General features: G+C 70.3%; 37 protein-coding genes and 1 tRNA gene (2 of these 38 running past the window's edge). 25 read left to right on the plus strand and 13 right to left on the minus strand.

The window, feature by feature from the left end:
* The 25 genes from ACZ4U4_RS00800 to ACZ4U4_RS00920 form a co-directional block, all read left to right on the plus strand.
* Positions 1–927 carry the end of an amino acid adenylation domain-containing protein gene (locus ACZ4U4_RS00800; RefSeq protein ID WP_467867957.1) on the plus strand. Its footprint begins 3,354 nt before the window's first position, so the window shows 927 of its 4,281 coding nt (coding positions 3,355–4,281); its start codon lies off the left edge, out of view; it ends in the stop codon at positions 925–927.
* Complete coding sequence (locus ACZ4U4_RS00805; protein ID WP_467867959.1) at positions 924–5,627, plus strand: amino acid adenylation domain-containing protein; 4,704 nt, start codon at positions 924–926, stop codon at positions 5,625–5,627. The genes ACZ4U4_RS00800 and ACZ4U4_RS00805 overlap by 4 nt, the downstream gene beginning before the upstream one ends.
* A gap of 126 nt (positions 5,628–5,753) precedes the next feature.
* Complete coding sequence (locus ACZ4U4_RS00810) at positions 5,754–9,056, plus strand: non-ribosomal peptide synthetase family protein (RefSeq protein WP_467867961.1); 3,303 nt, start codon at positions 5,754–5,756, stop codon at positions 9,054–9,056.
* Between the two features lie 8 nt (positions 9,057–9,064).
* The gene (locus ACZ4U4_RS00815) at positions 9,065–10,600 is read left to right on the plus strand and encodes a lyase family protein (RefSeq protein ID WP_467867963.1); all 1,536 of its coding nucleotides are present in this window, start codon (positions 9,065–9,067) and stop codon (positions 10,598–10,600) included.
* A gap of 74 nt (positions 10,601–10,674) precedes the next feature.
* Complete coding sequence (locus tag ACZ4U4_RS00820) at positions 10,675–11,532, plus strand: GHMP family kinase ATP-binding protein (RefSeq protein WP_467867965.1); 858 nt, start codon at positions 10,675–10,677, stop codon at positions 11,530–11,532.
* A 49-nt stretch (positions 11,533–11,581) separates the two neighbouring features.
* Positions 11,582–13,837, plus strand: coding sequence for a pyridoxal-phosphate dependent enzyme (locus ACZ4U4_RS00825; RefSeq protein WP_467867967.1), 2,256 nt, complete (start codon positions 11,582–11,584; stop codon positions 13,835–13,837).
* A gap of 621 nt (positions 13,838–14,458) precedes the next feature.
* Positions 14,459–16,684, plus strand: a complete 2,226-nt coding sequence (locus ACZ4U4_RS00830) for an MMPL family transporter (protein WP_467867969.1) — start codon at positions 14,459–14,461, stop codon at positions 16,682–16,684.
* A gap of 219 nt (positions 16,685–16,903) precedes the next feature.
* Positions 16,904–17,692 (plus strand): AfsR/SARP family transcriptional regulator, encoded by a 789-nt coding sequence (locus tag ACZ4U4_RS00835; RefSeq protein WP_467867971.1) that lies wholly within the window; start codon positions 16,904–16,906, stop codon positions 17,690–17,692.
* A gap of 159 nt (positions 17,693–17,851) precedes the next feature.
* Positions 17,852–18,844 carry a LysR family transcriptional regulator gene (locus tag ACZ4U4_RS00840; protein WP_467867973.1) on the plus strand — a complete coding sequence of 331 codons (993 nt, stop codon included), beginning with the start codon at positions 17,852–17,854 and terminating at the stop codon, positions 18,842–18,844.
* Between the two features lie 63 nt (positions 18,845–18,907).
* Positions 18,908–19,168, plus strand: a complete 261-nt coding sequence (locus ACZ4U4_RS00845) for an acyl carrier protein (RefSeq protein ID WP_467867975.1) — start codon at positions 18,908–18,910, stop codon at positions 19,166–19,168.
* Positions 19,169–19,224: 56 nt separating this feature from the next.
* Positions 19,225–20,457: a beta-ketoacyl-[acyl-carrier-protein] synthase family protein gene (locus ACZ4U4_RS00850; RefSeq protein WP_467867977.1), complete on the plus strand. Its 1,233-nt coding sequence runs from the start codon at positions 19,225–19,227 to the stop codon at positions 20,455–20,457.
* Positions 20,457–21,557, plus strand: coding sequence for a beta-ketoacyl synthase N-terminal-like domain-containing protein (locus ACZ4U4_RS00855; protein ID WP_467867979.1), 1,101 nt, complete (start codon positions 20,457–20,459; stop codon positions 21,555–21,557). The genes ACZ4U4_RS00850 and ACZ4U4_RS00855 overlap by 1 nt, the downstream gene beginning before the upstream one ends.
* Positions 21,558–22,304 (plus strand): 3-oxoacyl-ACP reductase FabG, encoded by a 747-nt coding sequence (gene fabG, locus ACZ4U4_RS00860; RefSeq protein WP_467867981.1) that lies wholly within the window; start codon positions 21,558–21,560, stop codon positions 22,302–22,304.
* Between the two features lie 16 nt (positions 22,305–22,320).
* Positions 22,321–23,028 (plus strand): DsbA family protein, encoded by a 708-nt coding sequence (locus tag ACZ4U4_RS00865; RefSeq protein WP_467867983.1) that lies wholly within the window; start codon positions 22,321–22,323, stop codon positions 23,026–23,028.
* A gap of 208 nt (positions 23,029–23,236) precedes the next feature.
* Positions 23,237–35,053 carry an amino acid adenylation domain-containing protein gene (locus ACZ4U4_RS00870; RefSeq protein ID WP_467867985.1) on the plus strand — a complete coding sequence of 3,939 codons (11,817 nt, stop codon included), beginning with the start codon at positions 23,237–23,239 and terminating at the stop codon, positions 35,051–35,053.
* Positions 35,050–35,868, plus strand: coding sequence for an ABC transporter permease (locus tag ACZ4U4_RS00875; RefSeq protein ID WP_467867987.1), 819 nt, complete (start codon positions 35,050–35,052; stop codon positions 35,866–35,868). Before ACZ4U4_RS00870 ends, ACZ4U4_RS00875 begins: the two co-directional genes overlap by 4 nt.
* A gap of 20 nt (positions 35,869–35,888) precedes the next feature.
* Positions 35,889–37,139, plus strand: a complete 1,251-nt coding sequence (locus ACZ4U4_RS00880) for a cytochrome P450 (protein ID WP_467867989.1) — start codon at positions 35,889–35,891, stop codon at positions 37,137–37,139.
* Positions 37,136–38,107 carry a 3-oxoacyl-[acyl-carrier-protein] synthase III C-terminal domain-containing protein gene (locus ACZ4U4_RS00885; protein ID WP_467867991.1) on the plus strand — a complete coding sequence of 324 codons (972 nt, stop codon included), beginning with the start codon at positions 37,136–37,138 and terminating at the stop codon, positions 38,105–38,107. The genes ACZ4U4_RS00880 and ACZ4U4_RS00885 overlap by 4 nt, the downstream gene beginning before the upstream one ends.
* 46 nt (positions 38,108–38,153) lie before the next feature.
* Complete coding sequence (locus ACZ4U4_RS00890) at positions 38,154–39,314, plus strand: acyl-CoA dehydrogenase family protein (RefSeq protein WP_467867993.1); 1,161 nt, start codon at positions 38,154–38,156, stop codon at positions 39,312–39,314.
* Positions 39,315–39,330: 16 nt separating this feature from the next.
* A complete protein-coding gene (locus ACZ4U4_RS00895; protein ID WP_467867995.1) occupies positions 39,331–40,548 on the plus strand; it encodes a class-II aminoacyl-tRNA synthetase family protein in 1,218 nt (405 codons plus the stop codon).
* Complete coding sequence (locus ACZ4U4_RS00900) at positions 40,545–41,441, plus strand: 3-hydroxyacyl-CoA dehydrogenase family protein (protein ID WP_467867997.1); 897 nt, start codon at positions 40,545–40,547, stop codon at positions 41,439–41,441. The genes ACZ4U4_RS00895 and ACZ4U4_RS00900 overlap by 4 nt, the downstream gene beginning before the upstream one ends.
* On the plus strand, positions 41,441–41,692 hold the full coding sequence (locus ACZ4U4_RS00905) for an acyl carrier protein (protein WP_467867999.1): 252 nt from the start codon (positions 41,441–41,443) through the stop codon (positions 41,690–41,692). Before ACZ4U4_RS00900 ends, ACZ4U4_RS00905 begins: the two co-directional genes overlap by 1 nt.
* 131 nt (positions 41,693–41,823) lie before the next feature.
* The gene (locus ACZ4U4_RS00910; protein WP_467868914.1) at positions 41,824–42,042 is read left to right on the plus strand and encodes an MbtH family protein; all 219 of its coding nucleotides are present in this window, start codon (positions 41,824–41,826) and stop codon (positions 42,040–42,042) included.
* A 28-nt stretch (positions 42,043–42,070) separates the two neighbouring features.
* The gene (locus ACZ4U4_RS00915; RefSeq protein ID WP_467868002.1) at positions 42,071–43,006 is read left to right on the plus strand and encodes an ATP-binding cassette domain-containing protein; all 936 of its coding nucleotides are present in this window, start codon (positions 42,071–42,073) and stop codon (positions 43,004–43,006) included.
* A gap of 341 nt (positions 43,007–43,347) precedes the next feature.
* Positions 43,348–43,929 (plus strand): ArsR/SmtB family transcription factor, encoded by a 582-nt coding sequence (locus ACZ4U4_RS00920; protein WP_467868004.1) that lies wholly within the window; start codon positions 43,348–43,350, stop codon positions 43,927–43,929.
* Positions 43,930–44,073: 144 nt separating this feature from the next.
* On the opposite strand, the gene ACZ4U4_RS00925 is transcribed toward ACZ4U4_RS00920, so the two are convergent.
* From ACZ4U4_RS00925 to ACZ4U4_RS00985, 13 genes are all read right to left on the minus strand, one after another.
* Positions 44,074–44,634 (minus strand): flavin reductase family protein, encoded by a 561-nt coding sequence (locus ACZ4U4_RS00925; RefSeq protein WP_467868006.1) that lies wholly within the window; start codon positions 44,632–44,634, stop codon positions 44,074–44,076.
* A gap of 73 nt (positions 44,635–44,707) precedes the next feature.
* Positions 44,708–46,216 (minus strand): tryptophan halogenase family protein, encoded by a 1,509-nt coding sequence (locus ACZ4U4_RS00930; protein WP_467868008.1) that lies wholly within the window; start codon positions 46,214–46,216, stop codon positions 44,708–44,710.
* Between the two features lie 193 nt (positions 46,217–46,409).
* Positions 46,410–48,953 carry an FtsX-like permease family protein gene (locus ACZ4U4_RS00935; protein ID WP_467868010.1) on the minus strand — a complete coding sequence of 848 codons (2,544 nt, stop codon included), beginning with the start codon at positions 48,951–48,953 and terminating at the stop codon, positions 46,410–46,412.
* Positions 48,950–49,747 carry an ABC transporter ATP-binding protein gene (locus ACZ4U4_RS00940; RefSeq protein WP_467868012.1) on the minus strand — a complete coding sequence of 266 codons (798 nt, stop codon included), beginning with the start codon at positions 49,745–49,747 and terminating at the stop codon, positions 48,950–48,952. Before ACZ4U4_RS00940 ends, ACZ4U4_RS00935 begins: the two co-directional genes overlap by 4 nt.
* Positions 49,719–50,504: a sensor domain-containing protein gene (locus tag ACZ4U4_RS00945; protein WP_467868014.1), complete on the minus strand. Its 786-nt coding sequence runs from the start codon at positions 50,502–50,504 to the stop codon at positions 49,719–49,721. The genes ACZ4U4_RS00940 and ACZ4U4_RS00945 overlap by 29 nt, the downstream gene beginning before the upstream one ends.
* Positions 50,501–50,734, minus strand: a complete 234-nt coding sequence (locus ACZ4U4_RS00950; RefSeq protein WP_467868016.1) for a hypothetical protein — start codon at positions 50,732–50,734, stop codon at positions 50,501–50,503. The genes ACZ4U4_RS00945 and ACZ4U4_RS00950 overlap by 4 nt, the downstream gene beginning before the upstream one ends.
* A 23-nt stretch (positions 50,735–50,757) precedes the next feature.
* Positions 50,758–51,102 carry an ArsR/SmtB family transcription factor gene (locus ACZ4U4_RS00955; protein ID WP_467868018.1) on the minus strand — a complete coding sequence of 115 codons (345 nt, stop codon included), beginning with the start codon at positions 51,100–51,102 and terminating at the stop codon, positions 50,758–50,760.
* Positions 51,103–51,159: 57 nt separating this feature from the next.
* Positions 51,160–51,816 (minus strand): 4'-phosphopantetheinyl transferase family protein, encoded by a 657-nt coding sequence (locus tag ACZ4U4_RS00960; RefSeq protein ID WP_467868020.1) that lies wholly within the window; start codon positions 51,814–51,816, stop codon positions 51,160–51,162.
* A 24-nt stretch (positions 51,817–51,840) separates the two neighbouring features.
* Positions 51,841–53,244 carry a cation:proton antiporter gene (locus tag ACZ4U4_RS00965; RefSeq protein WP_467868022.1) on the minus strand — a complete coding sequence of 468 codons (1,404 nt, stop codon included), beginning with the start codon at positions 53,242–53,244 and terminating at the stop codon, positions 51,841–51,843.
* A gap of 111 nt (positions 53,245–53,355) precedes the next feature.
* Positions 53,356–54,096, minus strand: coding sequence for a thioesterase II family protein (locus ACZ4U4_RS00970; protein ID WP_467868024.1), 741 nt, complete (start codon positions 54,094–54,096; stop codon positions 53,356–53,358).
* 355 nt (positions 54,097–54,451) lie between these two features.
* A tRNA-Thr gene (locus tag ACZ4U4_RS00975) sits at positions 54,452–54,525 on the minus strand.
* Between the two features lie 80 nt (positions 54,526–54,605).
* Entirely contained in the window at positions 54,606–56,201 is a 1,596-nt protein-coding gene (locus ACZ4U4_RS00980; RefSeq protein WP_467868026.1) for an alpha/beta hydrolase, read from the minus strand.
* A gap of 442 nt (positions 56,202–56,643) precedes the next feature.
* Positions 56,644–57,671: the 3' portion of a DNA polymerase III subunit delta' gene (locus tag ACZ4U4_RS00985; RefSeq protein ID WP_467868028.1), read on the minus strand. Its footprint extends 214 nt past the window's final position; only the last 1,028 of its 1,242 coding nucleotides appear in the window; its start codon lies off the right edge, out of view; it ends in the stop codon at positions 56,644–56,646.

Genomic DNA, 57,671 nt, shown 5'->3' on the forward strand with positions numbered 1-57,671 from the left:
ACCGGAAGTCCCGGCTCCCCGCCCTCACCCGAGGCGGACGACGGCAGCCCGGGCCACACATGGCGGGGCATCCAGGAAACTTCCGACAGCGGCATCGGAGTCTTGTTGCCGCTGCGGGAGTCGGGCGACCAGGCACCTCTGTTCTGTGTGCATGCGGCGGCGGGCTTCTCCTGGTCCTACGCGGGACTCACCTCACCGCTCGGCGCCGATCGGCCGGTGTACGGCCTGCAGGCCCGAGGTCTGGACGGTTCCGAAGCGCTGCCGACGTCCGTACGGGAGATGGCGGCGGACTACCTGGCCCATGTCAGATCGATCCAGCCCACGGGCCCCTACCACCTTCTCGGCTGGTCCTTCGGGGGCGTTGTCGCCCACGAGATGGCTGTGCAGTTGGAGCAGAGCGGTGAGCCGGTGCAGACGCTGACGATCCTGGATGCCTACCCCACGGCCACAGGCGTCGCGGAGGACACGGGCTCGACGGAGTCCGCGCCGGGTACGGTCGCCGGCCGGGATGTCCTCGGGCTGCTCCTGGAATTCTTCGGCTACGACCCCTCTCTGTGGGCGGGCGAGTCACTGACGTATCCGCGGTACGTGGAGATCGCCCGTGGGCAGGAGGGGCCGCTGGCGTCGTTCGACGAACAGCGAATCGCCGCACTGGCCCGGATCATCACCAACAACGCGCAGGTCACCAGCCTGCACAAGCCTCGCCCGTTCGGCGGGGACGCCGTGATGTTCACCTCGCACGACCACGCGCCCGAGACCACGCTCGACCTGTGGCGCCCACTGATCAACGGGGCGCTTGAGGTCCTGCCGATCGACTGCACGCACATGGAGATGGGGCAACCCGCCGTGCTCGCCGACATCGGCCGGGTCCTCGTCGAGCGGTGGGGTGTCGAGACAGCTCGGAAAGGGCCGGTGAGCACTCCGTGAGGAACCAGCCGGAACAGGCGCACTCGGCGGACGACCCGTCGATGCCGCTCACCACGGTGCAGCAGGGGATCTGGTTGGCGCAGCAGCTCACGTCTCCGGTCCAGTACCAACTGGCGAGTGCATTCGAGATCGCCGGAGATCTCGATCCGGAGCTGTACGAGGCAGCCTTCCGGTACGCCGTGGCGGAGACCGAACCGTTCCGGACCCGGTTCACCGTCGCTGTCTCCGGGGAGCCGAGGCAGTGGGGCGGTCCCCTGCCGGCCTGGCGCATACCGGTCGTCGACCTCCAGCGGGAAGCCGTGCCGATGGCCGCCGCGCTGGACTGGATGCGGGCGGATATCGCCCGCCCGCTGGACCTGGCGAACGGTCCGGCGTTCAGGACCGCGTTCCTGCGCCTCTCCGAAGACCGGGTCTGCTGGTATCTGCTCGTCCACCACTTGGTGGTGGACGGCTTCGGGCTGGCGCTGTTCGCCCGACGGCTCAGCGAGATCTACGCGGCGCTGGAGCGTGGCGAGACCCCCCGGCCGGGCCACCACGTGCCGTGGGACACCCTGCTCAACGTCGAGCGGGACTACCGCTCCTCGCCCGACTTCGAAGCCGACCGCCGGTTCTGGACGGCGAAGATGGCCGGGTGGCGGGGAGCCGTCCGGCCGGGTACGTCCCAACCGGGTGACCCTGGCGGGGGCATGCCCGGCCGGACGGTACGGGCACCGGTGCACGCTGCATCCCGGATGCCCGACGACCGGGTGGCCGCCCTCCGCGCACGCGCACGCGCACTCGACGTCCCCTGGACCGCGGTCGCCACCGCCTCCGCCGTCCTGCTGGACCACGCCCGCACCGGCGGGGGTGACGAGGTCGTCGTGGGGTTCCCGGTCGCCTGCCGTACCTCCGGGACGGCGGGTGCCGTGGCCGGCGCCGCATCGAACGTGCTGCCGCTGCGGGTACCGATCGACCCGCGTCAACCGCTCGCCGAACTCATCAGCACCGTCAGTGCGGCAACCACCCAAGCCCTGGAACACCAGCGCTACCGCTACGACGATCTCCGCCGCGACCTCGGCTTCACCGGGTCCACGCACGCGCCGTACCACCTGACCGCGAACATCGTCCCCTTCAGCTTCGGCCGCACGTTCGCCGGGCGGCCGATGTCCCTCAGACAGCTCAACACCGGCGCGGGGGAAGATCTCTCCGTCATGATCAGGCCCGAACGCGGCCGGGCCGGCCTGATGGTGGAAGTACACGCCGAGGCCGAGCGGTACGAGCCCGAGGAAGTCGCCGCCGAGGCCGACCGCTGCGTACTCCTGCTCGATCAGTTGATCGACGAGCCCGGGCGCACCGTCGGCGAGCTGAATCTGCTGGCACCTGAAGAGCGCAGACTCCTGGTACCGCGCATCGGTACGCCTACGCCTTCCTCACCCCGCACACTCCCCGAACTCTTCGAGCACTGGGCCGCGCTCACCCCGGACGCCCCCGCGATCCGCCACGGCGACCGGCAACTCACCTATGCCGAACTCAACGCGCGGGCCAATCGGCTGGCCAGGGCGCTGGTTGGGCGCGGCGCGGGCCCCGAACGCACCGTCGCCGTCCTGCTCCCCCGCGTCGAGGACGTGGTCACCGCGATCCTGGCGGTGACCAAGACCGGAGCCGCCTACCTCCCGCTCGACACGGGATGGCCGCGGGAGCACACGGAGCAGATCCTCACCGACGCCCGGCCGGTATGCGTACTGTCCGAGGCGGACGTGACGGGGGCCGCCGCGGGCACGCCGACGACGCATGGCGCCTGCTCCCCCGAGGACGACGGCAACCTGACCGACGCGGACCGCAGGGAGCCGCTGACGGCCGACCATCCCGCTTATGTCATCTACACCTCCGGATCCACCGGCCGCCCCAAGGGCGTGGTGGTCCCACACCGCGGTCCGGTGGCCCTGTTGCAGGCGGGAGGAGCCGATTTCGGCTTCGGTCCGAGCGACACATGGGCGATGTTCCACTCCTGTGCCTTCGACTTCTCCGTGTGGGAGATGTGGGGTGCCCTCGCGCACGGCGGCAGGCTGGTGCCCGTCCCCCGCGAGGTGAGCCGCTCCCCCCGCGCCTTCCTCGACCTGCTGGTCCGGGAGCGGGTTACGGTACTCAACCAGACGCCCTCCGCCTTCCGTTCGCTGGACCAGGCCGACGCCGAAGATCCGGAACGCGGACGGGATCTGTCCCTGCGCCACGTCATCTTCTGCGGAGAGGCGCTTCCCCCCGCTCTGGTGCGTTCCTGGTACGGGCGGCACCACGGCTCCGCGCCCGTCCTGGTCAACATGTACGGCATCACCGAGACCGCAGTGCTCTCCACTCGGCTCGATCTGGACCACACCCACGGCAGGGCGCGGGTGGTCCCGATCGGCAAGGCCGTCGCCGGCACCCGGCTGTACGTGCTGGACAGCCGGCTGCGCCCGGTGCCCCCCGGGGTGACGGGCGAGCTGTATGTCGCGGGACCCGGTGTGGCCAGGGGCTATCTGCACCGTGCCGTGCTGACGGCGCAACGCTTCGTGGCCGACCCGTTCGGCCCCGCGGGGTCGCGGATGTACCGCTCGGGCGACCTCGTACGCGCCCGCCGGGACGGCTCACCGGAGTATCTCGGCAGGGCCGATGACCAGGCCAAGATCCGTGGCTTCCGGATCGAACCGGCCGAGGTGGAGGCTGCCCTCCTGGCCGCCCCCGGCGTGGCGGGCGGCGCCGTGCTGGCCAGCTCCGGTGCTCCTGACAGCCCGGCCCCCGCCAGGACGGGGGACGGTCAAGAAGCCGGCGGCGAGCCGCGGTTGGTGGCCTACGTCGTACCCACCCGCGAGGCTGCGGACGATACCGGGCAGGCTCTCGGCCGGCTGCGGGAATGGCTGCGCGCGCGGCTTCCGGCGCATCTGGTCCCGTCCCTCTTCGTCACACTCGACAAGCTGCCGCTCACCCCCAACGGGAAGCTGGACCGGGCAGCGCTGCCGTCTCCCCATGCCCGCGCGCACACGCCGTCCCGTGCCCCGGCGACTCCGCTGGAAGCCGAGCTGACCAGGCTCTACGCCGACCTGCTCGGTGTGGATCAGGTCGGCGCCGACGACGACTTCTTCCACCTCGGGGGTGACAGCCTGCTGGCAACGCGGCTGGTCACGATGGTGCGCCGAGCCGGCCTCGGCGCCTGGGCCGAGCTGGATGTCAGGGATGTCTTCGTCCACCCGACCGTGGCCGGGCTCGCCGCTCATCTGGACGACATGGATCAGGCGGGCGACGCCTCCGCGGCGCGCGAGCCCGAGCCCCTTCCTCGGCTTCCGCTGACCGGTGAACGGGGCACCGAGCCGGTCCCGCTCTCCTTCGGCCAACGCCGCTTCTGGTTCCTGCACAGACTCGCGGGCCCCGACAGCACCTACAACGTTCCCCTGGTTCTGCGCTGGGACGGCGAACTGGACCAGGAGGCCCTCCGTGCCGCCTTGAGCGACCTCGCCGCCCGGCACGAAACACTGCGCACCGTCGTCCAGCAGCGAGGCGGCCGGGCTGTCCAGCACATCCTGCCGGTCGCGGAAGCCCGCCCGGCGCTCACGGTCGAATCCGTCACCCCGGACCACCTGCCGGACGCGTTGAGCACCGCCGCCGGGCGACCCTTCCGCCTGGAGAGCGAACTCCCCCTGCGCGCCTCCCTTTTCACCACCGAAGACTCATGTGAGCAGACGTTGCTCCTGCTGCTCCACCACATCGCCTGCGACCGCGCATCGCTGCGTTGGCTGCTGGACGACTTCGGCACCGCGTACCAGGCCCGCGTCAGCGGTCACGCCCCGGACTGGCCGCCGTTGCCCGTTCAGTACGCCGACTTCACCCTGTGGCAGCGCGAGCTGCTCGGTACCGACGACGAGCCCAGCGCCCTACGGGCCCGTCAGCTCGCCTACTGGAAAGCCGCCTTGGCCGACCTGCCCGAACACATCCCGCTGCCCGACGAACGCACCGAGCAGGCGCCGGCCGGGAGCCCGGCACACGGCGCCGGCGACACCGTTGCCTTCGCCGTCCCCGCAGACGTACACCGACAGCTCCTGGACGTGGCCGCGGACCAGCAGGCCAGCCTCTTTCTGGTGGCTCACGCCGCGCTGGCCGCGCTGCTCACCCGTCTCGGCGCGGGGACGGACATCCCGATCGGCACGGCGGTGTCGGACCGCTCGGACGCAGAACTCGACGGCCTCGTGGGGTTCTTCGTGAACACACTCGTACTGCGCACCGACACCTCGGGGCAGCCGACCTTCCGTGAACTGCTGGACCGGGTCACACAAGCCGATCTAGGGGCCTTCGCCCACCAGGATGTGCCCTTCGACCTGGTCGTGGAAGCGGAGGGCCCCCGGCGGGCCGCACGAGGGCGGGCGGTGTTCGGCCGGGCCTTGTTCCGCGTGATGCTGGTGGTCACACCGTCCCTCCCCGAAAGGCTGGAGCTACCGGGCGCCTCTGCCACCGTGGACCTGATCGGCAGGGGTTCCGCCGGGTTCGACCTGACCTTCGGCCTGTTCGAGCGGCGGGACGCCGACGGCACCTGCCGTGGGCTCGACGGTGTGGTCGAGTACCGGACCGGGCTCTTCGACCGGCCCGCTGTCGAAGCCCTCTGCACCCGCTTCACGCAGCTGCTGCATACGGCCGCCGCCACCCCGGACGTCCCGATCCCCGACATCGACCTGTCCGGGCCGCACACGCGCTGACGGCTGCCCCGGTGGACACCGGTAGCGGTACGTCAGTGGCCTGTCAGTGCCCGCCGACAGCATGGTCATGTGGGCGATGTCGCACCACACATTCTTCCGTCCATTCCTCGGTAGGTTGGCGATCACGTGTCGAAGGCTTCGGACTCTTCCGTCTCGGCCGGGACGACGGACGAGGGCGCGGCGGAGCGCGCCGGAGTGAACGCGGCCGCACGCGTCCCGCGGTGGCCCGCACCGCAGTCGGATGAGCGCTCCTGGCCGACCGCCGAACTCGCTCTGTCTCCCGAGACGACCGCCCGGCTGTTCACGGTCGCCACCGAGAGCACGGCCCCGATGGAGGCCGTATTCCTCGCCGCGCACCTCCGGGTGGTCGGGGCGCTGACCGCAGAGCAGAATCCCCTCTCCGGGTACGTACCCGCCGACGGTGATCCGGGTGCACCCCGCTCGCTGAGTGTCCGGGGGGTGCTGCGCAGCAGTTGGCGCGAGCTCATCACACAGGCCGCGGCGGGCAGCCGACGGGCTCCCGCTCCTGGCACGGCTCCCGAGCCACGCCATGAATCCGTTCTCGACCTGTCCGCAACGGATCCGGCCCAGGAGGAGACGCCACCGCTGTGGGTGCGTGTCACCGTGTGCGGGGACCGCGTCACCATACGCGCCCGGTCGCGTTCGGACGTCATGTCCGAGGAGCATCTGATCCGGATCGTCGGCTACCACGGGCGGGCCCTGGAGCTCCTTGCCGCCCACCCCGACGCACCGGCGGCGGAACAGAGCCTGCTCTCCGCGGACGAACGCCACTTCCAGATATACGGACTGGCGGGCAGGGCCGAGCCCTTCGACGGCAGGCTGTTCGTGGAGCGGCTGGAGGATCAGGTCCGGGCGGCACCCGACGCGGTGGCGGTGACGCACGGAACCCGGTCATGGAGCTACGACCGGCTCAATGTGTCCGCCAACCGCATAGCCCACGCGCTGCTGGCGGACGGGCTGCAGGACGAGGACGTGGTAGCCGTCGTCATGGACCGCGGCCTGGAATGGGCAGCGGCCGTTCTCGGTGTGCTCAAGGCGGGCGGCAGCTACCTCGCCGTGCAGCCGGGCTACCCGGCCGCGCGGATCGCCTCGCAGCTCGACGGGGCGGGATGCCGGTTCGTCCTCGGGTCCGGGGAGGAGGCGCGCGCCGCCGCGGGTGGCGCGGAGACACGGCGGCTCATGGACGCCGCGGCCTTGTGCGCCGGATACGGAGGCCCGGGCGGAGACGCACGGGCCGTCAGCAACCCCGGTCGCCCCCTCGCGCCACGTCAGCTCGCCTACCTCTACTTCACCTCTGGCTCCACCGGCGTACCGAAAGGCGTGATGTGCGAGCACGCCGGGTTGCTGAACCACCTGTTGATGAAGGTGGAGGATCTCCGTCTCGGCCCCGGTGACGTGGTGGCACAGACCGCCGCACCGTCACTGGACATCTCACTGTGGCAGCTGATCGCGCCGCTGCTGGCCGGCGGCAGTGTACGCATCGTGGACACCCACGTCCTCCTGGACGTGGACCGCTTCGTGACGGAGCTGATCGCGTCACGCATCTCCGTCGCGCAGTTCGCCCCGTCCTACTTCGACGCGCTGATCACCGCCCTGGACCGGCAGCCCCGCCAACTCGGCGAGCTGCGCGCGGTCTCGGTGACGGGCGAGGAGCTCAAACCCGCCCTGGTACGCCGGTGGTTCGCGGGGCGCCCCGACATTGTGCTGGTCAATGCGTACGGCGCGACGGAGCTCTCCGACGACACCATGCACGAGATCCTCGACCGGGCCCCGGACCCCGGGCCCGTCACCCTTGGCCGGATGCGGCGCAACGTCCATGGCTATGTGATGGACGAGCAGGGCGGACTGGCGCCGCTCGGCTCCACCGGAGAGATCGTCTTCTCGGGCGTCGCCGTCGGCCGCGGCTATGTCAACGACCCCGAACGGACCCGCGCCGCCTTCCGGCCCGATCCCTTCCGTCCCGGCCAGACGATGTACCGGACGGGTGACTTCGGGCGCTGGCTCCCCGGGGGCCGACTGCAGTTCGTCGGCCGGCACGACCAGCAGGTCAGGATCCGCGGGTTCCGGGTGGAGACCGGTGAGATCGAGAACCAGCTCATGGCCCTGGAGGACGTGAAGGACGCGGTGGTCGTCACCTCGGACGGCAACGACCGCAACCGTGTCCTGGTCGCCTTCCTGGTCGGTGCTCCTCGTCTCGACACCGTCGGCGTCCGTACGGCCCTGGCACGGGTCCTGCCGGACTACATGATCCCGGCGTACTGCCACCGGCTGGATGCGCTGCCGGTCAGCGAGAGCGGCAAGGTGGACCGGAAGATGCTCACCGAAATGGCCGCCACACTCGGGCACGCGGGGGTACCCAGCACGGCGCCCACCACCCACACCGAGCAGCGTCTGGCCATGGCCTGGGCGGAAGTGCTGGGCGTGCCGTTGCAGCGCATCGGCCGGGCCGACAGCTTCTTCGCGCTCGGCGGGTCGTCTCTCGCAGCGGCCTGGCTGGTGGTGAAGCTGGACCGTCTCGTCTCACTGGCCCAGATCGTCGCGCACCCTGTGCTGGCCGATCTCGCCGGCGCCGTGGACGCGAGCGGGAAGACGCCACCGTCCGGGCCGGGCACCCCTCTGCTGCGCCCGCTGACCGGTGCGCTCCCGGGCCGAGCGGTGCCCGAGGCCCGCCTCCTCTGCTTTCCCGACGCCGGCGGCAACGCGGTCAATTTCCTGGCCCTGGCCCGGGAACTCGCGCCGCACGGCGTCGAGGTGTACGGCGTCGAGCTGCCCGGACACGACTTCGCACCCGACGCGCAGCATCTGGTGGACGTACCGGAGGTGGCCCGCCGGGTGGCGCGGGAACTGTCACAACTGCCCGCTCGGCCACTGGTGCTGTGGGGCCAGCGGGAGGGCGCGGCGCCCGCACTTGCCTTGGCCGACCTTCTCCAGGACGGCCCCTCGGCACCGTTCCATCTCGTCATGGGCGGTACCGACGCGGACTGGCAGACCGGTCTGCGGGCCAGGATGGACCGGGTCCGTGACATGAGTGACCAGGAGGTCGCCGCGACGCTCCAGCGCGAGGGTGCCTACGTCGAGTTCGACGGCCTCAAGCCCGAGCGGGCCCAGCTGCTGGGGCCTGCCTACCGGCACGACGTGCAATCGGCCGGCGCCTTCTTGCTGGCTGCCTGGCGGCACCCGGCGGCCCACCGGGTGGGCACAGCCATCGAGCTCATCGTTGCCGAGGGCGGTCCGGACCGGCCGGACCGCGACCCGGATCACGGATACGGGGACTGGCGGCTCCTCTCCGACCAGGTGACGCACCGTCGGCTCGCCGGTGGCGGAGTCCACTTCCCCCGTACCCGGGCGGCCGATGCGAGAGAGGCAGTCCTGGCCGCGTGGAACCGAAATGCCCCGTCTCCCCCGTGAGGAATCAGATGGCCAACGACCATGCGACGCAACCCCTGTCCGGCGGCGCGGCAGGGCTGACCGGAAGGATCACCTCCGGCCCCGACGAACTGCTGCGCACCGAAGTGCTCGAACCACAGCTCCGCTTCGAGATCGAGGCCCTGCTTCCCTGGTACGTCCAGCTGGAGAAGGTGCTGCTGTTGGAGTACCGCCGGCTGAAGCTGCTGGACGGGGCAGAGGTCGGCGCCCTCGCCGACCTGCTCGACCAGGTCACTCCCGAAGCGGTCGCCCGAGAGGCATGGGAGAACATGAGCGACATCGCTTTCACCCTGGAGCGCCATGTCTCCCGGCAACTGGCCACGGTGCCGCCCGCCTGGCATGTCGACCGCAGCCGCAACGACCTCCAGGCCACCGCTCAAGTGATGTACGGCCGCACGCGGCTGCTGGAGACCGCCGAGGCACTGGTCGCCTTCGGACGCACCGCACACGCCCTGGCCGGGCGCGGCACCGAGCTGGTGATGCCGGGCTACACCCACATGCAGCCGGCCCAGGTGATCAGCCCCGGGTTCTACTTCGCGGCCCTGAGCGATCAGGCCCTGCACACCTTGGAACGGCTGGAGTCGGTGTACCGCACCGCCGACGCCTCCCCGATGGGAGCGGGGGCGATGGCGGGGCAGGAGCTGCCCTGGGACCGGGACCGGATGGCCGCGTTGCTCGGCTTCACCGAGGTGCGTGCACACGCATTGCGGTCGGTTGCGCAGCGCGACTGGGCGTTGGAGGCATGCGCGGAGTTCTCGCTGCTCGGCGTCGCGCTGAGCCGTTTCGTCACCGACCTGATGGCCTGGGGCAGTGCGGGGTACGGCTTCATCGAACTGCCGGACCACTGGTCGGGCATCTCCTCGGCGATGCCGCAGAAGAAGAACTACCCGGTGCTGGAGCGTATTCGGGCCCGTACAGCGCATCTCGGCGGGGCCTACACGGCCATCGCCTCCGGGCAGCGCAACACCCCTTTCAGCAACTCCGTCGAGGTCTCCAAGGAGGCGGGGGCCGGGGTGCCGTCCGCTTTCGACTCCACCCTGTCCGTATTGCGGCTGTTCGGCGCGGTTCTGGAGAACCTGCGGTTCTGCGAGGACCGGATGCGCGAGGCGTGTGAGAAGGAGTACCTGGGCGGATTCACCCTCGCCAATCTGCTGACCCTGCGGGCCGGGGTTCCCTGGCGCAGTGCTCAGGTCGTCGCCGGACGCTACATCGTCCGGGCGGTGGAGCGCGGGCTGCCCCCCGCGCAGCCGGACGGTGCGCTGCTCGACGCCGAACTCGCCGCCGAGGGCTACACGGCCGATCACTCCGCAGACCTGTTGGCCGAAGCCATGAGCGTGCCGGGTGCCCTGGCCGCGAAGCGCTCCGCGGGCTCGGCCCACCCTGATGCCGTGCGCTCCCTGCTCGCCGATCAGGCTGCCCGGCTCGAAGCGGCGGAGAAGCGCTGGCACGGCCGGCGGGAGCGGATCGACGCGGCAGCGGCCGAGGTCGACCGGCTGCTCGCCGGGCCGGAGGGACGGCATCAGTGATGAGGATCCCCGGTGCCGCCCTCCACCAGGACGTCACGGGGCACGCCCCGAACCCCTATGCCGCGGTGACCGGCATGAGCACCGCTTCCGGCACCTTCGGCGAGCTGCTCCAGGGCGTGCTCCCCGAGGAGAACGGCGACTTCCTGGTCACACTGCCCATCGCCCGCTGGTCCCGGGCCACCTTCCACGGCGCACCCGGCACCGACGCGCTGTCGGTCCAGCCGGCACACAAACACAAGGTGCTCCGTCTCACTCGCATGATCATGGAGGACTCGACGGCGCCGATGGGCGGGGTGCTGACCATCGAGAGCACCCTGGCCGAGGGCAAGGGGCTGGCCAGTTCGTCCGCCGACCTGGTGGCCACGGCACGCGCGGTCGCCAACGCCCTGGGCGAGCCGATGCCACCCCGGCGGATCGAGTCGCTGCTGTCAAGAATCGAGCCGACCGACGGCGTGCTGTACCCCGGCATCGTGGCCTTCTACCACCGGCGGGTGGCACTCCACAGCCGACTGGGTTCCCTGCCGTCCATGACTGTGGTCGGCACCGACGAGGGCGGCGAGATCGACACCATCGCCTTCAACCGCATCCCGAAGCCGTTCTCCACGGCGGACCGAGCGGAGTACGCGCGGCTGCTGGAGCGGATGGCCTCGGCAGTGGCCCGGGCCGACCTCGCCGAGGTGGGCGCCGTGGCCACCCGCAGCGCCCTGATGAATCAGGTGTTGCGCCCCAAGCGTCAGCTGGACGCGGTGATCGGCATCTGCCGGAAGGTCGGCGGGCTCGGTGTGGTCGTCGGCCACAGCGGGACGTGCCTCGGGGTGCTGCTCGACACGGGTGACCCCTCATATCCACAGCGTCTGGTGGACGCGGCGAGCGCGTGTTCCGAACTCGTCGGCAACGTCACGGTGTACCGGACCTTGAGCTTCGACCGGTGAAGTCCGGCGCCTCGCCGGCCCGGCACAGTGAAGGGAAGAAGAAGCGCACATGCTGAGCCAGAACGTGATCGAGGCCATCGGCCACACCCCCTTGGTACGGCTGCGACTGGGAGCCGACCGGGGCGTCCGGGTCTACGCCAAGCTCGAGATGAACAACCTGTTCGCGATGAAGGACAGGGTGGCCAAACAGATCATCACCGAGGCGCGCCGCACGGGAGCGCTGGCCGAGGGAGCTCCGATCGTGGAGAGTTCGTCGGGCACGATGGCCCTCGGCGTCGCCCTGGTGGGCACCGCGCTCGGCCACCCGGTGCACATCGTCACCGACCCACGGATCGACCGTACGACGCTGGCCAAGCTGGAGGCGCTGGGCTGCGAAGTCCATGTGGTGCCCGAGATGGACGCCTACGGCTGGCAGGGTGCTCGGCTGACCCGGCTGCGCGAGATCATGGACAGCAACCCCGGGGCGTTCTGGCCCCGGCAGTACGAGAACCCGCAGAACCCCGCCGCCTACCGGCATCTGGCCGCCGAACTGCTCACCGATCTGGACACGGTGGACGTCCTGGTCGGCGCGGTGGGCAGCGGCGGCTCCCTGTGCGGCACCTCCCGCGTGCTGCGCGAGTCCCTGCCCGGTCTGTACGTCGTCGGCGTGGACTGCGTCGGCAGTGTGCTCTTCGGCCAGCCGGACCGGCCCCAGCGGCTGCAGAGCGGGCTGGGCAACAGCCTGCACCCCAAAAACCTCGACCACTCCCAGATCGACGAGGTGCACTGGCTCAACGACCACGAGGCGTTCGGCGCCACCCGTGAACTCGCCCGCAACGAGAAGCTGTTCGCGGGCAACACCTCCGGATCGGTGTACCGGGTGCTCGGCGCCATGGCCGAACGGGCCACACCGGGAACGACCGTTGTCGGCATCTTCCCGGACCGGGGAGACCGGTACGCCGACACCGTGCACAGCGAGGCCCACTGGGCGGAGAAGGAACTCGAACGGCTGCCGGTCGCCGCGGTACCGCGCCAGGTCGTCGACGGCACGGAGGTGCACAGCTGGTCATTCCGCCGCCGGAGCGCCGATGCGCCCCGCCCCGCGTTCGTCTTCGTGGAGTCCAACACCACCGGGACCGGCATGCTGGCGCTGCGGATCGCGGCCGAGGCCGGTTACGAGCCCGTCCTCGTGACCGGCGACTCCACCCGGTACGCGGGGCTGGCCGAGACCGGTGCGACCGTCGTGGACTGCGACACGAACGACATCGAGGCGGTGATCCACGCGGTGACCAAGGCGTTCGCACCCGGGTGTGTCGCGGGGGTGTCCACCACCAGTGAGTTCTACCTGCTGGCGGCGGCCGCGCTGGCCGCGGCGGTGGGGCTGCCCGCAGAGCGCGGCGAGGCGATAGCCGGCTGCCGGGACAAGAGCCGGCTGCGTGAGATCCTTCGGCGGGCCGGGATCGGGCAACCACGGTTCGAGGTGGCCGAGGACGGGCCGTCCGCCGCCGCGGCGGCGGCCAGGATCGGCACACCCTGCGTGGTCAAGCCGGTCGACGACTCCGGATCGACACGGGTGCGTCGCTGCGACTCGGCGTCGCAGGCCGCCGAGTTGGCCGAGGAGATCGTGGCGCGGACCACGAACGGACGCGGCCAGGCCGTGGCAGGCCGGGCGTTGGTCGAGGAGTACCTGAACGCGCCCGAGTACAGCGTGGAGATGTTCGGGGTCGGCGGGGTGCACCGGCTGATCGGCATCACGGAGAAGACCGTGACCGGCGCGCCGCATTTCGTGGAGTCCCGGCACCTGGTGCCGGCGGAGTTGCCCGCCGCGGCGGCCCGGGAGATGACCGAGACGGTGTGGGCGGCGCTGGCGGCGACCGGCCTCGGCCATGGCCCGAGCCACACCGAGGTGAAGCGCACGGCGGCCGGCAGCGCCGTCGTCGAGATCAACCCGAGGCTCGCCGGCGGCCTCATCCCCGAGCTGTATCGCCTCGCCACCGGAGTCGACCTGCTCGCCGCTCAGGTCTCCTGTGCCGCCGGAGCCGAACCCCTGCTGCCCGACGGCTTCGCGCGCCATGCCGGCATCCAGTTCGTTCTGCCCACCGAGTCGGGGGTGCTGGAGCGCGTGTCCGGGCTGACCGAGGCCCGTGCCGTGCCAGGGGTGGAGCAGGTGACTGTCACCGTCGGCGCGGGCACGCGGGTCGCCCCTCCCACGGACGCCTACGGGCGGATCGGCCACATCATCGCCACCGGCGGGAGCCGGGCCGCGGTCGTCGAGGCCCTCGACCGGGCCATGGCGCTGATCCGCGTCGAGCTGCGGGAACGATGAGCCCGGCCGGCCGGTCCGGATCAACGTCGCACCGGTCTGCGCCGTCCAGGCGGTCGTCCACCAGCTGATGCCGTTCACGGCACCGGCTGGTGGACAGTTCGCTCGGACCGGCCGGGCGAGATCCACGTGTCCCGCTCTTGGGCACGACGGCAGGAGTGGCGGCCCGAGCGAGCGAGGGGCCAGACGGTGAACGACGTCACCGTCGCCTACGCCCCCGGAGGCTGAGCGGTGGCACGGCAGCGGAAACCGGACACGCTCCGTCGGCACCAGCATGTCCCGCAGCTCTCCGGCGCTGCGCCGGACGGGCTCCCGCCGGACCGTCCCGCCTCCCTCTCGGCCCGGTCTCGGGCCACCTGCCCTTGCACTGGTCGTCAGGGCCATCCGGACCGGGAGGGAGGGTCGGCCACGAGCCGGGGCAGCGGGGCCGCGCGGCTTTCCTTGTTCTGGAGGCCCCCTCCCCCGAGCTGGAGGGGGCAGTTCTCTGCCGGTGGCCGGATATGGCCCACCCACCGCCCGGTGGAGCGCCGATCTCGAAAAGTGCGATTGACGGACACCCCTACGCATGTAAGCTCCGACTAACACCTAGAAGGTAGTGGCGACGCTAGTAAGGGGATGGGAACAGTGGAGAAACGCTCGATCACCGTGCGGGTGGCGAGTTGGAGCGCGGCCCACCCCTGGCGCGCCATCGTCGGCTGGTTCGTCTTCGTCGCACTGTGCCTCGCCGGCTCGGCCGTAATCGGCACGCACAGCGCCACGACCGAGGACTACCGGGTCGGCAACGCCGGAAAGGCGGAGGCGATCGCGACCGAGGGCGGCTTACAGCGCAAGCCGGTCGAGCAGATCGTCATCGACTCCCGCTCCGGCAACCTGGACGTGTCCGCGGCCCGGGAGGCCGCCGCCGATGTGACCGCACGGATGAAGCGGCTCCCGGAAGTCGCCGGCGTCGAGAAGCCGGTGCTCTCCCGCGACGGCAAGGTCCTCATGGTCCAGGTCGTCATGAAGGGCGAGGAGCTCGCCGCGCGCAAGAAGGTCGACCCGCTGGTGGAGCAGACGGCGGCCGTACAGAAGGCCCACTCCGACGTACGGGTGCAGGAGACCGGCTCCCCCTCGATGAGCAAGGGCCTCGACCAGCAGCGCAGTGACGACCTCGCGTTCTCCGAGATGCTCACCCTGCCGATCACCATCATCACGCTGCTGATCGCGTTCGGCTCGGTGACCGCAGCCGGTGTACCCGTCCTGCTGGCGCTCTCCTCGATCGCCGCCGCGATGGGCCTGTCCGCCCTGGCCTCGCACGCACTGCCGGACGCCGGCGTCGGCAACAACGTCATCCTGCTGATCGGCCTCGCCGTCGGCGTCGACTACTCGCTCTTCTACCTGAAGCGCGACCGCGAGGAACGTGCCCGGGCCGGCGGCCGGCTCAGCTCCCAGGCCGTCGTGGAGCTCGCCGCGGCGACGGCCGGCAGGGCCGTCGTGGTCTCCGGCCTGGCGGTGGTCGTCTCCACGGCGACGCTGTACCTCGCGACCGACGTGATCTTCTCCTCGCTCGCCACCGGAGCCATCCTCGTCGTCCTGGTCGCCGTGGCCAGCTCGCTGACAGTGCTGCCCGCCCTGCTGGCCAAGCTCGGCGCCCGCGCGGAGCGCCGTACGGCTCGCCGCGAGGCCCAGGGCAAACGGGTCAGGGGTCACGGCGGCACAAGCAAGACGTGGGACGCCATGCTGCGGCCCGCGACCCGGCGTCCCGGCGTCACCCTGCTGGTCTCCGTGCTCATCATGCTGGGACTGGCGGCACCCGCCCTGGGCCTGAACCTGAGCGTGCTGGGCAAGGACACCTTCTCCCGCAAGATCCCCGCGGTGCAGACCTACGACCGGCTGACGGCCGCCTTCCCGGAGCTGCTCGTTCAGCACCAGGTGGTGGTGCGCACCGATGCGGACCACGCGTCGCAGGCGCTGCGGGCGATGGAAGACCTCCGTCAACGCGCCCAGTCGGACCCGCTGTTCGACAAGGACGTGGCGTTCAAGCTCAGTTCCAGCCCGGACCACCGGATCACCAGCCTGACACTGTCCGTGCCGTTCAAGCCCAGCTCGCCCCAGGCACTCCAGTCGCTCGACCGCGTGCGGAACGACTTCCTGCCGGCGACCGTCGACAAGGTGCCCGGTGCCGAGGCGTACGTCACCGGCGACATCGCCCGTGACTCCGACTACCTCGACCATCAGAACTCGAAACTCCCGCTCGTCGTCGGTCTGTTGCTGCTCGTGACGTTCGCGGTGACGGTGCTGGCTTTCCGGTCGGTGGTCATCGGCGTGATCGGCACGCTGCTGAACCTGCTGTCGGCGGCCTCCGCGTTCGGTCTGCTGGTCCTCGTCTTCCAGGGCCATTGGGCCGAGGGCCTCCTCGACTTCCACTCGACCGACTCCATCGGAGCCCGCGTTCCGCTGTTCCTCTTCGTCATCCTCTTCGGGTTGTCAATGGACTATCAGGTCTTCGTGGTCAGCCGGATCAGGGAGGCGGCCCTGCGCGGTCTGGACACCCGCAAGGCGGTGTTGGAGGGGATCGGTAGCTCCGCAGGCGTGGTGACCAGCGCGGCAGTCGTCATGGTCACCGTCTTCGCAAGCTTCGTCTTCCTCAACCTGGTGGAGATGAAGCAGATGGGCTTCGTCCTCGCCGCGGCGGTGCTGCTCGACGCGCTCGTGGTGCGCATCATGATCCTGCCCTCGGTGCTGACCCTGCTCGGCAACGCCACCTGGTGGCCCTCCCGCGGCATGCGGACCGCACAGAAAGAGCAGATCGCAGCCACTGCACCCGAGCCGTTCACCGCACACGGAGCGCGTGGATCCGGCCGCGTGTGAACCCTGGCTGCCATTCCGGCAGCCTTCCGAACGGCCTTCCAACCCCCGGGAAGGCCAGATGTTGGGCCGCTCACCTACGAGCGGCCCAACATCGCGTTTGGAGTGGCTTATTCCATAGGCATACCTCTCAGAGTATGGGAAAACCGCGCGGCTGGTATTTCACAGCAGCAACAGGAGGGGAAAGGATGCCGATCAGACGACAAATGGGGGTGTCGGACTGTGGAGATCCACATACTTGGTTCACTTCTTCTCACCAATGGCTCACAGCACCGGGGCGTGGCCTCGAAGCGGGTGAGCTCACTGCTCGCCATGCTGGCCCTGGCCCCTGGCCAGTCGGTTCCCTTTGATCAGCTCGTGGACGAGCTCTGGGGCGGTACGACCCTGGCAAACGCCAAGAACGCCCTTCAGGCCAACGTGAGCCGGCTGCGCAAACTCTTGGCGTCGGTGAGCGGGAAGCAGGGCGAAGACCTCGTCCGCACCGTCGGCACCGGCTACCTGCTGGACGTGGATCCAGGAGCGATCGACGTGCACCGCTTCTTGGACCTCGCCGACCGGGGCGCCGTCCTGATCAGCCGTGACCCCGCCTCAGCGGCACAACTGCTGCAACAGGCGCTGAGCATGTGGCGAGGCACGGCTCTGCTCGACGCCAGCGACGGGTTCCGCTGCCGTACGGAATCCCTCCGTCTGGAGGAGCGCCGGCTGACCGCGTACGAGGATCTGATCACGGCGAAACTGGCGGTCGGGGAGGAGCGGGTGTCCGTCCCGGAACTGCGCCAGCTGGCCGCCGAGCATCCCGGCCGCGAGCGCCTCAGCGAACTACTGATGCTGGCCCTGTACCGCGACGGCCGGCAGACGGAAGCGCTCGACGTGTTCCACTGCACACGCCAGCGGCTCGCGGAAGACCTCGGGTTGGAGCCGGGGCGTTCACTGCACACCGTGTACGAGGCGATCCTCAATCAGGACGACCTTCTCGGACGGCCCCGCAGCTCCCTGATCCTCACCGGCTGATCCGGCCCTCAGCCTGCCGGAGCCTGAACGGAATTCCCCATGGCATCTCGCACCATGCGTGATTAAATTACGACGATCTCATGGACCAGCCGTACCGGCTCTCGCGATGGGCCGGAACGGCGGCCTGTGAAACGGGGGAGCCAAGGGGGCTGATCTGTCATGCGCGTTGAGCTAAGACATGCCCGACTCGTCGCAGCCATTTCAAATGTGGGAAGTATATCCGCGGCCGCGGCCCAACTCAATCTGCCGCAGCCTGCAATCTCCGCCCAACTCCGCCGAATCGAGCGGGAGTTGGGCGGAGAGTTGTTTGTGCGCTCCCCCTCCGGCGTGGCGCCCACCCCACTGGGGGAACGGCTGATTCCGATGCTCGTCGACCTGGCCAGGCGCGGTGACGCCTTCCTGGCCGAGGTCGCGGCAGCACCCAGCACCACCACGCTGCGCCTGGGAAATGTGGAGTGGACTCCGCCCACGCTCAGGGACGCGATCGCCGCGTGTCTGCCCTCGCTCGAGGTGCAGACCGAGACGGTGGAGCCCGCCGACGCGATGAACGCGGTAGCCGACGGGCTGCTCAGCCTGGCACTGATTCCAGATGTCACGGGCCGCCAGTCGATAGATGTCAAAAGGGCGTCGCTCAGCACAGCGGTCGTGGTCCGCGAACCGGTGTGGCTCGCGGTTGCACCCGACCATCCGCTGGCCGCGCAGGGGCCGGTGAGCTCGGCCGAGGTGCGGTCTCTCCGCTGGGTGCGCTACGCGCGCGGTCACTGGTTCCACGACATCGAGGCAGCAGCCTTCGCCGACCTCGTCGACGGCCGGTCCGTGTCGGTCCACCGCGTCCGCGGCCACCACGAGGCGATGACCTGGGTCCGCGAGGCGGGCGTCGCCGCGCTGACCGTCCCGACCGGTGCCACCAAGGACGTGCGCCTGCTCCCCGTCGCCGACGCCCACACATGCGAGCTGCTGCTCGTATGGCGCACCGGGGCGATCACTCGGGCCGTCGTGAGCAAGCTGGTGGACAGCGTGCGCCGCTACTACTGCGACTACGCCCGCGCCACTCCGCGTTACTGGTCCTGGATGGCCGCCCACCCCCAGGACTTCCGCGAAGTCCAGCACTTCCTGCCGGGCGCCTCCGCGGACCGTCCCGGCCCCTCCTGAACCCGCAGACCGCGTCAGTTCACGGTCAGCGGGTTGTCAGTCGCTTGCTTCAGCATCGGGCACATGACTACCACCGCCACCGGCGCCGAGCGGCGCACTCAGATCAAGGGCATCATCTGCGACATCCTCGAAATCGAGCCCACCGACATGACGGACACCAGCCGGTTCAAGGAGGACCACGAAGCCGACTCGATGGGCGCCATCGAGATCCTCTCCGCCCTTGAGCGGACCTACGGCATCGACCTCGACCAGAGCGTGCTGCCGCGCATGGTCAACCTCGACGCCGTGGTCTCCGTCGTCGACGAAGCCTTGGCCGCCAAGTAGTCGGCACTGCCCGGCCAGGGGCCGCCCGGGCCGGGCGTGAGGGACTGGAGTACTACGTGTACGACAACGATCAGCGGCCGCGCCGGGTGGTGATCACCGGACTCGGCGTGGTCAGCAGCATCGGACTCGGGGCCGAGCAGTTCCTGGCGGGGCTGCGGGCAGGCCGCAGCGGGGCCAAGCCCATCACCGCCTTCGACACCACCGGTTTCGCGCACTCCCACGGCTGCGAGGTAACCGACTTCGACCCGGCGGAATGGATCCGCTCCTTCGCACCGGAGGAACTGGGCCGGGCGACACAGTTCTCCGTGGCGGCCGCGGCCATGGCCGTCGCCGACTCGGGGAGCAGCCATGAGGAGCTGCGCGGCCGACGGTCCATGGTGTCCGTCGGCACCACGGATGCCGAGTCCCGCGACTTGGACCTGTTGGTCGGCGAGCAGCTCGACAAGGGCCCGGAGCAGCTCTCCCGAAGGGTCGTACGACGGGCTCACGCCAGCCGGCTGTCTTCGAGCATCGTCCGCGAACTCGGCCTGACCGACGTCGAGGCTCTGACCATCCCCACCGCCTGCGCCGCCGGCAACTACGCGATCGGCAGCGGCTACGACGCGATACGGGCCGGCGACGTCGACATGGCGCTGTGCGGCGGAGCCGACGCCGTGTGCCGCAAGACCTTCGCCGGCTTCTACCGGCTGGGCACCATCGCTCCCGAGATGTGCCAGCCTTTCGACCGGGACCGCAAGGGCATCCTCACCGGCGAGGGCGCCGGCATCCTCATGATGGAGAGCCTGGAGTCGGCCCAGGCCCGTGGCGCCCGCGTCTACGCCGAGGTGCTGGGGTACGGGCTCACCTGCGACGCCCACCATCCGGTTGCACCGGACCAGGACAGTCTCGCCCGGTGCATGGCACTGGCCCACCGTAACGCCGGTATCACCGCGGCGGACGTCGACTTCATCTCCGCCCACGGCACGGGCACCAAGGCCAACGACGTCACCGAAGCCGGGGCGATCCGCCAGGTCTTCGACGCCCCGCCGCCGACGGTCTCCATCAAGTCGATGGTCGGGCACAGCATGGGCGCGGCAAGCGCCCTCGGCTCCGCCGCCTGTGCCCTCGCGATCGCCGAGGGCTTCATCCCGCCCACCATCAACCACCGGGAGACCGACCCGGACTGCGGGCTGGACTGCGTGCCCAACGAGGCGCGGCCCGCCGAGCTGTCCGTGGTGCAGAACAACGCGCTCGCCTTCGCGGGCAACAACGCCGTCCTGATCCTGGGCCGGTACCGGGAGGTCGGCTGATGTCCGCACTGGTCTTCTCCACGTGGTCCGCGGTATCCCCCTACGGGGTGGGCCGCGACGACTTCCGCGCAGGTGTACTGGACGACCGCCGGGCGATCACCGCCCTCGACCGGGGGACCTACCCCGGACCGTTCTCCGAGGCCGCCCTGGTGCCGGACTTCGATGTCACCCGGCACATCGGCCGCAAGGGCACTCGCACCATGGACCGTGTCACCGCCGTCGCGGTGACGGCGGTCGGCCTCCTGCTGGCCGACGGCGGTCCGGAGCTGACCGCCCGGCCCGAGGACACCGGGCTGGTGCTGGGCACCGGATCGGGCAGCGTGCAGAGCATCATGGACTTCACCCGCGACTCGCTCGTGGGCGAACGCCCCTACCACGTCGACCCGGCCCGCTTCCCCAACACGGTGATGAACAGGGCGGCGGGGCAGAGCGCCATCTGGTACGGCATCAAGGGCCCCAACACCACGATCGCGGGGGGCCGGCTCACCGGACTGACCGCGCTCAGCTACGCCACCCGGCTGCACCGCGGCGGCCACTGCTCGCGGGTGCTGTGCGGGGCCGCCGAGGAGTACTCCGTACAGCGGGCCTGGCTGGAGTGGCACGGCAGGGACGGCGAGGACCACGCGTCCCCGCTGGGCGAGGGCGGTGCGGTGTTCCTGCTGGAGACCGCCGAGGACGCCCGGGCCGCCGGCCGGCGTGTCCGGGCCCGGCTTCTGACCACCCGGTTCCGTGCCTTCCGTGAACCGGCCGACGCGCGGGCCGCCTTGGCGGAGTGCGTGCGCGACGCCCTTGATCAGGCCGGCGCCCACCCCGAGGACGTACACCTGGTGGTTCCCGCCGAGACGGGTGGGACGCTGACCGGCGTCGAGGAGGCCGCCCTCGCAGATGTGCTCGGCGCGACCGGGCCCCGCCCACGCGGTCACCGCGCGCTGCTCGGCGATCTGTCGGCGGCCACGGTCAGCCTTCAACTGGCGACGGTCCTGTCGCTCCTGGACGGCGAAGCAACGGCACCGGGCGCGCTCGCCCTCGTGACGGCGGTCGACCGGGACGGCACCGTCGGCTGCGCCTTGCTCGCCGCCCCGACGAACGAGGAGAGCTGAGTGGAGACGAACACCCGCAGGGTCGCGCTGGTGACCGGGGGGTCACGGGGTATCGGTCGGCAGGTGGTCATCGGGCTCGCACGGGACGGCTTCGATGTCGCGTTCTGCTACCGGTCCGAGGAGGAGGCCGCCCGGTCGGTCGCCGAGGACGCCGAGAAGGAGGGCGCGAGCGTGTTCACCGCCCGCGTCGACGTCACCGACGCCCAAGCGGTACGCACCTTCGTACGGGCTGCGGAGAACGAACTCGGCCCGCTGCACGCGGCTGTCTCCTGCGCCGGCATCGTCCGCGACAACCCGCTGGTGATGATGTCCGAGGACGACTGGAGCGCCGTCGTGCGCACCAACTTGGACGGCACCTACAACCTGTGCAAGGCCGCCGCCTTCTCGATGATGAAGCGGCGTGCGGGCTCCGTCGTCACCCTGTCGTCCGTGGCCGGGGTGTACGGCAACGCGACGCAGACGAATTACTCGGCGTCCAAGGCCGGGATCATCGGGTTCACCAAGGCCCTCGCCAAGGAGTGCGGGCGTCACGGCGTGCGCGCCAACGCCGTCGCACCGGGCTTCATCGACACGGACATGCTCTCCGGGCTGGCCCCCGAGCACGTCCGGAAGATGACCGAACGGATCCCGCTCGGACGCTTCGGCCTTCCGGCCGAGGTCGCGGACCTGGTGTCGTTCCTGGTCTCCGACCGGGCCACCTACATCACCGGACAGGTCTTCGGCGTCGACGGCGGCCTGGTCGTCTGACCCCGTAAGGAGCAGCATGCCCAGCAAGAAGACGCCGCGTTTCTACTTCTCCCTGCGGAGCCCGTACTCCTGGCTCGCCTACCAGGAACTGACGACACGCCATCCCGATCTGTCGGAACAGCTGGAGTGGCTGCCGTTCTTCGAACCGGACGAGATCAGCGCGAAGATGCTGCGTGAACGAGGGGGCCGGTTCCCGTACTCGGAGATGTCCCGGGAGAAGAACCGGTACATCCTCCAGGACGTCCGCCGGCTCGCCCAGGCCCGCGGCATCACCGTGACCTGGCCGGTGGACATCGATCCGGTGTGGGAGGTACCGCACCTGGGGTATCTGGTGGCGGACCGCGCGGGCAAGGGGCAGGACTACATCGCCGCGGTGTACCGGGCCCGGTTCGGTGCGGGCCGCAACGTCTGCGACCCGGCCACCATCGCGGACATCGGCCGCGATCTGGGCATCGACCCCGAGGCGCTGTCCCGTGCCAAGGACGACCCGCGGCTGCGCGAACAGGGCGCGGACATTCTCATGAACGTGTGCGCGGACGGTGTCTTCGGGGTGCCGTTCTTCGTCCGCGGCTTCACCCGCTTCTGGGGGCTCGACCGGCTCGACGACTTCGTGGAACACCTGCGTGGCGAGGTGCCCTCCGCGACGTCGCTCGCCCCCGCCAGAGCCGGTGCCGTGGGCATCGGCCGCTCAGCCGACGACGGTCACGCCGGCGGCTGCGGCTGAGCGGACCGTCAGTTCTCGGTCAGTGCGCTGTCAGCGTGTTTGACCACCATTGATGACGACGCTGCCCCACCCGCACCGGACAGCCGGGCCGGGGCAGCCCGTCATGCGTGGCCCCCTGCCTTGAAAGCCCAGCGGCGAACCCGTTGTGACGGCCGGGACGGCGGCAAATGGACCTGGTGAACATTCCGAGGGGATTGCAATGACTCGTGTGCCGACATCCGGCTTGCCGCTCACCGCCGGCCAGAAGGACATCTGGTTCGACGAGAAGCTCACCGGCGGCGGTGCCACGTACAACACCGCGATCTATTGGGACATCAAGGGGCCACTCGACCGCGATCGGTTCGTCGCGGCGCTGGCCCGGCTCGCCGAGGAGTCGGAGTGCCTGCGGGCACGCTTCTTCGAGGTCGACGGGGAGCCCCGTCAGGTCGTCGAGAAGCTCGCCGAGCTGCCGCTGACCGTCACCGATGTCAGCGGCGCCGCCTCCCCCTCGGCCGCTGCCGACGAGGCCATCCGGGCGGACCTGCGGGTGCCCTTCACGGTCGGCGGCGACGCCCCCCTTTTCCGGTTCAGCGTGTTCACCCTCGCCGCGGACCGCACGATCTTCTGTCTGCTCAACCACCACCTGGTGTCGGACGGCTTCAGCTACGTCATCTACTGGCAGCGACTGGCCGCCATCTACGAGGCCATGACCGCGGGCACCTCGACGGACGAGGGCCGCTTCGCCTCCCTGAGCACGCTGATCGAGGCGGAGGCGTCCTACGACGGCTCCCCCCGCCAGGAGCGCGACCGGGCCTACTGGGAGGAGCACTTCGCCGACGCCCCCGAACCGGTCACGCTGGCCCGCCACGACGCCGATCCGGCCCAGTCCTTCCTCCAGGAGCGCACCGTCCTCGCCGACGACCTGGCCGACCGGCTGCGGTCCGTGGCCTGGGACGCCCGCGTGACCTGGCAGACCGTACTGGTCGCTGCCCTGGGCGGGTACGTCCAGCGGATGACGGGGGCGGACGAGATCATGTTGTCGCTGCCGGTCACCGCCCGTGTGGGGGGCACTCTGCAGAACATCCCCGGCATGGTCGTCAACTACCTGCCGCTCCGTCTGCAGGCCGGCCCGCGGACGACCCGGGGCGAACTGCTCGCCGCCGCGCACAAGGAGATCACCGGCGCTCTCAAACACCAGCGCCACCGGGTCAGCAAGGTGCGTCGCGCGATGGGCCTGTCCAGTGACGACCGGCGCCCCTTCGGGCCGTTCCTCAACATGATGCCGCAGATCGAGAAGCTGACCATCGGCCCCTGCGAGGCCGTCCTGCAAAGCCCGTCCACCGGCCTGGTGGACGATCTGGAGTTCACCGTCGCGGACAAGGGCGCAGCCGGCGTCGGCGTCGACCTCAGTGCCAACGAGAGCCGCTACGACCAGGACGAGGCCCGCGGCCATCTCCAGCGCTTCATCGGCTGGCTCGACCGGTTCCTGACCGCATCCGCCGACGACCGGCTCGGCGCGCTCGACCTGCTGGCGGCCGGCGAACAGAAGCAGCTCGCCCGCGACCTCACGGGGCCCGAGCGGCCCGAGTCTTACCTCGGGGTCGTGGAGCGGGTCCGTGCACGGGCGGCCGAGCGCCCGGACGCCCTCGCCGTGACCGACGATGCCGGCAGCCTGACCTACGCGCAGCTGACCGGCCGGGCCAGCGCGCTCACCCGCCGGCTCGCCGGGCGCGGCCTGGTGGCCGTACTGGTGGAGCCCGGACGGGAGTTCGTCGTCACCGAGCTGGGTGTGCTGGGCTCCGGCCGGGCCTTCCTGCCGCTGGACTCCCGTGCACCGCGCGCCCGGCTGGCCGCTCTGCTCGCGGACAGTGCGGCGACCTGTCTGGTGGCGGACCCGGCCAACCGCGAACTGGCCCGGCAGCTGGCCGCGGAGGCCGGAGGGGCACCGGACCTGCTGATCCTGGACGGTGCCGAGGACACCCCCGACGATCTGGCCCCGGTCATGGGCGGGCCCACCGACCTGGCGTACGTCATCTTCACCTCCGGGTCCACGGGCAAGCCCAAGGGCGCGATGGTGCAGCGCGGCGGCATGATCAACCATCTGCTGGCCAAGGTCGAAGAACTCTCGCTGACCCGAGGGGACAGCCTGGTACACAACGCGCCGGTGACCTTCGACATCACGGTGTGGCAGACGCTGACCACGCTGCTGGTCGGTGGACGGACCCGGGTGGTGAGCCGGGAAACCGCGGCCGATCCGGACGAGCTGTTCGGCGTCATCGGTGACGAGGGCCTGACCGTGCTCGAGGTCGTCCCCTCTCTGCTCCGCGCCACCCTCGACGCCTGGGACACGGCCGGCCGCGCCCCGCGCCTGCCCGGTTTGCGTTGGATGATCTCCAACGGGGAGGCACTCGCCCCCGGGCTGTGCGACCGCTGGTTCGCCCGTTACCCGGCGATCCCACTGGTCAACATGTACGGCCCGACCGAGTGCTCGGACGACGTGACGCACGCCTACGTCCGGGAGGGCGACGTTCTCGACGGGGTCTACGTCCCGATCGGCCGTCCGCTGCGCAACACGCGACTGTACGTACTGGGCGACGAACTACGACCGGTTCCGCGGGGTGTGCCGGGCGAGCTCTTCATCGGCGGCGCCGGTGTGGGCCGCGGCTACCTCGCCGACCCGCGCCGCACCGCGGTCACCTTCGTGCCCGATCCGTTCGTCGGTGGAGGCGCGCGTATGTACCGCACCGGCGACCGTGTGGTGCTGCGTGACGACGGACAGCTGGACTTCATCGAGCGCCGTGACCACCAGGTCAAGATCCGCGGGCACCGGATCGAGCTGGGCGAGGTCGAGGCCGCGCTGCGCGCGCTGCCAGGTGTCTCGGACGTGGTGGTGACCGCGAACGCCGACCAGACCGGCCAGAAGCGGCTGGTCGGCTACTACGTGCCCGAGCTGACCACGGCGGACGGGCCGGGGCGGGACGCCCCCGACACCGTGGTGGTACGCGACGGCCTCGCCCAGGTCCTGCCCGGCTACATGGTGCCGTCGGCGCTGGTCGCGCTCGACCGGCTGCCGCTGACGGCGCACGGCAAGGTGGACCGCAAGGCGCTGCCGACGCCCGACTTCGCCGCAGCGGCCGCACCGCACGCGCCCGTCACCGCTCCCGAGCCGTCAGGCAGTCGCGAGGAGCAGCTCATCGGGCAGGTGCTGGCCCAGGTGCTCGGGCTGCCCACGGTCGGCCGGCACGACAGTTTCTTCGCCCTCGGCGGCGACAGCATCAGCTCCATCCAGGTGGTGAGCCGGGCCCGCGAGGCCGGGCTGGTCATCACCTCCCGCGATGTCTTTCTGCACCGCACTCCCGCGGGCATCGCGGCAGCCGCCCAGCCGGTCGGCGACATGGCACCAGCGGTTGCCCAGGACGGCGTCGGGGAGATCGAGCCGACCCCGATCGTGGACCAGCTTCGCGAAGAACTCGCCGAACTGCCCGAAGCCACCAGGGAATTCAGCCAGTACGTGACGGTATCGGTGCCCGTCGGGATGGACATCGAGCCGCTCACGACCGCCGTACAGGCGTTGCTGGACACGCACGACGCACTGCGGATGCGGCTGGCCGTGCCGGCCCCCGGCCTGTGGTCCCTCGAATCGATGCCGGTCGGCGCCGTGACCGCGGCGGACCTCGTCCGGCGAGTCGACGTCGCCGGCGTCGAGGAGGATCCGTTGCCCGCCCAGCTCGCCGCCGCCCGCGGCAGGCTCCGGCCGCAGGACGGGCTGATGATGCAGGCCGTGCTCCTGGACACAGGACCGGACCGGCCGGGACGCCTGCTCATCGTCATCCATCACCTGGCTGTCGACGGGGTCTCCTGGCGCATCCTCCTGCCCGACCTGGAGACCGCGTGGAATCAGGTGACGCAGGGCCGACCCGTGCAGCTCGCCCCCGTCGCCACCTCCTACCGCGGGTGGGCCAAGGCCCTGTCACAGGAGGCCCGCACCGCCCGTCGGGCAGGTGAACTGGCCTGGTGGACCGCCCAGTCCGCCGCGGACGAGCCACCGCTCGGCACACGCGACCTGGACCCGGCCCGGGACACCTACGCCACCGCCGGCGAGATCACCCTTGAGTTGTCCGCGGCGCAGACCGCCCATCTCCTCACCACGGTCCCTGCGACCTTCCACGCAGAGGTCGACGAGGTGCTGCTGACCGGTCTGGCGCTGGCGCTGGCCGAGCGGCGCCGCAGCCGGGGCGTCCCGGCCGGGGCAACCGTGATCGAGCGGGAAGGACATGGCCGCGAGCCGATTCCGGGGGAGCCCGACCTCTCCCGCACCGTCGGCTGGTTCACCAGCGTCTACCCGGTGACGCTGGACCTCGGCGATCTCGGCCGGTCCGGCCTCCCGGCCCCCGGGGCGGACTGCGGCAGGGCTCTCAAGGCCGTCAAGGAACAACTGCGCGCAGTGCCGGGTCACGGGCTCGGCCACGGTCTGCTGCGGCACCTCAACACGCAGACCGCACGCGTGTTGGCCAGGCAGCCGGTCCCGCAGGTCGGCTTCAACTACCTGGGCCGGTTCACGGCCGGCACCGGATCAGCCTGGCAGATGGAGTCCGGCGCCTCCGGCCAGAGTGCTCACCCCGACACACCGTTGCGCCACCCGATCGAGGTCGTCCCGGTCACCGAGGACCGCCCCGAAGGCCCCGTACTGTCGGTGACCTGGACATACGCCGGTGGGCTGTTCACCGAAGCCGAGGTCCGGGAGCTCGCTGAGGGCTGGTTCCGCGCCCTGGACCTGCTGACGGAGCACGCCCGGCAGCCGGATGCGGGCGGCCGTACCCCGTCGGAGTTCCCGCTCGTCGCCGTGGACCAGGGAGAGATCGAGGTCTTCGAGCACGAGATCGGCGAACTGACGGACATCCTGCCGCTGTCACCCCTTCAGCGTGGTCTCCTCTTCCAGGCCGAGTTCGACCGGCACGGCATGGACGCCTACACCCTTCAGGTCCTGATGGACATCGAGGGACCGCTGGACCGGGCAGCGCTGCGCCGGGCGGCGACCGCGCTGCTGGAGCGCAACGACGCGCTGCGGGCCTGCTTCCGGGATCGGCACGCCGGCGATCCCGTGCAGGTGATTCCCGGCTCGGTCGAACTGCCCTGGCACGAGGTCGACCTGACCGGTGTCGCAGCCGACGACCGGCAGTCCGAGACGGTGCGGCTGACCGATGAGGAGTGGCTGCGCCGCTTCGACACGGCACAGGCCCCGCTGACCCGGTTCACCGTCTACAGGCTCGGTCCGGAGCGCCATCGCGTGGTGTGGACCGCCCATCACATTCTCGTCGACGGCTGGTCCCTGTCGGCCGTACTCGCCCAGGAACTGGTCACGCTGTGGTCCAACGGGGCCGACGCCTCGGCCCTGCCGCCGGTCTCCTCCGTACGCGGCTACCTGGAGTGGGCCCGGGCCCAGGACAAGGAGGTGGCCCGGGCGGCGTGGCGGCGTGAACTGGAGACGGTGACCGAACCGACCCGTCTCGGTCCCCCCGACCGGGCCCGGGTCGACTCGCTGCCCGAGACCTGGAGCACGGAGCTCTCCGAGGACCTGACGCAGGCACTGACCGCCTGGGCCCACGCACGCGGCCTGACGATGAACACCATCGCTCAGGGGGCCTGGGCAGTCGCTCTGGGGCGGCTGACCGGCCGCCGGGACGTCACGTTCGGTGCGGTCGTCTCGGGCCGCCCCGCCGAACTGCCGGGCGTGGAGCAGATGGTCGGGTCCTTCATGCACACCCTGCCCGTGCGCGTGACGCTGTCCCCGCAGACCACCCTTGAGGAGATGCTGACCGATCTCCAGTCCCGTCAGCTCGCCCTCGAACCCCACCAGCACCTGGGCCTCGCCGAGGTGCAACAACTCGCCGGAATGGGCGAGCTGTTCGACACAGTGGTGAGCTTCCACAACTACCCGAGCGGCGTGCTGGACCGCATCCACGCACACATACCCGGCCTGACGATGCTCAACTGGCAGGCCCGGGTCATCGCCGAATACCCGCTGGCGCTCGGGGTGTTCCCCGGCGAGCGGCTGCGGCTGGAGGCGCAGTACCGCTCCGACGTCTTCGACGCACAGGACATCGCCACCGTCCTGAGCCGTTTCGTGCACGTTCTGGAGGAACTGGTCGCCTCGCCCGGCGCACCGCTGGGTTCCGTGGACGCGCTGGGCGACGAAGAGCGTCGGCACCTGCTCGGCACCTGGGCCGGCGAGATCGCACCGGCCCCGTCGCGCACCGCCGTCGAGGTCTTCGAGGAGCACGCCGCGGCGACGCCCGACGCCATCGCGGTCACCGACGGCGACGAGCAGATCACCTACGCGGAACTGAACGCCCGGTCCAACCAGTTGGCGCGACTGCTGATCGGTCGCGGGATCGGCCCCGAGGACCTGGTCGCGGTGGCGCTCCCGCGCTCGGCCGCCATGGTGGTGACCGCCTTCGCCGTCCTCAAGGCCGGTGCCGCCTACCTCCCCGTCGATGTCGCCTACCCGGTGGACCGCATCGCGTACCTGCTGGACGACGCACGCCCCGCAGCTGTGCTGACCACCAGCGAGTTCGCGACGCGGCTGCCGGACACGGCACCGGACATCGTCGCCGTCGACGCCGCCGGCACGCTCGGCGCCCTCGCAGCAGGCGGCGACCACGACCTCGACGACACCGAGCGCCGTACGCCGCTGTCCGTCCGTCATCTCGCCTATGCCATCTACACCTCCGGCTCCACGGGACGGCCCAAGGGCGTGTCCGTGGCGCACGAGGGCCTGATGGCGATGGTCGCGAGCCTCGTCGAGCGCTTCGGGCTGGACCGCGACACCCGGGTGTTGCAGTTCGCCTCGTTCAGCTTCGACGCGTCGGTGTGGGAGATCATGCTGGCGCTGCTCAACGGCGGCACCCTGGTGATCGCCGACGAGGAGTGCCGTACCCCTGGCCGGCCACTGGTCGATCTCATCAACAAGCACCGGATCAACCTGGCCGGTCTGCCACCGGTGGTGATGGGGGGACTTCCCGAGGACAGCACGCTGCCCGCCGATCTCCGGCTCGCGGTGGCCGGTGAGGCCGTGCCCGCCGAGGTCGTGGAGCGCTGGGCCTCCGGCGTCCGGCTGTACAACGGCTACGGACCGACCGAGGCCGTGGTCAGCTCGACCGTGGCCGGCCCGCTGTCCGGAACGGGCCGGCCGCCGATCGGCCGCCCGACCTCCGCGCACCGCGCCTACGTCCTGGACCACGATCTGGCGCCCGTGGCCGTCGGCGTGACCGGTGAGCTGTACGTGTCCGCCGGCCTCGCCCGCGGCTATCTGGCCCGCCCGGGCCTCACCGCGCAGCGATTCGTGGCCGACCCCCACGGCGCCCCCGGCGAGCGGATGTACCGCACCGGCGACCTGGTCCGCCGCCTGGACAACGGCGAACTCGACTACGTCGGCAGGGCCGACGACCAGGTCCAGCTGCGCGGCTTCCGGATCGAACTCGGTGAGGTCTCCTCCGCGCTGCTCGCGCAGGAGGGCGTGGCCCAGGCCGCGGTCACCGTGCGGGAGGACGAGAGCGGGGACCGCAGGCTGGTGGCCTATGTCGTGCTCGCCGACAAGGACGCCGCCGCGGAGGGGCTGCGCGAACTGCTGGCCGGACAACTGCCTGACCATATGGTCCCCTCCGCGGTCGTAGCCCTGCCCGAGCTGCCACTGACCGCACAGGGCAAACTCGACCGCAAGGCACTGCCCGCGCCGAACGCGCACTCCGCACCCCGTGGACGAGAGCCCCGCAACCCCGCGGAGGAGATCCTCTGCGGCCTCTTCGCCGATGTGCTCGGCCTGGACCGGGTCGGGGTCGACGACGACTTCTTCGCCATCGGGGGCCACTCGCTGCTGGCCACCAGGCTCGTCAGCCGGGCCCGCTCGGCGCTCGGTGTGGAACTGCCCATCCGCGCGCTGTTCGAGGCCCGCACCGCGGCCGCTCTGGCCGGGTGGCTGGACACCGCCGACGCGGCACGTCCTGCCCTGGCACCGGCCCCCGCGGCGGGCGTCCGGCCGCTGTCCTTCGCCCAACAGAGGCTGTGGTTCCTCAACCGCCGTGAGGGCCGCGATACCGGAACCTACAACTCGCCGATGACCTTCCGGCTCACCGGGCGGCTGAACGCCGACGCCCTGCAGAGCGCCCTGTACGACGTGGCCGCCCGCCACGAGGTCCTGCGGACCGTGATCCCGGAGACGGACGGCGTGCCGTCACTTCAGGTGCTGAACGCCGCCGACGGAGGGCCGGAGCTGAAGGTACGCGCCATGTCGGAGGACGGCCTGGCCGCCGCTCTGGACGCCGAGTACGACCTCGGCTTCGACCTGACGCGGGAAACACCGCTGCGGGTACGGCTGTTCAGCCTCGGTCAGGACGAGCACGTCCTGTTGCTGGTCTTCCACCACATCGCCTTCGACGGCTGGTCCATGGCGCCCTTGCTCGGGGACCTGTCCACCGCCTATCGGGCGAGGTGCGCCGGCCACGGCCCCGGATGGGCTCCGCTTCCGGTCCAGTACGCGGACTACGCGGTCTGGGAGCGTGAACTGTTCGGCTCCGCGGACGACCCCGGAAGCCAGCTCTCCCGCCAGCTGACCTACTGGAAGGAGTCGCTGACCGGGCTCCCTGACGAACTGGCCCTCCCTACCGACTTCCCGCGTCCGGCGGTGAGCAGCGATGCCGGCGGAGAGGTCATGTTCGCACTCGACGCCGAGCTCCACACCACCCTGGTGAGCCTCGCCCGGCAGACAGGCGCCACCGAGTTCATGGTGCTGCAGGCCGCGTTCGCCGTCCTGCTCACGAAGCTGGGCGCCGGCACGGACATCCCCGTGGGGACTTCGGTCGCGTGCCGCACCGACGAGGCGCTGAGTGATCTGGTCGGCTTCTTCGTCAACTCCCTGGTGCTCCGGACGGACACGTCGGGTGACCCGGCGTTCACGGAGCTGCTGGCCCGCGTCCGGGAGACCGACCTGGCCGCCTACTCCCATCAGGATGTGCCTTTCGAGCAGGTCGTGGACGCGCTCAACCCGCGGCGCTCGCTGGCCCGGCACCCGCTGTTCCAGGTCATGCTGACCCTGCAGAACAACGAGGACGCACCGCTGGTGCTGGACGGTCTGACGGCACGTCCCGCTTTCGTCGAGTCCGGACGGATCAAGGTAGACCTCGCCCTCCAGCTGCTGAAGTGGCCCGAAGACGGCTCCATGCGGGGCCTGCTGGGCTACCGCACCGACCTGTTCACCCGGGACACCGCCGAACGTCTGGTCGCGGGGTTCGTTCGACTGCTTCAGGCAGTGGCCGCCGACCCGGACACCCGGCTGAGCAGGTTGAACGTGCTCGGCGAGGACGAGCGCACCCACGTGCTCACGGCGTGGAACGACACCGCCCGTGAGGTCCCCGACGCCACGCTGCCCGAGCTCTTCGCCGCGCAGGTGGCGCGTACCCCGGACGCCACCGCAGTCATGTCCGGGTCCGGCTCGGTCACCTACTCGGAGCTCGATGCCCGCTCCAACCAGCTGGCCCGGCATCTGATCGAGGCCGGCGCGGGTCCGGAGACGGTCGTGGCACTCGCCGTGCCGCGGTCGCCGGAGGCCGTCGTCGCGGTGCTCGGCGTGCTGAAGTCCGGCGCGGCGTACCTCCCCGTCGAGGCCGACGAACCGGTGGAGCGGATCAAGCGGGTGTTCGCCGAGACGGCGCCCCTGCGGGTGGTGACCACCAGCGGTCTGGCCCGGCGGATGCTGGCCACCGGGACGACCCCGGTGGTGCTGGACGGGCCGGCGGTCCACGCCTCGTCGGCGGCCGCGCTCACCCCGGCCGACCATGCCGAGCCGCTGCGTCCGGCCCATCCGGCCTACGTCATCCACACCGCCGGAGCGGGCGGCCGTCAGCGCGGTGTGGTCGTCGAGCACCGCGCGGTGGTCAACTATCTGACCTGGGCACGCGACGTGCACCACGAGGCCGGCCAGAGCTCCCTGCTGGCCACACCGCTCTCCTTCGACGTCTCCGTCACGGGGCTGTTCCTGCCGCTGGTGACCGGCGGTACGGTCCGGCCGGCCGAACTCGCCGAGGACGACACCACGGCACTCGGGGGAGCAGCCTTCCTCAAGGGCACCCCGAGCCATCTGGCGCTGCTGGCGGTACTGCCCGACAGCTGCTCGCCCCGGGGCGAACTGGTGCTGGCCGACGAGCCGGTGCCGGCCGAGCGGCTGAACGAGTGGCGCAAGGCCCACCCCGGTGTGCGGGTGGTGACGGAGTTCGGTCCGACGGAGACCACCGTCGGCGCCGTCTCCCGGGTCGTCGAGCCCGGTGAAGGGGCGGGCGGTGGCACCCTGCCGCTGGGCCGCCCCATCGGCAACGTGCGCGCATACGTCCTGGACGCCTGGCTGCAACCGGTCGGCCCCGGGGTGCCCGGCGAGCTGTACCTGGCCGGCGGCGGGCTGGCCCGCGGCTACGCCGACGACCCCGCAACGACCGCCGGTCACTTCGTGTCATGCCCCTACGGCCCGCCCGGCGCCCGGATGTTCCGCACCGGCGACCTGGTGAAGTGGGGGGCCGACGGTGAGCTGAGGTATGTGGGCCGCACCGATGACCAGGTGCGCGTGCGCGGCTTCCGGGTCGGGCTGCGCGAGATCGAGTGGGCGCTGGAGCGCCCGGCATCGGTGGACCGTGTCGCAGTCGTGGCCCGCGAGGACCGTCCGGGCGACGTCCGGCTGGTGGCGTATGTGGTGGCCGCCGACGGAGCGACCGTGGACACCACCGCCTTGGCCAGGACGGCGGCGTCGGCCCTTCCCGACCACATGGTGCCCTCCGCGTTCGTGGTGCTCGATGCCCTGCCGCTGACCGGCGACGGACGGGTACAGCGTGCGGCGCTGCCCGCACCGGAGGCGGCACGGGAGCCCGCCGGGACCCCGCCCCGTGACGAGACCGAGTCGGTGCTGCACGGCATCGTCACCGATGTGCTGGGGCTGCCCCGGATCGGTGTGGAGCAGAGCGTCTTCGACGCCGGCATGGACAGCATGAAGTCGCTGCTGCTGGTGAGCGGGGCACGCAACGCCGGACTGGAACTCACCGTCGCGGACGTCTTCGTGCACCAGAACGTGGCGGCCCTCGCCGAGGTCTGCCGCGGCGGACCGCTCGGCGACGCCTCGGGGCCGGAGCACCGCACCGGCGCCGACGCGATGGCCGACGCACTCGCCGCCCCGGCCCGGGACGCCATGACCGATCCGTTCGGCGCGATGCTGTGCATCAGGCCGACCGGTGACCTCCCCCCGGTCTTCTGTGTGCACAGCGGCGTCGGGTTCAGCCTGCCGTACCTGCCACTCGCCCGGCACATCGGTGCCGAGCACCCGATCTACGGCATCCAAGCCCCTTGCGTGGTGGACTTCGCGCCCCTGCCCGGGTCGGTCGAGGAGATGGCCGCCGACTACATCCGGATGATCAGGGAGGTGCGCCCGAAGGGCCCGTACCACCTGCTCGGCTGGTCGTTCGGCGGCACTCTCGCCTACGAGATGGCCGTCCAGCTCAGGGCCGCCGGCGAGGAGGTCGGTGTGCTCTGCGTACTCGACGCCTACCCCCGCACCGGGGTTCCGGACGACCGTGAGGAGCAGTCGCTCTACGCCTGGCTGCTGGAGGGCATAGGGCACGACCGATCCGAGTACGGCGACCGCGACCTGACCGTTCAGGACATCTTCGAGACCTTGCGCCGCGACGACAGCCCCCTGGCTCGGATGGGAGAGCGGCGCATGGCCCGCATGGTGGACCTGATGGCCCACCACCAGACGCTGAAGTCCCTTTACGCGCCGGGGAGTTATGACGGGCGGATGCAGCTCTTCGTCTCCGAGTCCCCGCTCTCCGACGGCGAGCAGGCCGACAAGGTCGGGCTGTGGAAGCCGGTCTTCGACGGGGAGATGGACGTCCACCACGTCGCCTGCACCCACGACGAGATGATGAGCGGCGGACCGCTCGAGGAGATCGGTCCGGCCGTCACCGCCGAGCTGACCCGCTGGCACACCGCACACGAGGGCGGCCGGTCATGACCACTGCCGCCGTGCCCCGTTCCGCGCCCGCGACGGCGCTCCTCACCGAGGTCGCCGCGGTGACCGGCCGCCGCCTGCGGCATCTGCGGCGGGCACCCGCCCGGGTCCTCGGAGTGGCACTCAGCCCGCTCGTGAGCATGGTGATGCTCGGCTACCTGTTCCGGGACTCCATCACGCTGCCGGCCGGCGGGACCTACGGGGAGTACGTCTTCGCCGGCGGCGCCGTGCAGGTCGCCCTCGCCTGCGTAGGTCCGACCGCGGTCTCCGTGGCGCTCGACCTGCACGGCGGTATGACCGACCGGTTCCGCTCACTGCCGATCAGCCGGTCGGCGGTGCTCTTCGGCCACACCCTCGCCGATCTTCTGGTCGGGCTGCTGGGGCTGGCCGTCGTCACCGGCGCCGGGCTGCTCCTCGGCTGGCGGCCGCACACCGGGCCCGGGTCCGTGCTCACCGGCTTCGCACTGATCGCTGCTTTCGTCTACACGATGCTGTGGCTGGGCGTGCTGTTCGCGCTCACCCTGCGCAACGTGGAGACGATCAGCGTCATCACCCCCTTCGTGGTGATCGTGCTGCCCTTCCTGTCCAACGCCTTCCTGGCCCCGCAGAACATTCCGTCGCTGATCCGGCCGATCGCGGACTGGAACCCCGTCAGCGCGGTGATCGCCTGCTGCCGTCGGCTGTGGGGCAACCCCGCAAGTCCGGGCACCACCTTTCCCGCCGCCCACCCCGGGCTGGTGACCGTTGTGTCGCTGGGGCTGATCCTCGCCCTGTGCTCGCTGGTCAGCCTCCGCCGCTACCGCACCGCGGGCGCCTGATCCCTGGAGAGAGACCGCACATGACCCCTCAATCTCTACAGACCGTGGACGACCTGCAGACGGTGGACCTCACCGATCCGCAGACCTTCCTCGACGTGGACCTGCCGGACATGTGGCGCAGGTTCCGATCCGAGCGGCCCGTCCATTGGCACCGGCCCACCGAGCGCGGCCCCGGATTCTGGGTGATCTCCACCTACGAGGACGTCGTCGCCCTCTACCGGGACAACAAGCAATTCACCTCTGAGCAGGGCAACGTCCTGGCCACCCTGCTGCAGGGCGAGGACTCGGCCTCGCGGAAGATGCTCGCCGTCACCGATGGCGTCCGGCACCGCGAAATCCGCAACCTGATGCTCAAGTCCTTCTCGCCACGGGTGCTGGAGCCGGTGGTGGCAGGCGTCCACCGGCGTACCCGGGACCTGGTTGCCGAGGCCGTCACCCAGGGGGAACTGGACTTCGTCACCGGTATCGCCGATCACATCCCCATCAACACCATCGGCGACCTCATGGACATCCCCCAGGAGGACCGCGAGCAGCTCGTCGCCTGGAACACCATGACGCTCTCCCGGCACAGCGCCGACGACAGCGAGATGGAGGAGTGGCTCGCCCGTAACGAGATCCTGATGTACTTCTCCGCCCTGGCCGCCCGCCGTCGACGGCACCCGGGGGACGACGTCATCAGTGCTCTCGCCACGGCCACCGTGGACGGCGAGCCACTGAGCGAGGACGAGATCGTCTTCAATTGCTACAGCCTGATCCTCGGCGGCGACGAGTCCAGCCGCATGTCCTCGGTCGGCGGTCTGATCGCCCTGGCGGAGCACCCCGAGCAGTGGCGCGCGCTGAAGTCCGGTGAGGCGGGCGTGGACACCGCCACCGAGGAAGTACTGCGCTGGACCACCCCCGCCATGCACTTCGGCCGGCGTGCTCTGGTGGACGTGCCGCTGCGCGACCGGACCATCGAGGCCGGCGACGTCATCAGTCTCTGGAACAGCTCGGCCAACTTCGACGAGCGCGTCTTCACCGACCCGGACGTCTTCGATCTGGCGCGCACACCCAACAAACACGTCGCCTTCGGACACGGCCCGCACTTCTGCCTCGGCGCGTTCCTCGGCCGCGTCCACGTCCACGCGATGCTCGACGCGCTGCGCACCCAGGTGTCCGGGATCCGGCTGGTGGGCCCGGCGCGGCGGCTCTTCTCCAACTTCGTCAGCGGATACAGCGGGCTGCCGGTCGCCCTCACGGCCGACCGGAGCGCGGAGGGGAGCCTCACATGAACAGCACGGACATCGGTATCGGTGCCATCCACTGTCTGCTGCCCGACACCAAGGTCGCGATCGAGGACCTGCCCGAATTCGCGATGCTGGACCCCGCCACGGCGGACTTCGCCCGGGGCAGCGGTGTGCGTACGGTCGGTGTGTTCGAGGAGACCGAGCAGGCCCCTCTCGCCGCCCGTGCCTGCCGGGAACTCTTCGAGGAGCACCCTGGCGAGCCGGACACCCTGCTGCTGGTAGCGCCCCGAGCACCGGACGTGCTGCTGGGCTCGGACGCCTGCCGCGTGCAGACCGAGGCCAAGCTGAACTCCGCGTTCGCCTTCACCGTCGAGGGACTGGGCTGCACCGGCTCCAGCAGTGCCTGGGCGCTCGCCCGGGACCTGCTGCTCGCCGATCCCGGCCGTGAGCAGATCGTCATCGCCCACGCCAGCCGTCCCACCGGCGTGGACCGGATCCGCTTCCCCGTCACCGTCGTCGGCGATGGCGCGTACGCCATGACCATGGTCCGCGGCGGCCGCCCGGTGCTGCGGGCCCACCGTCAGCAGACCGACGGCAGCTTCCACGACCTGTTCCGCGTCGACTACAAGCAGACACCCTGGTACGAGTGGCGTGAGGTGTGCCAGGACGTCTCGCGTTACCGCTTCCAGCTGGCCACCCTCAGCTCGCGCCACCTCGGCGCGATGGTGGAGCAGGTCCTCGCGGACGCCGGGGTGGGCCGGGAGCGGGTCAAGGCCACGCTGATGCAGAACGTCACCGCCGCCTCCTACGACTTCTACACCACGATGTTGGGCTTTCCGATTCATCCCGTCTGCGGTCGGCACCTCGCCGAGTACGGCCACCTGGGCGCCGCCGACGTGGTGTTGAACCTGAACACGCTGCTGGCCGCCGGCGAACTGGACCGGGGCGACCTGGTTCTCGTACTCAACAACAGCCAGGTGGCCGCATGGGCGGTGACGTTGTGGGAGGTCTGAGCTCCACACCGTTTCGGACCACGCTCGACGATCACGGAGAAGACTGATGGATTTCGCACCCACGCCGGAGCAACGGGCGTTGCGCGAGAAGGTCGTGCGGTTCGCCCGCGATCAGCTCGGTGCCCGCGCCGCCGAGCACGACCGCAATGCCACCTTCGACGAGATCGGTTGGAAAGCCTGTGCCGAATTCGGCGCCCTGGGCTGGCCGATCGCCAAGGAATACGGAGGCGGCGGGCTGGACCCCCTGACCGCGATCATGGCCTATGAGGCGCTCGGCGAGGCATGCGCCGACAACGGCCTGGTCTTCGCGATCAACAACCACCTCTTCGCCTGCGCCGTCTACATCGCCGATCACGGCACCGAGGAGCAGCGCCGCCGCTGGCTCCCCGCGCTGTGCGACGGATCGCTGGTCGGGGCGCACGCCCTGTCGGAGCCGGAGACCGGTTCCGACATGCTCGCCGTCACCACCACCGCCGTACGCGAGGGCGACGGCTATGTACTGCAGGGGACGAAGACGTTCATCAGCAACGGTCCCCGGGCAGACCTGTTCGTCGTGTTCGCCCGCACCGGTGGGGACGGCGTCGCCCCGCAGCGCGCGCTGTCGGCCTTCGTCGTACCGGCCGAGACCGCAGGACTGACCACCCGCGACATCCCCAAGGCCGGGCTGCGTTCCACCCTGATGGGTGAGATCACCTTCGACGGATGCGTGGTCGGCGAGGACCAACGCCTCGGTGCGGAGGGAGCCGGGTACCAGCTCTTCACCGCCACCATGGAGTGGGAGCGCGGCTTCATGTTCGCCAGCCAGGTCGGCGTGATGAGCCGACTCACCGACCGCTGTGCCACCTATGCGTCCCGGCGCCGTCAGTTCGGGCAGCCCATCGGCGCTTTCCAGTCCGTCTCCCACAAGGTCGCCGACATGCGGGTCCGCCTGGAGCTGGCCCGGTTGATGCTCTACAAGGTCGGCTGGCTGCGCGCCCAGGGCCGCCTCGCCATGCAGGAGGCGTCCATGCTGAAGCTCTACGTCAGCGAGGGGTTGAAGGCCACCGCGCTCGACGCCATGCAGATCCACGGTGCCCGCGGCTACATCGAGGAACACGGCATCGAGCGCGAGGTACGGGACGTGCTCGCGGGCACGATCTACGGCGGCACCTCGGACATCCAGCGGTCCATCATCGCCGGCCTCATGGGCCTGCCGACCGCGGCGTAGCAGACGAGAGGCCGACATGCATTCTTATCGACTCGCTCTCGACGAACCGGTGTCGGGAGCTCACCGCGACGAACTGAACCGGCGTGTCCACTATCTCTCCGAGGCCATCACCGGGTTCCGGCTCGTGTCGGATGACGACGAGGCGGTCGGCGCCGTGGAGGTGTTCACGGAACAGCCGGTCGACGCGGAGGCCCTGGGCAAGAAGCTACGGCACCTGGTCGACACCGAGGTACGCCCGCAACTTCCCACACCGCCCAAGGTGCTGTGGCGTTCCACCACGGACCGCGGTCCGCGCACCGACACCTTCGCCGGACTGGTGGCGGACGGCGTCGTGCACGAGATCGGACCCGGGCAGGTGGCGCTCGGCACGCCGGCACTGGCGGCGCTCGACGCGCTCGACGAACTCCTCCGGGACATCATCCACGACGAGTTCCGGGCCCTCGAATACCGCTATCCGACGCTCCTGCCGATCAGCGCACTGCACCGGAGCGGGTACCTCTCCTCCTTTCCGCAGCACATGATGTTCGCGGCCCGGCTCGAAGGAGAAATCGATACCTACCGGGCGTTCGCCGAGGAAGCCGGTGCACGCGACACCATCGGGGACCGGGTGCTCGGACGCTGCGCACCGGTGGACCGATGTCTGCCGCCCACGATGTGCTACCACACCTTCGACCAGTTCGCCGGGGCCACTCTCCCCGACGCCGACACCGTCGTGACCGCCAAGGGCGGCTCCTTCCGGCACGAGTCCCGCTACCACCGGACCCTTGAGCGGCTGTCCGACTTCACCATCCGGGAGACCGTCTTCCTGGGAACGGCCGAGTTCGTCCGTGACGCGCGCGACCGGTTCCGTCAGCGCGCCGTCGAGCTGGTCGAGCAGCTCGATCTGGCCGGCCGTTGCGAGGTGGCGAGCGATCCGTTCTTCGCCGGCGCAGCGACCGCGGCCCAGGTCTCCTCACAACGGCTGCTGGAACTCAAACACGAGCTGCATCTGGACATCGGCCCCGGGGACAGCATCTCGGTCGGCTCGTTCAACCTGCACGAGAAGCACTTCGGCGACGCGTTCGGCATCAAGGGACCTGACGGCGGCACGGTGCACTCCGCCTGCGTCGGGTTCGGCCTGGAACGGTTCGCCTACGCCGTGCTCTGCCAGTACGGCTGGAACGTCGCCGACTGGCCGGCCCCGCTCGCCGAGCGGTGCCGCACCTCACCTCAACCCGGCAAGGGAATGCGATGACTGACACCAGCCAGATCCGGCGCGTTGCCGTCCTGGGCGCCGGCACCATGGGCATTGGTGGTGCCCACGCCTTCGCGGCGGCCGGACTTTCGGTGGTGCTCGTGGACACCACGGACGCCACCCTGGCCAGGGCCCGCGAACTGATCGGCGAGAACGCCCGGTTGTACGCGATGCTCGATCGCGACCTCCGCAAGAGCACACCCGAGGACGTGCTCTCCCGGATCGAGTTCAGCACGGAACTCGACGGACTGGCCGATGCCGACTTCGTCGTGGAGAACGTGACGGAGAACTGGGACATCAAAGAGCGGTTGTACCGCGAGATGGACGCGGTGGCACCGGAACACTGCGTCTTCGGTGTGAACACCTCTGCCATCCCCATCACCCGGCTGGCTTCGGTCACCGGCCGTCCCGAGCGTGTGGTCGGCACCCACCTGATGAACCCGGTACCGCTGAAGAAGCTCGTCGAGGTGATCCGGGGCTTCCACACCTCGCCCGAGACGCTGGAGATCACGCGGGGGCTGTTCCGCAGCATCGGGCAGGACATCGTGGTGGTCGAGGACTCCTCGGGCTTCGTCACCAACCGTGTCGCGATGCTCAGCATCAATGAGGCGATCCTCCTGCTCCAGGACAACGTCGCCCAGGCCGGTGACATCGACCGGCTCTTCCGGCAGTGCCTCGGCCATCAGATGGGCCCGCTGGAGACGGCGGACCTGATCGGCCTGGACACCGTCATGTACTCGCTGGAGGTCCTTCTGGACAACTTCAACGACCCCAAGTTCGGACCGGCGCCGTTGCTGCGCAAGCTCGTCGCCGCCGGCCGACTCGGCCGCAAGAGCGGTCACGGTTTCTATTCGTACGAGCCGGTCAACACCGGGGACAAGGCAGGGGCCTGATGACGAACGACATAGCAGGGACTGTCCGCAGCTTCATCGGAGAGCATGTCCGGGACACCGCGCTGAGCGATGATCAAGACATCTTCGCCACGGGCAGTGTCAGCTCGCTGTTCGCCGTGCAGCTCGTGATGTGGGTCGAGCGGACCTTCGGCATCGCGGTGCACCCCACCGACCTCGACATCGACAACTTCCGCACGGTGAACCATGTCGTGCGATTCGTGGAGTCCCGCCGGGCAGCCGCTCCCGCGTGACGTACCTGTTTCAGAACACGGTCAGTGCCCTGTCAGCGGGCCCCGACACGATGTACGTATCGGGGCCCGCTGCGGGTGTCTCCCGGATGGCCTCGGACATCCTCGGATTCCTCAGATCTGGAGAGCGTGACGTGACGAACCCCTTCGACGACCAGGACGGCACGTTCCTGACCCTTGTCAACGACGAAGGTCAATACAGCCTGTGGCCCGCCTTCGCCGCGGTGCCCGACGGGTGGACGGTATCGCTGGGCGAGAGCACCCGGGAGGCCGCGTTGGCCCATGTGGAGGAGCACTGGACCGACATGCGGCCCAACAGCCTGCGCGAGTCTGCAGCCGAACTCGGCGCCTGACCGGGCCTGCGGACGGGGGCGAGTGCACGTGGAGAACGCGATTCGGGCCGAGGGCCTGCAGAAACGCTTCAAGGATCACCAGGCCCTGAGAGGCGTCGACCTCTGTGTCGCGACGGGCACCGTCCTCGGACTGCTCGGGCCCAACGGGGCCGGCAAGACCACCACCGTTAGGGTGCTCAGCACTCTCCTGGAACCAGACGGCGGGCATGCCGAAGTGTCCGGTTTCGATGTCGTCCGGCAATCGGTGGAGGTCCGCCGCCGGATCGGCCTGGCCGGTCAGTATGCCGCTGTCGACGCGCTGCTGACCGGGCGTGAGAACCTCTCGCTCATCGGTGCGCTACTGCACCTCGGCCGCCGCGGTGCGCGGCGCCGAACCGAGCAGTTGCTCGACCAGTTCGATCTCACCGGCGCCGCGGACCGGCCGGTGCGTACGTACTCCGGCGGGATGAGGCGCCGGCTCGATCTGGCCGCCTGCCTGGTCGCGGCGCCCCCGGTGCTCTTCCTCGACGAACCGACCACCGGACTCGACCCGGTGAGCCGGATGACGTTGTGGGGGGCCGTACGCGATCTGGTGCGGGACGGTGTGACCGTCCTGCTGACCACTCAGTATCTGGAAGAGGCGGACTTCCTCGCCGATCGCGTCGCCGTCGTCGACTCCGGACGCGTCGTCGCCGAGGGAACTCCCGACGAGCTGAAGCGGGCCGTCGGGCCGGACAGACTGGAGATCCGGCTGGTGGGCCGGGACGTGGTCGCAGCGGCCCTGCGGGCCCTGAGTGGTGGTGCCCTCGGCGACAGCCCCACCGTGGAGTGGGAGGAGGGTGTCATCACCCTGCCGCTGGCCAAGGGAATGGGGCAGATTGCCGCTGCTGCGGCAGCTCTCGAAGAGGCCGGGGTGCCGGTCGCGGACTTCGCAGTCCGCCGGCCGACACTCGACGACGCCTTTGCCTCGCTCACCGGAAGCTGAACGATCGGCCGCATACGGCCGCCCACGAGAATCACTTCCCGATCGGCCGGCTCGTCGGGGAGAACTCACGACTGCGTTTCATTCATGACACGGGGGCATTCGTGCAACGCATTCATTTCACGGTGGCAGATCTCGCACGTATCCGGCTGCAACCGACCGCCGGACCAGAAGCAGAAACCGAATTGGCCCGGGATTTATTCGCCCGAGGGGCCGGTCGGCCATATGCGCGATGGAGACGCCAGGTCTATACAAGGCTGCGCGCAAAGCACGGACCCGATGGGGTCTCCGCGGTACCTCCCGCCGATTTCTGGCGGGCCGCCGTGGCTCCCTACTGGACCCGCATGTTGTCCTATTACGAGGCCGAGTGGGACGCCCGGGCACGGATGATGATGGCCGGCGGTATCGAGCAACTGCTCGCCGGGCTGGGACGCAGAGCCGTGTGGGACGGCCAGACCCTGGAGCTGCACGACGGACCCGACGCAGATGTCCGCCTCGACGGTACCGGTCTGGTGCTCAGCCCCTCGGTGTTCCTCGCCCACGGCTCCGCCCGCCTCTTCCCCGGCGACCGTCTGCGCGGCCAAGCCGTGCTGGTCTTCTCCGCGCCGCCGAATGCGGAACAGTCCGCTGTGCTGTGGGACGACACGGCCCTCCCCTCCCGGTCCCTCGGCGCCTTGGTGGGTCAGACCCGTGCGGCGGCCTTGCGTGAACTGCGGGCTGCGCGTACCACCACCCAGCTCGCCGACCGCCTCGGTGTCTCCGCGGCCTGCGCGAGCCAGCACACCGCCGTACTGCGTGAATCCGGTCTGATCACCACCCATCGGGTACGCAACACGGTGCTGCACTCGGTGACCCGGCTCGGGATGGCCCTGCTGGAAAGCCAGGGAGCCGCCCCGATCCCGGCGCTGCGCCCGGAACCCGTGTGAGGGCCGATCCGGCGGTGCCGGACGCTCCGCCCGGACGAGGCGGCGACGACCGGCGGAGACGGAGCCCCCAGCCGGCGTTCTCGCTTCGGCGCGTCCGAGGCAGCGGGGCCCCGCCGCCGTCGCCCCCGCGCGTGGCGGACGGGCTCATCGGCCTGCGGCGGCCCGGCCCAGCGGCCACACCCGGTACTCACGCTTGGCGTAGACGAGCGGCTGGCGGTCCGCGAACGGGGTGACCCGCAGGACGCTGCCGAAGACCACAAGGTGGTCCCCGCTGCGGTGTTCCTCACTCGTCCGGCAGTCCGCGATGGCATGCGCGTCGTCGACGAGATGGGGGCCGGCCACGTACGGGTCAGCTGCGTCGTACTCCCAGCGCACGCGGTCGAAGCGGTCGGGAGCGCCGGATGCGAAGAGTTCGGCGACCGGCCGGGAAGCGCCGTGCAACAGGTTCACCGCGAACCGCCCGGTGTCCAGAACGGCGTCCAATGTCGGGCTGCCGATGCGCAGACAGACCAGGAGGACGGGTGGGGTGAGCGAGACGCTGCACACGGACGAGATGGTCATCCCGCGAGGTGTTCCGTCGTGGCCGACGGTGGTGAGAACGGCGACACCGGTCGGGAAGCCGCTCATCATGGCGCGCTGGCCCTCTGCGACGGCCTCCGGGTGCGAGGCGCTCGGGGGTGCGTTGAGTCTGATGCCTTCGGTCACGGATGGACGCTCCCTGGACGATGTGCGCGGCGCCGCGGCGACCGATGGGCCGCCGCGGCGCCTGTGGGCTCGGTCAGCGGCGCATGTGTGTGAAGTACTCGTGCTGCGTGGGCAGGTGGGAGATCAGCGAGGTGGCCTGATCGTTGATCGCCTGGAACGCCTGCTGTGCCGCGGTGTCGTCGCTGAGCGCGAGCGCCGGGGACGGTTTGATCTCGATGCCGCCCATGCCGAGCAGGACGCACATGTAGGAGTAGGGCGGCAGCCCGTGGTAGTAGGGGAATACGGACTCGCTGTCCGGCAGTTGGTGCTTCCAGTGCTCGATGCGCTCGGCCAGTCCGTCGGGCAGCTCCCGGGTCTTGGCGTCCTTCCAGTACTGCGTGTCGTTGCGCGCCGCTGCGGCGTAGTGCAGGGCCAGGAACTCGCGCACACCGTCCATCACGTGCGCGGTGGCGCTGTTGTAACTGTCGCGCTGCACCGGGCTCCAGTCCGGCCCCGGGAAGTTCTTGACCAGCTGCTCGGCCGCGTGATGGATGAAGAAGATGCCGGTCGACTCCAGTGGCTCCACGAAACCGCTGGTCAGGCCGATGCCCACACAGTTGTTGACCCAGGAACGGTTACTGCGGCCGATCCGCATCTTGATGTGGTTCGCCTCGGCGTCGGCCGCAGCCGGCCCCACGAAGTCGCGCAGGGTGCGCTCGGCCTCGTCGGCGGACAGATAGTCGCTCGCGTAGACGTACCCGGTGCCGATGCGGCCGTAGAGCGGGATGGTCCAGATCCAGCCGGCGTCCTGAGCGGTGGCCGTGGTGCAGGGCCGGATGCCCCGCGCCTGCATGTCCTGCGGTACCTGCAGCGCCACCGCGCTGTCGTTGGGCAGGGTGTTCTGGTAGGAGATGAAGGGCTCCTGCAGCGCCTTGTTGAGCAGCACTCCGCGGAAGCCCGTGCAGTCGATGAACAGGTCGCCGGTCAGCTCGCCGTGCTCGGCGGTCACCACGCTGCTGATCCAGCCGCGTTCGTCGAGCTTGACGTCCTTGACGTCGTCGATGATGCGCGTCGCGCCGCGTTCCACCGTGTAGTCGGCGAGGTACTCCGCCAGCAGTGCCGCCTCGAAGTGATAGGCGTACGGGAACTGGGTCTTGCCCTGGTGCTCCGACATCGTCAGGCCCTTGGGCTCTTCGGCATGCTCGTCGTACGGCTGCGTCAGCATGGCACCGTTGAGGTGACGCGGGCTGCGTTCGGCGTCACAGATGTTGGCCATCACGAAGCAGTCGACGTCGAAGCGGTCCGTGCGGCCGTTCTTGAGCCACCAGTCGGTCAACGGGAATCCGTCGACCGACCGCATCTGCTCGAACGGGTGGTAGAAGTGGTGTCCGGGCTTGCGCCAGTTCTCGAAACGGACCGCGAGCTTGTAGGTGGCATTGCATGCCGGCATCCAATCCGACTCCTTGAGTCCGAGGAACTCGAAGAAGTGACGGATGTCGCTGAAAGTGGCTTCACCGACGCCGATGGTGCCGACCTTCCCGGACTCCACGAGGGTGAGGTCGATCCGGTCCCCGAAAGCCGCCTTGAGGTACGACGCGGTCATCCAACCCGCCGTGCCACCCCCCACGATCACGACTCTATTCAGCATCAAGAAGCTCCCATTCTGCGACGAGATGAATTCCGATGGGCTTCAACGCCATAAGAGCGAGCGTAGGGTTGGCAATACTTCGCCCACCACGTCATTAAGTGGTGGGCGAAATAAGCAGGTGGTACCGGTGTGCCGGTGGACGATCAGCTCATTCGCGGCTGCCGATGGCCGCCGAAGGCCGGGTGCGCAGCGCCGCCCTGGCGGTCAATGTCGTCGTACCGACAGTCAGGACGAGCGCGGAGACCACGACGATCAGGAGGATCGACAGCGGCCCTGCGGGCATGGTCCGGTCGAGCACGGCCCGACTGAGCGGAACGAGCGTCGCCGCCGCGACCAGCAGGCCGAGGGCGATGCCGGCGAGTGCGGTCAGCAGCGCCTCCACCGTCACCATGCGCATCACCTGTCCCCGGGTGGCCCCGACAAGGCGTTGCAGGGTGAACTCCCTGCGCCGCTCACCGGTGGCCATGACCAGCGAGTTCAGCAGGGCGATGACGGCGTACCCGACCACCATGGCGACCAGAAGGTACGCCACCCAGGTCTGCGTGTCGTTCTGCTCCGCCGAGGCAGTGACCAGCTGTGCCCGGTCGACCGCGTGCACCCCGGGCAGCTGCGCGCCAGGACCGGTGAGCTCGGCGGCCAGCCGCGCGGGGTCGGTACCGGGGGCCGCCGCCACCAGGATCTGCGGCACCACGCCGTCGGTGGTGTGCGCGGCGACCACGGGGGCCGGCATCAGCGCCGCACCGTATCCGCGCCGGTCGCCGACCTTCGCCACCAGACGAGGCTCGACCTTGGTTCCGTCGCCCATACGCATCGGAATCCGGTCGCCGATGCGGTGGCCACCCGCGGCGGACTCGGGCAAGGCCACGGCGTCACCGTCGAGAGCGCTCAGGCTGCCGCTCAACACACGTACTGCTGTGGTGCGTTCGATGCCTCGCGCGCTAACGCCGGTGATCTGCACGGTGGTTCCCTTGGGGCGCTTACCCTTGCCGTTGTAGGCGTCCAGCTCTGCCCGGGACGGCTCCAGGAAGCCGGAACTCGGTACGTAGGCGGAGGCTGCTGCGACCCCGGGCTTCTCGGCGACGCCGTCCACCAGCGACGCAGGCATCCCACCGGCTGCCGTGGCAAGCACCAGATCGGCCCTGAGGTTGTCCTCGAACGCCTGCTGCGCCCCCTGGTTCTGGGTGGTCTGCAGGTAGATCAGTGCAGTGGCCAGGCCGGTGGCGAGCATGACCGGCATCACCGCCCCGGCCAGCCGGGCCGCCCGTGCCCTGGAGTTGAGGATGGCGAGCTGACCGGCGAATCCCGTCACCGCGCGCAGCGGCCAGCGCAGCAGGGCCGTCATCAGACTCGTCAAAGTGGGGCCCAGCAGACCGAAGCCGGCGGCCCACAGCATCGCTGCCGGTGTGGCCGTACTGCCCGCCTTGCCGCCGTCGACGTTCATCGTGACGAATGCGAGGGTGGTTCCGCCTGCCAGACAGAGCAGGGCGAACAGCACCCGGACCCAATTGAGCCGACGGCGCTGGAGCGCCGCTTCGGCCAGTGCCTCGGTCGGGCGGGTGCGGGCGGCGGCACGCGCGGCGATCCAGGCCGCCCCGAGCGCGGTCAGCAGCGCCGCCCCGGCGCCCGCGACCAGCGGGATCCAACCGGTCTTGTACAGCATCACGTCGGGCACCACATCGGCGTCCACGAACCGGCCCAGCAGCCACTGTCCGAGGTGCGGTCCCGGTATGCAGGCCAGCGCGGTGGCGACGACGGCGACGCTGAACGTCTCGGCCAGGACCATCCGCCGGACCTGGCCGGGAGTGGAGCCGACCGCGCGCAGCAGCGCCATCTGACGCTGTCGCTGCTGCAACGAGAGGCCGAGCGTGCTGGACACGACGAACACGGTGACCATCACTGACAGCCCGCCGAACACGGCCGACATGGACACCAGGTTCTTCCCCTTGGTGACCACGTCGGGGAATTCGGCCCGGCCACGCTCATCGCCGGTCAGCACCGAGACGGAGCGGTCCGACAGCGTGTCGGCGAGGGCGGTCCGCACCCGGTCCGGGTCGGCGCCGGGACGGAGCAGGACGCCGACGGAGTCGACCTTGTTCCGCTGTGGGGCATGGCGCGCGGCATCGGTGTCGGAGAGGAACAACGTACCGGCCGCTCCCGGGCCGGTCACCAGCCCCGTCACCCGGTACGTGGCCACGGTGCCGTGCAGGCCGAGCGTTACTCGGTCCCCCGGCTCCGCCCCGACCTGCGCGGCGAGCCGGGTGTCAAGCGCGACCTGGCCGGCGACGCGCGGTGCGGCGCCCTGCGTCAGGTGGTACGGCCCGAGCCGGGCGGAGCCCCAACCGTGACCGGTGACGGTGACGCCGCCCTTCCCACCCTCGGGAACCACTACGGCCGGGAGGGAGACGTCCGGCACGGCTGCCCGGACTCCCGGCACGGCTGCTGCCTTGGACACGGCGGAGGCATCCAGCCTTACGCGTTCCCTGAAGACCTTGTTGGAATCGGGATACCTCTGGTCCCCCGTGACGACGATCGGCGCGGCCTGGAGCCTTTGCGGCTGGGCGAGTTCGCGGGTGCCGGTCTCCAGCAGTCCGCCGCATGCGATGACGATGGCGGCGCCGAAGAACAGGGCGATGAACGAGGCGATGAAGCCCCCCTTGTGGAACTTCAGGGAGCGCAGTGCGAGGCCGATCACCGGGTCGCCCCGTACCGGCCATCGTCTGCCGACTGCTCATCGGCCCAGGCACCGAGATGGGTCATCCGCTCGGCAACCATGTCTGCGGTCGGGCGTTCCAGGGCGTCGACGATCCTGCCGTCGGCCAGGAAGAGGGTGCGGTCGGCGTGGGCGGCGGCCACCGGGTCGTGGGTGACCATCACAATGGTCTGCCCGGCCCACTGGACAGCCTCGCGGAGCAGCCCGAGAACCTCACGGGCGGTGCGGGTGTCCAGGGCACCGGTCGGTTCGTCTCCGAAGAGCACAGCGGGCCGGGTGACCAGGGCACGGGCGATGGCCACGCGTTGTTGTTGGCCTCCGGAGAGCTCCCCGGGCCGGTGCTTCTGCCGTGAGGCGAGTCCGACCCGTTCGATGACCTCGTCCACCTCGGCGGCCTTGGGGCGGCGTCCCGCCAGGCGTAAGGGCAGGGTGACGTTGTCCCGTACGTTCAGCGCAGGCATCAGGTTGAACGCCTGGAAGACGAAGCCGATGCGCTCGCGTCGGAGCTTTGTCAGCTCCCGTTCCTTGAGCCGGGACAGTTCCACGCCGTCCAGTTGGACTGAGCCGGACGTGGGCCGGTCCAGCCCTGCGGCGCAGTGGAGAAAGGTGCTCTTGCCGGATCCGGAAGGGCCCATCACCGCGGTGAAAGTGCCCCGCTGCAGGCCGACGCTCACACCGTCGAGTGCGGAAACCTTGTTCTTGCCGGAGCCATAGGTCATGTACACGGAGTCCAGATGGACGACGGTGTCAGCCGGCGCGGCCGGTGTTCGGTTCATGGTCTTCCCTGTTCTCATTCGATTCTGTGGATACGCCGGCACGACCATCGCTCGGCACGGCGGAAAGCGGACCAGGACGCTCGAGCACGGCCTCGATCTCGGCGAGCGGGTCGGCGGCCGGACGGAGTACCGACTGGGCAACGGTCAGGTGCAGCCGTGCCGCAGCCACAAGGAGCCGGGCTGCGAAGGGAAGCAGGACGAGCGCCACGCCCGCGAGAAGCAGCACCCCCGGCAGAGTGAGGACCCAGCTCAGCAGACCGTGCTCGCCCACGACGCCACCGGAGATGTGCACGGCCTGGTACCACAGGGGCAAGGTGATGCAGGCGAGCGTCACCAGCCAGGCGGCCAGCGCGAACAGGTCCAGCAACAGCAGAGGGGGAAAGAGAAGGATGAGATAGGCGCAGTCGCGGGCGACCGCCGGATCGCTGTAGCGGATCCTGAGACGCGCGAGCAGCCCGGGCTCGGTGACCTCGACGTACCGGTAGGGAATCGGCCGGTCGACGAGTGCGGCACGGCCGCGCTCGACCTGGGCGCAGCCCCTGATCACCCACACCGAACCGATGATCAGTGGCAGGGTCACCGTGAACTGGCTCAACACCGCACCGGCCACGACAGCGGCCGTGGCAACAACGAAGAAGGCGCTGCCGACCAGGAGATAGCTCGCGAGGTAGCCTGCGGCGATCCAGGGTACGGGCGATAACGCAAGGCCGACCGGGGAGGCCGATGTGCGCAGGCGCCCCGGCACCGGCCGGATCACTCGATCCTCCGCAGCATGTCGTCGATGGAGCTGACATGTGCCTTCAGATCGGCCAGTTCGGCCTGGAGGGACTCCTGCCGCTGTACCGCCTCTTCGGCGAGCTTGCGGTAGGAGGCCATGGCCACTGCGTCGGCGCGATGGCGCTGCAGTCTGAAGTGCGAGACCACCGCCGCCGTGATACCTCCCACGATGATCAAGACGATGGCGATGGCGACGATGGCGCCGGTCATGTCTGGGTCCCCTCCATAAATGTCTAACCTTCCTCATCGACGGCCCTCTTCGCGGCCCGTTTCTGCTCCTCGTCGGCGCGCACGGCGTTCACGATCGTCTGCACGTCGAGGTGCAGATCGAACGGCACCAGTTCGAAGTACTTCAGGGCCTTGCCGTCATCGGAGAGCTCCAGGTGGCCGACCACCAGGCCGGCCTTCTCCAAGCGCTCCAAATGCATGTAGAGCAGGGGGCGTGACATGCCCAGCTGCCGGGCCAGTTCACTGACGTACATACGGCCGTCGGCAAGGCTCGCGATGGCCCGCATCCGCTGGGCGTGCCCCACAGCGGAGAGGAGGACCAGAAGCTCCTCGCTGGTCAACGCTTCCACCTCCCAGCGCACCGGACTGCATGTGTTAGACAGATATTACAGGTGGCAGGAGGCGTGTCAATCGCCTGCCGGGCAGAGCGCGCAGACCAGCACCAGGCCGTTCCGGACCAGCCACGTCCCGTGGAACTCCGGTGGCACACAGGCCCCTTGCGCCGAGTCGGCCAGGATGCGGGCGTGGAAGGTGCCATCGGGTGCGGGGGAGATCAGTGCTCCGTCGAACCCCAGCCAGGTGTGCGTCAGGGGGAACCACGCCTTGTAGACGGCCTCCTTGGTGCAGAACAGCAGCCGGTCCCAGCACAAGCCGGGGTGGAGACGGGAGAGCAGGGCCACGCGCGTGGCTTCCTCCGGCAGGGCGATGAACTCCAAGACCCCCGCCGGCAGAGGCGCATGGGGCTCTGCATCGATGCCCACTCCGCGCACGTCGGAGCAGTACGCGACGGCCGCAGCCCGGTAGCCGGCGCAGTGCGTCATGCTGCCGGCCACACCGTCGGGCCACTGCGGAGCTCCGCGCGCGCCCGGTAGCAGGGGGCCCGGGGTGAGTCCCAGCCTGCGGATGGCCCGGCGCGCACAGTGCCGCACCGTCGTGTACTCCCGTCGGCGCGGCGCGCCGACCTCCCCCAGGGCCGCTTCCTCCGCGGAGAGGAGCCGGGCGCCCGGCGGGTCACCGAAACAATCGGCTCCCACAACGGCAGCGGGAAGTATGTCGTCGATCATGCGGACGGCCTCACAGCGCAGGCGCTACCGAGGCAGCAAAGGCGCCCCGGACTCGCCCTGCTCGACCGTGCCTCCCCGCCCGTGCTCACCCGGCCGGGGCAGTTGCTCGACGGCGTCCGGGCCGAGCAGCCGCAGCAACGGCCGGGTCAGGGCCGTCGTGACCAGCGCGACGATGGTGAGGATGCTGAGCAGCCGCTGGTCGATGATGCCGGACTGGTAACCGATCTGGATGATCACGAGCTCGGTCAGGCCGCGCGCGTTCAGCAGCACCCCGAGCATGAGGGCCGAGCGCGGGCGCATGCCGGTGAGGACCGCGCTCAGCGTGGGACCGCACACCTTGGTGACGACCCCCAGCACGAGCAGAGTGGTCAGGCACAGCACCGAAGAGCGGTCGAGGCGCAACGCCCCGAGATCGATGTTCAGTCCGAACCCGAAGAAGAAGAACGGCAGCAGAACGGCCTTGGACGTGCCCGACAGCCGGTCCGCGACCCGAGCCGCGCGGGCGCTGCCGTTCGGCCATGCGAGCCCGACCAGCAGCGCCCCGATCAGCTGGTGCACCCCCACCACCGTGGTCAGAACGGATGTCGCGGCGACACCGGCGGCCAGCACCACCATGACGGTGGCGTCAGCCCCGGCGCCTTCGGCGGAGTCCGGTCGAGACCGGGCCCAGCGGGCCAGCGTCCTGCGCAGCGGCCCCAGGAAGACACCCGTGAGCACAGCCGCGAGCAGGCCGTTCCACAACACCCCTGTCGGGCTGCTCCCCTGCACCGCCGCCAGGATCCCGGTGAGCACCAGCCACACCGCGCCGTCCCCCACCGCGGCGGCGACGAGACTCAACTGCCCCTGGCGCGTACGGGTGAGCCCGAGGTCGCTCAGCACGCGGGCCAGCACGGGCAGCGCGGTCACGCTGAGCGCACACCCCACGAAGAGGACGAAGGCGGCCGGGTTGTCCGCCGGCCCCGCGAAGTCCCCGACGAGGAACACGGCGGCCCCACTGCCGGCCGCGAACGGCACCAGCAGGGATGCCTGGCTCACCAACAGCACCTGGGAGCCGACACCGCGCAGGGTCATTCCGGTCAGTTCCCGTCCCACCCCGAACATGAAGAAGACAAGACCGACCTGGGCCAGTCCGTCCAGCATCGGCAAGACGCCCGAAGGAAAGAGCCAGTCCTTCGCCTCCGGTGCGAAACGGCCCAGCACCGTCGGCCCCAGGGCAATGCCCGCGCAGATCTCCCCGATCACCCTCGGCTGCCCCAGCCGGTCGGCCAGCCAGCCGCCCAGGAAGGCGGCGAGGAGTATGGCCGCCACCCCCAGGAACAGGTGGCCGCTCTTGTCGAGGCCATGCGACGCGTGCGCCGCCTGCCCGTCCGGCGTGCGCGCCGTGAAGACCGTCACCGCGGCCCAGACGATCACCGCCAGCGGCACCACGGATATCAAGATCGCAGCAATCCGCTGTCCACCTCTGGCCCGCATACGCATCCCCCGTGGTCCTGGTCCTGGTGAGCACTGGATGCCGGAACTCTCGGCCCCAGGTCGGCCCTAGCGGTCCCTGGTGGCATCCCCCTCGGCGCATGCTTCGCGAACGAGTGCGTACGGCGGCGAGTCGGTCAGGTAGAAATGCCCGCCCGGCACCATCCGCTGCCGGAACGCCCCCGAGGTCGTCCTCGCCCACTCCGACACATGCTCCGCCTTCGCACGGGGATCGTCGGTCCCGGCCACCGCCGTGACCGGGCAGTCGAGCAGCGCTCCCGCACGGTGTTCATAGCTACCCAGCATCTGAAAATCAGCCTTGATGTACGGCAGAATCAGCTCCTGGAACATGGGGTGCGCCAGGAGCTCGGCGTCGGTGCCGCCGAGCTGCACCAGCGTCTCGATGGCGGCCTCGTCGGTCATCCCGGCGGCACGGGCGTCCCGCCGGACGAGATGGCCCGCACGGGCTCCCGAAACGAACAGATGCGACAGCTTGATCCCGTCGGCCTCCAGCGCCCTGGCCGTCTCGTACGCCACCACCGCGCCCATGCTGTGCCCGAACAGAGCGATGGGCCGGTCTGCCAGCGGCCTGACGGCGTCGGCGATCTCGCCCGCCAGGACCACCAGATCGGTGGCCATCGGCTCGCCGAACCGGTCTGCCCGGCCCGGGTAGCAGACCGCGTGTACCTCGAACTCGGGCAGTCCCTTGCACCAGTTCCGGAAGAGGTGCGGCGACCCTCCGGCATGGGGAAAGCAGATCAGCCGCACCGGGGCGAACGGCCGACGCTCGTTGCATTCCAGCCAGGACATCAAGAGCCTCCTGCTCGCCACCGGCCGAACACATCTTTCGGCTCCTCCACGGACACCGCCCCATTGCAGCAGGCGGCCGCTGACAACAGGCTGACAACGGATACCGCTCGGACCGTCCCGGCCGGAGAAGCGACCCCGCTCCGGCGCGCCCTCATCGGGCCTGAGCGTGCTGTTGAGAGTGGCCGAAGAGGCGAAGGCCGGCCCCGAGTTCCACAGATGAGGCCACCCTGTGCACAGCGTCGACGAGGCCGGCGTCAAAGACTGTTCGGCACCTGACCTGGGCGCGACATTTTCGCCTCCAGCAGCACGAGAAAACCCCAGGCCACAAGGTATGTGACCTGGGGTTTTCTCTCTGAGCCGCCTAAGGGAATCGAACCCTTGACCTACGCATTACGAGTGCGTCGCTCTGGCCGACTGAGCTAAGGCGGCGTGGTGCGCGGCCCAGTCTACACATGCCGGAGGGGTGGTTCGTACTCGGTTGACGGGCTGGTCAGGGGGTGGGGGCGGGGTCAGGTGCAGCGTTTGTTCTTCGGGGGGACGGTGCCGTCGAGGAGGTAGGTGTTGACGGCCTTGTCGATGCAGGTGCTGCCGCGGCCGTAGGCGGTGTGGCCGTCGCCCTCGTAGGTCAGCAGGGTGGCGCTGGAGAGCTGGGCGGCGAGGCCCTTGGCCCAGGTGTACGGGGTGGCGGGGTCGCGGGTGGTGCCGACGACGACGATGGGGGCGGCGCCCTTGGCCTCGATGCGTTCGGGGGCGCCGGTGGGCTTGACCGGCCAGTACGCGCAGTTCAGGGAGGCCCAGGCGAACTCGTCGCCGAAGACCGGGGACGCCTTGCGGAAGCGCGGCAGGTCGGCGCGGACCTGGTCGGGCGAGGTGTACGCGGGGGGCAGGTCGAGGCAGTTCACGGCGGGGTTGGCGTACATCTGGTTGCCGTAGTGGCCGTCGGGGTCGCGCTCGTAGTAGCTGTCGGAGAGGGTCAGCAGGCCGCGGCCGTCGCCCTTCTCGGCCTGGGCCAGGTACTCGCGCAGGACGGGCCACGCCTTCTCGTCGTACATCGCGGCGATCACGCCGGTCGTGGCGAGCGATTCGGTGAGGCGGCGGTCCCCGCCGGTCTCCAGCGGATGCGCGTCGAGCTTCTTGAACAGGGCGGAGAGCCGCTTTCCGGCGTCCTCGGCGCTCTTGGTGCCGAGCGGGCAGTCGCGGCGCTTGACGCAGTCCGCGGCGAAGGCGGTGAAGGCGGTGTTGAAACCGGCGGTCTGCTCGATGTTGACCTGGCGGGGGCCGAGCGAGGGGTCCATCGCGCCGTCCAGCACCACCCGGCCGACATGGGAGGGGTACAGCCCGGCGTACGTCGAGCCGAGGAAGGTGCCGTACGAGGCGCCGACGTAGTACAGCTTCCGGTCGCCGAGGACGGCGCGCAGCACGTCCATGTCGCGGGCCGCCTCGACGGTGGAGACATGCGGCAGGAGCTTGCCGGAGCGGGACTCGCAGCCCTTGGCGAAGTTCCGGTAGGCGTTGGCGAGTTCGGTGACCTCGGCGGCGTCGTCGGGGGTCTGGTCGGTCCGGGTGAAGCGGTCCATCTCCTTGTCGGTGAGGCATTCCACCGGTGCGCTGCGGGCCACACCGCGCGGGTCCATCGCCACCATGTCGTACCGGGCGCGGACGGCGGCGGGCTCCGGGGCGTACTGCTGGAGGTAGTCGATCGCCGAGCCGCCCGGGCCGCCGGGGTTGACCATCAGGGAGCCGATGCGCTTCCCGGGGCCGGTGGCCTTCTTCCGGGCGACGGCGAGCTTGAGGTCGCCGCCCTCGCCGGGCCGTTCGTAATCCAGCGGCGCCTTCATCGTGGCGCACTCGAAGCCGCTGACACCGCACGCGTGCCAGCTGAGCTTCTGGTCGTAGTACGGCCGCAGGTCGGCGGGGACGGCGGTGGGCAGCGGGGCGAGGACGGACTTCGGGGTGCCGCCGGCCCCGGAGGCGTCGGCGTCCTCACCCCGCCCCGGGCCGGCCGCGGCGGGGGTGGACGACGGTCCCGAGGAACAGCCGGAGATCAGCAGCGCGGTGGCCGCGAAGAAGGCGGCGGAGATACGGAACAGACGGCTGGTGGCCATGGGCGGTCCCTTGTCCCTGTGGGTCCTGTGGGCGTACGGCGTACGGAGTGCTGGCGGTGCGGGTACCGGCCGCCGCCCCGCCGGGTCGGTGGCCGGGGGTGGTGCCGGGGTCGGTGGCCGGTGCGGGGTTTGGGTGCGGTGCCCGAAATCTTATGAACGGAGGGTAGCGGGGTGAGGGCTGTGTGTGCTGTACGTGGGGTGGGGTGGACGTGGCGGTCGTCCCCGCGGCTGCGGGATGCGGGCCCGCACGCGCCGGGTCCGGGCGGTGTGGTGCCCGGGTGGTTCGGGGGCCGGGAGCGGGGTGATGCCGCAGGTCACAGGGGTGGCTGCGCCTCGTGGGCGGGCCGCGCCGGACGCGCGTACGGCCGCTCCGAGGCGCGCCGGCCCACGAGCCGCACGGGCCGGGGCCGCCCGGGAGCCCGGCCGGAAATCGCCCCGTCCGTCACCCCGCCCGCAGCGCCGCCGTCATCGCCTCGACGGCCAGCAGCGGCGCGACATTGCGGTCCAGCGCCTCGCGGCACGCGATGATCGCCTCTATCCGGCGCAGGGTGCGGACCGGCGTCGAGGCGCGGGCGATGCGGTCGAGGCTGTCGCGGACCTCGTCGTTGGCGAGCGGGACGGGGGCGCCGAGCTGGAGGGTGAGGACGTCGCGGTAGAAGCCGGTGAGGTCGACCAGGGCGAGGTCGAGGCTGTCGCGCTGGGTGCGGGTGGAGCGGCGCTTCTGGCGGTCCTGGAGCTCCTTCATCACCCCCGCGGTGCCGCGCGGCAGGCGGCCGCCGGTGCCCGCGGCGGCGCCGAGGGCGGCCCGCAGCTCCTCGGTCTCCTTGGTGTCGACCTCCTCCGCGACCTGCTTGGCGTCCTCCCCCGCCGCGTCGATCAGCTCCTGGGCGGCCTTGAGGCAGCCGCCGATGTCGTCGATGCGCAGCGGGAGCTTGAGGACCGCGGCCCGGCGGGCGCGGGCCCGCTCGTCGGTGGCGAGGCGGCGGGCGCGGCCGATGTGGCCCTGGGTGGCGCGGGCGGCGGCCGCGGCGGCCGCCGGCTCGATGCCGTCGCGGCGCACCAGGACGTCGGCGACCGCGTCGACCGGCGGCGTGCGGAGCGAGAGGTGGCGGCAGCGGGAGCGGATGGTCGGCAGGACGTCCTCGATGGAGGGGGCACAGAGCAGCCAGACGGTGCGGGGTGCGGGCTCCTCGACGGCCTTGAGCAGGACGTTTCCGGCGCCTTCGGTGAGGCGGTCGGCGTCCTCCAGGACGATCACCTGCCAGCGGCCGCCCGCCGGGGAGAGCGAGGCCCGGCGCACCAGGTCGCGGGTCTCCTTCACACCGATGGAGAGCAGGTCCGTACGGACGATCTCGACGTCGGCGTGGGTGCCGACGAGGGTGGTGTGGCAGCCGTCGCAGAAACCGCAGCCGGGGGCGCCGCCGAGGGCGCGGTCCGGGGAGACGCACTGGAGGGCGGCGGCGAAGGCGC

The sequence above is a fragment of the Streptomyces sp. NPDC029159 genome (genome assembly GCF_055564055.1).

Coding starts and splice junctions, on each gene's coding strand:
- ACZ4U4_RS00900 (WP_467867997.1), top strand. CDS start 40,545: ATGACTGACACCAGCCAGATCCGGCGCGTTGCCGTCCTGGGCGCCGGC.
- ACZ4U4_RS00970 (WP_467868024.1), bottom strand. CDS start 54,096: ATGTCCTGGCTGGAATGCAACGAGCGTCGGCCGTTCGCCCCGGTGCGG.
- ACZ4U4_RS00820 (WP_467867965.1), top strand. CDS start 10,675: ATGAGCACCGCTTCCGGCACCTTCGGCGAGCTGCTCCAGGGCGTGCTC.
- ACZ4U4_RS00920 (WP_467868004.1), top strand. CDS start 43,348: ATGTTGTCCTATTACGAGGCCGAGTGGGACGCCCGGGCACGGATGATG.
- ACZ4U4_RS00865 (WP_467867983.1), top strand. CDS start 22,321: ATGCCCAGCAAGAAGACGCCGCGTTTCTACTTCTCCCTGCGGAGCCCG.
- ACZ4U4_RS00880 (WP_467867989.1), top strand. CDS start 35,889: ATGACCCCTCAATCTCTACAGACCGTGGACGACCTGCAGACGGTGGAC.
- ACZ4U4_RS00905 (WP_467867999.1), top strand. CDS start 41,441: ATGACGAACGACATAGCAGGGACTGTCCGCAGCTTCATCGGAGAGCAT.
- ACZ4U4_RS00940 (WP_467868012.1), bottom strand. CDS start 49,747: ATGAACCGAACACCGGCCGCGCCGGCTGACACCGTCGTCCATCTGGAC.
- ACZ4U4_RS00875 (WP_467867987.1), top strand. CDS start 35,050: ATGACCACTGCCGCCGTGCCCCGTTCCGCGCCCGCGACGGCGCTCCTC.
- ACZ4U4_RS00845 (WP_467867975.1), top strand. CDS start 18,908: ATGACTACCACCGCCACCGGCGCCGAGCGGCGCACTCAGATCAAGGGC.
- ACZ4U4_RS00840 (WP_467867973.1), top strand. CDS start 17,852: ATGCGCGTTGAGCTAAGACATGCCCGACTCGTCGCAGCCATTTCAAAT.
- ACZ4U4_RS00930 (WP_467868008.1), bottom strand. CDS start 46,216: ATGACCGCGTCGTACCTCAAGGCGGCTTTCGGGGACCGGATCGACCTC.
- ACZ4U4_RS00960 (WP_467868020.1), bottom strand. CDS start 51,816: ATGATCGACGACATACTTCCCGCTGCCGTTGTGGGAGCCGATTGTTTC.
- ACZ4U4_RS00950 (WP_467868016.1), bottom strand. CDS start 50,734: ATGACCGGCGCCATCGTCGCCATCGCCATCGTCTTGATCATCGTGGGA.
- ACZ4U4_RS00980 (WP_467868026.1), bottom strand. CDS start 56,201: ATGGCCACCAGCCGTCTGTTCCGTATCTCCGCCGCCTTCTTCGCGGCC.
- ACZ4U4_RS00895 (WP_467867995.1), top strand. CDS start 39,331: ATGCATTCTTATCGACTCGCTCTCGACGAACCGGTGTCGGGAGCTCAC.
- ACZ4U4_RS00815 (WP_467867963.1), top strand. CDS start 9,065: ATGGCCAACGACCATGCGACGCAACCCCTGTCCGGCGGCGCGGCAGGG.
- ACZ4U4_RS00885 (WP_467867991.1), top strand. CDS start 37,136: ATGAACAGCACGGACATCGGTATCGGTGCCATCCACTGTCTGCTGCCC.
- ACZ4U4_RS00855 (WP_467867979.1), top strand. CDS start 20,457: ATGTCCGCACTGGTCTTCTCCACGTGGTCCGCGGTATCCCCCTACGGG.
- ACZ4U4_RS00890 (WP_467867993.1), top strand. CDS start 38,154: ATGGATTTCGCACCCACGCCGGAGCAACGGGCGTTGCGCGAGAAGGTC.
- ACZ4U4_RS00825 (WP_467867967.1), top strand. CDS start 11,582: ATGCTGAGCCAGAACGTGATCGAGGCCATCGGCCACACCCCCTTGGTA.